The following is a 57,671-nucleotide window of genomic DNA, read 5'->3' as shown; positions in this document are numbered from 1 at the left end:
TGGATATCGACCGGCAGGGCAAAGCGTGTCGCCCACGCCTCCAGCATAGCCTGCACCCGCCATTCTCCCGCTTCGGTGACAACAATGGCGTCCGGCTTATGGCGTTCGATGGCGCCCGCTACTTCGCCGGTAAAGCTGCCGCTGTTGGCTGGATCGTCCAGCGTCACATAATCGACCGTCCATCCCGCGTCGCGCAGCGTCTGCGCATGATGCCGCATGGCCGACAGGATGAACGCGATCTTCGCCCGGTGATGCGCGACATAGGCCGTCTCGTCCGCCACCTCCATCATCAGGATGACGGACCGCGCCGGGTCCATCCCATCGAGCGATGCGATGTCGAAACTCAACTGGTCGCCCAGCAAGGGAATCAATGTCTTAGCCGTCGCGCTCATGTTTGACGCGTCGGGTTAAGCGCGGGTTGCGTCAAGCGGGGATCGTCACCTGTGCCGGACGACTGCCCACGGTGCGGAACTGGCGCGGTCCCTGATCCAGGCGGAACGGTCCCATCTTCGCGCGCGGGGGCGTGCTTTCCTGCCCGACGATGAATGCGCCGCGCCCCAGCTCGTCGCCGTCGAGCGAAATCACCTTGAACGCGACGACGGGGATCAGCAGCGCACGCCCTTCGACTTGAATGGGCACGATCCGGTCGAGCCGCAATTCGCCATCGACGGCGATCTCCGCGCCCGACACCAAATGCGCGATCCGATGCGCCTCGGGCGCAAAGGCATCGTCGAAGAACGCCGCCAGCGATTGCGCATGCTGCGCATCGGCATTGGTCATGAACGCCGCAACCGCCAGCCCATCCAGCGCCGCGCCGCTGCCGTTCCGCAGCGTCAGTCGATATCCCACCTGCGCACCGACCATCGACGTGCGCACCTGAAACGGGGCAAACTCCAGTGCAATGGGCGACGTAGCCGAAACGGCGGGCACAACTGCGGGCGGCGGCGGCGGCGGGGTGCGTACGGGAGGTGGCGGCGGCACGGACTTGGCACGCTGCACTGGCGGAACGCGCGGCGGTGGGGGTGCCACCACGGGCGCAACGTCCGGCTCCTCGACTTTCCGATTGCTCCTGCGCCAGATGAAAAACCCAGCCAGTAGAACAAGGATGACGCCGCCCGCAACCCACGGCAGGACACTCGACGTCTTGGTCGCCACCTCCGGCCTGTCCGTTACTGCGGGCGTTACCGCTGTATTGGTCGGCGCTGTTTCGACCGGTGTAGTCTCCGCGGGCGTCGCCGCTTCCTGCGTCGGGGCTGGCACCGTCTCCTGAGGCGTGGGTTCCGTAGCTCGTCGCGCTGCCGGTGCCATAGCGCGAGGCGTGGTGACTGTAGGCGCGACAACTGGCGGCGCAACTGTGGCCGTCACCGGCGGCGGCGTTTCCTGAGCAGGCGTCGTGGTCATCTGCGGACCAATCTCAGGCCCAGCACGCTCAGGTGCTTTGGGCCGATTGGGGTCGCGCGACGGGTCCAGCCGGAAATCCTGCAACGGCGGCGGCGCGCTATTATCCTGCGCCAACACCATAACCGGTGTCGTCGCGACCAGTGCTGCCAGCACGATATGCCTGATTGTCCCCATGTCTTCCTGTCAAAGCTGCGTTGCGCGTGAATGCCCGATGAACCATATAGGGTGTCGGCAAGGGAATGACATCAGCCGTGCGATGGCGTAGATGGACAGCCATGCAACCGATCCATCTGGGCCAGACCAGCGCCCTTCCCGCGACGCCGGAAGAAGCGGTCCTCGATTACGTCCCCAATCCGCGGGCGGGCTCCACCTATCTCGTGCGCTTCGCCGTACCGGAATTCACCTCGCTCTGCCCGGTCACGGGTCAGCCGGATTTCGCGCATCTGGTGATCGATTATGCCCCCGGCGAAACCATCGTCGAATCGAAATCGCTCAAGCTCTTCCTCGGCAGTTTCCGCAATCATGCCGCGTTCCATGAGGATTGCACCGTCGGCATCGGCCAGCGCCTGTTCGACGAGATGAAGCCGCTCTGGCTGCGCATCGGCGGCTATTGGTATCCGCGCGGCGGCATACCCATCGACGTTTTCTGGCAATCGGGCGAACCCCCCAAGGGACTGTGGCTCCCGTCTCAGGATGTGCCGGGCTATCGCGGCAGAGGGTGACGTAGGGGTAAAGACGCCGCTGGCATTTTCGCCCGACTTACACTAATGTCAGCACATGACCTCAGCCGTTCACCACCACAACATTGCCGTGCTGCCCGAAGACATCGATTTCATGGGCCACGTCAATAATGCCCATTATTTGAAGTGGGTACAGGAAGCGGTGGTCGCCCATTGGGAAAAAATTGCGCCGCCCGCTGCCGTCGCAGAGCATCTGTGGGTCGCGCTCAAGCATGAGATAACCTATCGCAAACCTGCCTTTCTGGACGATCCCATCATTGCGACGGTGATCGTGGAAAAGGTGCAGGGCGCGCGGGCCTTCTACGAAACGCTTATCAAGCGTGGCGAAGAGGTGCTGGCCGAAGTCAAATCGAGCTGGTGCTGCCTCGATTCGGTCACCTTGCGCCCCGCGCGCATTGCACAGGATATCGCGGAACGGTTTCTGCCGAAGGGCTAAGGCGCGTTATTTCAGGCCCAGCGCCTTTACGATATCGTCCCACGCCACCAGCTTGAAATTCTGCGCGGCGGCGGCGTTGTGGCCATCCTGCGCAATGAACAATCCGCCGGGATAATTCGGCCCGAAGTCACCGAGCATCAGGTCGATGCCGTCGGTCTCCTCCGATCCGCCGATCATGCCATCAACGATGCGGAACCGCCCGACATAGCTGTCGTCGGTCAGCCGATAGACCGCATAGGCATTGTCCCCCTGACTCGACACGATCACATAGCCGTCCCGTTCGCCCACAGGCGCAATCGCTACGCCTTCGGCATCGGCCACGATATTGCGATTGTCGGCCGCCGCGATCTTCACCGGCGTCGTCGATCCGTTCGCAGTGGCATCGAAGCGCCACAGCCCGACATCTTCCTCCGCCACATAGAGCCGCCCGGTCCGCTCATCGACGGCGCAGCCTTCGGACTGTGTGCCGAGTTTCAGCGTCCGCACGATCCGCCCCGTCGGCGTCGCGCCGGACGCATCGATGGCGACCTGATTGATGGTCCCATCCTTCGCCACCATGAACGCATAGAGCGCGTCGGCCGCTTGATAGAAGCACACGCCATAGGCTTCCCCGGCTCCGGCATCGACTTTACCCAGCGGCGCCAGCTTCGCGGTCGCCGGGTCGAGCCGGAACAGCGCCAGCTTGGCATTGGCCAGATCGTTGCGGTCGCTCGCCGCCACCAATATGCCCGGCGCGCCATTGATCGTCACAGTATCGCGCAGGTCAATGTTATTGACAGCGCCGGCATTGGAGAAGTCGCGGACCTTGCCATCCAGCCCATAGACATAGACGCCCGCTTTCTTGTCCGTGCCTACGATCAGGCTCTCTGCAGGATTGGCGGCATTGCGCCAGATCGCCGGATCGTCAGCCGCATCGGCATTGGTCGTGCCCACCGGCACCGTCTCCCCCCGTGCCCGTACCGAAACGGCGGGCGCGGCATTGGCGATGCGGACTTCGACCGGGATCTCGGTCGGCGCACAGGCGGATAGCGCCACACTCGCCACCGCCATCGCTATCATCGATCCGCGCAACCGCCGCAGTGTCGCTGCCGTCATAACCATGCCCCCAAATATCGTCGAAGCGGTTCGTGACGCCGGGTTGTTTCACAATGATGACGACTTTGCGTCGATGCCCATGAAATATGTCATCATTTGGAAATGAAACGTCATCGATCTGTCATCATGACGACGCTGTGCTGTAAATCGCATTGCATATGGCCCCGCTCACGAACGTAGTAGTTTCGAATGGGGGAAATCTGATGACAAAGACAACGGGAAGCGCGCATCTGCGCGCATCCGTAGCTACGCGCGCCATTGTGGCCGTCGGTCTTGCACTTATTGCCACGCCGCTTCAGGCACAGGATGTCGCACCAACCGCCGCGGATGAAAGCGGCGAAGGCGATGTTATTGTTGTCAACGGTGCGCGCCCGATTGCGGAGTCCGAATCTGCCGCATTGGTAGTGCAGCGTAACTCGGACTCGCTTGTTGCCGTGGCGGCATCCGACTCGGTGGGTCGCCTGCCTGACCAGAACATTGCACAGGCCGCCGGTCGTCTTCCCGGTGTCGCGGTGCAGCGGGATCAGGGTCAGGCACGCTATATCAGCTTGCGCGGCGCGCCGATCAACTGGACGACATTGTCGATCGACGGCATCGCCATCGTCAGCCCCGAAGGGCGCGACACGCGCTATGACAGTATTCCATCGGCCATTGCGTCGCAGATCATCGTGCGCAAGGCGGTGACGCCTGACATGACCGGCGAAACGGTGGCGGGTAACGTCGACGTAAAGACGCGTTCGGCCTTCGACTACACGGGCTTCCATATCGCGGGCAAGCTGGGCGGCGGCTATGTCGAACTCGGCAAGCGGCAGGAATATGAAGGGCAATTGGTCGTTTCGAACCGCTGGGATACCGGCATCGGCGAGATCGGTCTGCTGGCCTCTGGCAGCTACTATCAGCGCGACATGATCACCGATAATTTCGAGACAGATTGGGAACAGGTATCGCAAGACGTTCAGCCAGGCGCTGCCGATCGCATCTGGGCGAAGGAAACTGAAAACAAGCTGTATCGCCTGACGCGCAAAAACTATTCCTATTCCGGTCGCCTGGATTGGAAACCGAGTGCAGATCATCGCATCTTCGTGGAATCGATCTTCACGACGTTCACCGACGACGAAGCGCGCGACAACTATATCTTCGATCTTGACGACAAGCAGAGCGACAACAAAACGACTGCCGGTTGCACCATCACCCCGTCGACCAGCGCAACGACCAGCGGTTATGCCGATCTCTGCATCGGCAATACCCCGCTCAAGGGAACGGTGTACGGAATCGACATCAACCAGCGCGCAACGCTACGTGCGTTCGAACAGTCGATCTTCACCAATACGTTGGGCGGCGACCATGAATTTGGCGAAGGATGGAAACTGGGCTGGCGCCTGAATTACACCCGCGCCAAGGATGATCGCTCTGTCGTGGGCGAAGCCCGCTATGAGAGTCCCTCGACGCGCACGGCACGTCCCACGGTCGCCTACGATCTGTCCGACCCGCAGCTTGCCAAGGTGCAGTTGTTCCGTACCCTCAGCAGCGGCGGCCGTTTCAGCGCGGGCGCGCCGGTCACCAACATAGACGATTTCGCGCGTCCCTTGACGTCGCTGACATCCAGCGATTTTGTCGATATTACCAAAGCCTATACCGCTAAATTCGATCTTAGCCGCGACATGGCGATGTTGGGTGGCGAAGGAACGATCACCATCGGCGGTCGCTTCGACCAGCGCACAAAGGAAGCGAACGAAGCGCAGTTGTCGATCAACGCGACGCAGGCTGCCGCGCTGGGGATTAGCAGCACCTTCCTGCCGGACTCGCTCGACACCCCGTTCAAAGGTAAAATCCCGCTGGGCTACACCTTCCGCTATTTCGATATGGCCAAAATGCGGGCCAATGTCGAAAAGGCAAAGACCGTCGCGACATACAACACGCTGTACGGCAATTTCTACAACGTCCGTGAGCAGGTCTATTCGGCTTACGTTATGGGCCGGGTTGCGTATGACTGGGGCAGCATCCTGGGCGGCGCACGTATCGAGCATATCAAGAACCGTGGACAAGCCTTCGTCAACGGCAGCGCTGCCACACCCATCCAAGTCGAAAACGATTTGACGCTGGTTTATCCCAGCCTGCACTTCAATTTCGATGTGGCCACCGACAAGAAGCTGCGGCTGTCGTTCAATTCCGGCGCGGCGCGTCCCGATTACGATCAATTGCGGCCGAACTTCACGTTCAACGATTCCAACCTTACCGTTTCGGGTGGTAACCCTGATGCTAAGCCGGAGCGGGCCTTCGGTGTCGATGGCTATTTCGAATGGTATGTCCAGCCGCAAGGCTATGTGATGGTCGGTGCTTTCTACAAGAAGGTCAAAGACGTCCTGTTCGACGACAGCCGCACCTTTAACTCCGATGTGTTGAACAGCGGTACCGTCGATCGCTCACAATATCTTTTCAGCACCATCGTCAACGGTGGCGATGGCTACATCTACGGCGCGGAAGCTGCGGTACAACAGCAACTTGAACCCTATACTCAGAGCCTCGGCCTGCCAGACTGGATGGGCGGCTTCGGTATCTCGGCCAATGTGACCTTCAACAAGAGCAGTGCAACCGCGCCGAATGGCAGCAAATTTTCGCTACCCGGCACATCGGACGTCGTTTACAACATCGGCGGCTATTATGAGAAATATGGCCTCTCGATGCGCCTTAACTATCAAAAGCGCACGGCATGGCTCGATTCGCTGGGGGCAGCCGCCGACGGCGGGGCACAATATTGGGCGGCCGACGACGAAATGGATTTCTCGATCCGTTACGCCATCACACCGAATTTTGAAATCTACGCTGACGCTTCGAACCTGCTCAATCAGCCGGGTCGCCGTTATGTTCAGTCGTCGAAATATACCATTGAATGGGAACGCTTCGGTCGGCGCTACACCGGCGGCGTCCGGTTCAACTTCTGATCGCGCAATTACCGCGTAAACTGCAGTGAAAGGCCATAGCGGGAGAGAGTAAGGCTCTCTCCCGCTATCGTCAGTGTCGAATAGCCGAATTGCTGATCGCGATTGTTCGGATCGTTGGAGATATAGCGTTCGGGCGTCAGTTGTATGCCATCGCCACTGATCTGCCACCGCCCCTCGGCTGCCTCATCCAGCGCGCCATAGCTCAGCGCAAAACCAAAATGCCCATCGGCACGCAATTCCAATTGTGCGGCCAGCTCCATCTGTCCGCCGTCGTACAAACCAACCCATTTTTGCGCTGCTGAAATCCGCTGCGGTGCAGTTGTAGTCTTCGACTCATCGCGGGCGGCAACCAGGGCAAAGGCAGAAAGCATCATGCAAATTCGCGCGATCACTTAAACAGCCCGCCCAATATCCCGCGCACCAGTCGCCCTGCGATTCCGCCGGATGTCGACTTGCGGCTCGATCCGCCGAACACCGCCTTGCTCAGTTCATTGGCGACCTGACGCCCCACAGTTGACGCGGCGGAACGGGTGGCGGACTGGACGGCCTTGCCCAGAACCGAGGGCTTGGCCGCTTCGCGCGCAGCGGCGGCATCGGCGCGGGCCTGCTCCTTGAGTTGCTGCTCTCGCTGCTTCGCTTCGACTTTGGCTTGCGCTGCGGCCGCCTTGTCCGACTCCGCCTGCGCTTTGGCAGCAGTGGCCGCTGCCGCAGCCGCATTACCGCGCGCCGCCAATATCTCCTCGGCGGATTCTCGGTCCACCGCATCGTCATATTTGCCCGACACTGGCGAGATCGACTGGATGATCGCGCGCTCCTTCGGCGTCACCGGACCCAGCCGTGAACGCGGCGGCGCGATGAGCGTCCGCTGCACGATGGACGGCGATCCGTCCTCCTGCAACACCGACACCAACGCCTCGCCCGTCTTCAACTCCGTGATCGCCGTCGCAATGTCGAGGTCGGGATTGATCCGGAACGTCTCCGCCGCGGCCTTGATCGCCTTCTGGTCGCGCGGGGTGAAGGCGCGCAGCGCATGTTGCACCCGGTTGCCCAACTGGCCCGCCACCTCTTCGGGAATATCGATCGGGTTCTGCGTGATGAAATAGACGCCCACGCCCTTCGACCGGATCAGCCGCACCACCTGTTCGATCTTGTCGGTCAGCGCCTTGGGCGCATCGTCGAACAGCAAATGCGCTTCATCGAAGAAGAACACGAGCACCGGCTTTTCCGGATCGCCGACTTCGGGCAGCGTCTCGAACAGTTCGGACAGCAACCACAGCAGGAACGTCGAATAGAGCTTCGGGCTTTGCATCAGCTTATCGGCGGCCAGCACGTTGATGTAGCCGCGCCCCTGCTCGTCGGTTTTCAGGAAATCGTGGATGTCGAGCGCAGGCTCACCGAAGAAATGCGCGCCACCCTGGCTGTCGAGTTGCAGCAACTGCCGCTGGATCGTCCCCACGCTCGCCTTGGTCACATTGCCATATTTGGCCGACAGCATATCGGCATTTTCCGCGCAATAGGCCAGCATCGCCTGCAAATCGCCCAGATCGAGCAGCAACAGCCCTTCCTCATCGGCATAGCGAAAAGCAATGGACAGCACGCCTTCCTGCGTCTCGTTGAGGTTCATCAGCCGCGCAAGCAGCAGCGGCCCCATCTCGCTGATCGTCGTGCGGATCGGATGCCCCTGTTCGCCATACAGATCCCAGAAGATCGCCGGGTTGTCGGAATAGGCGTAGTTTTCCAGCCCGATTTCCTGCGCCCGCGCCACCAGCTTATCGGCATTTTTGAACGTCGGCGATCCGGCCATCGATATGCCCGACAAATCGCCTTTCACGTCAGAAACGAACACCGGCACGCCCGCTGCGGAAAATCCTTCGGCAATCCCCTGCAAGGTCACGGTCTTGCCAGTGCCGGTCGCGCCCGCGATCAGGCCATGCCGGTTGGCGCGTTTCAGGTTGAGCGATTGCGGGGTGCCACCGGACGCATTGGGGGCCAGCCCGAGGAAAATACCGTCACTCATGAAAAACTCCCCATCCAGCGCATTCCCGCAGATTAGCCTTGAGAGGCGATCATGGGAAGGCCGGACGGGGAGCCGGAAACCGTATGATTACGCGATTACTTGTCGCGCAAGCGGATTCCGATGAAGGTCGCGGGCTGGCCGCGGCGCAGCACCTGCAACAGCACGGCGTTGCGCCCTGCTGCGGTCACCTGCGCGATGGCGGCCTTCAGGTCCGCTTCGCTTAGCGTCGGGCGATTATTGGCCGACAGGATGATGTCGCCCCGGCGCAGACCCTTCGATCCCGCATCGGTCGATGGATCAACGGTCGTGATGACGACACCGCGCGTATCCGCCGCAACACCCAGTTGGCGCGCGATGGCGGCGGTCAGCGGCGTGACGGCGACGCCCAGGCTCTGCTGCGCCGCTGCGCCTGTATCGGGCTGATCCTGCGGATTGTTGAAGTCGTCATCGCCCTGCTGCGCAAAGGCATTCAACTGGTCTTCGGGCGGACGCTCTGCAACCACTGCCGTCACTGTCTGGCGTTGACCGTTACGGATCAGCTCGATGGGCACGCGCGATCCGATGGGCAGGTTGGCGACGATGAAGGACAATGTCTCATCCGGCGTCACTTCGCGATTGTTGACCTTCACGATGACATCGCCAGCCTTGATCCCGGCCTTGTCCGCGCCCTGACCCGGCTCGACACCCTGTATGAACTCACCGCGATTCTTGGCGAGGCCCAGCGAATCGGCAATGTCTTCGGACAGCGGCGTGATCTGCACGCCCAGATAGCCGCGCTTGACGCTCTGCCCCTTGCGCAGCGTTTCGATGACCGGAACGGCCTGTTCCGAGGGAATCGAAAAGCCGATGCCGACATTGCCGCCCGAAGGCGACAGAATCTGGCTGTTGATCCCGATGACGTTGCCGTTCATGTCGAACATCGGGCCGCCGGAGTTGCCCTGATTGATCGAAGCGTCCGTCTGCAGGAAGCGGTCGCTGCCACCGCCGGTGTTGCGATGCACGGCAGAAATAATGCCTGCTGTCACTGTGCCGCCCAGACCGAAGGGATTGCCGATGGCAATCACCCAGTCGCCTACGCGTGCCTTGGTGCTGTCACCGAACTTCACGAACGGCAGCGGCTTTTTGGGTTCGATCTTCAACACCGCCAGATCGCTCGCCACATCGCGGCCCACCAGCTTGGCAGTATATTCCTCACGATTGGTCAGCGTCACGGTGATGCTGTCGATGGTGGCACCTTCTGCGCCCGGTGCCACCACATGATTGTTGGTGACGACATAGCCGTCCGCCGAAATGATGAAGCCCGATCCCAGTGATTGCGCCTGCCGTGTCTGCGGCGCGCCACCGGGTGCACCGAACATCTCGCCAAAGGGCGTTCCGGCGAACGGATTCTGCACCTTCACGCGCTGTTTGGTCGATATATTGACCACCGCAGGCTGCAATTTCTCCACCATGTCGGCGAAGCTGACCGGCGCGCCGCGCGGCGCAGCAGCTTGCATGCCTTCATTCTGGGCGGTTTGTGCGCCGAGCGGCTGGTTGGACGTAACGGCAATGGCAGTGCCGCCCAGCAACAAGGCTCCGGTAATGGCATAAGCGTAACGCACGAATGAATGTCCTCTCATGACTTCATGGAAAAAGTGGGGACCGAAGGAATGCCTGCGATGCCTCGTCTTTCCTTAACCCACATTGAATGACCTACGTTCCCGGCGGGGGCCGGAAACGCAGGATAATCGCTATTTACCGCGGAACTCCCGCAGGAAGTCGTTGTCGGGCGACAATATGACCGATGTCTGGCCGCTACGCGACGGATCGAACGTGTAGCGATAGCTTTGCATGGCGCGGTAGAAATCGTAGAAATTCGGGTCTTTCCCAAAGCTCTCGGCATAGACGCGTGCGGCGCTCGCGTCGGCTTCGGCGCGAATGATCTGCGCCTGCTTGGCCCCTTGCGCCCGGATCGTCAGCGCTTCCTGCTCACGCGCGGTCCGCATACGCTGGAACGCGCTTTCCAGCGGCGCACCGTCGGGCAGGTCCGCGCGCTTGATCCGCACGTCCACGATCTCAGCGCCATATTGGCGCGCCACGCGATTGAGGCCCGCTTCGATGTTCTGCATCACCTGGCCCCGCTCGGGGCTGAGCAACGCCGCGAAAGGCCGCTTGCCCAGTTCGTTGCGCAGCGCCGATCCTAGAATCGGGCGCAATGCTTCGGACACGCGATCTTCGCTACCAGCCGAAATATACATGCGCAGGGGATCGACGATGCGATAGCGGGCAAAGGCATCGACCTGCAAACGCAACTGATCGGTGGACAGCACCTGCTGGCGTTCCATCTCGACCGACAGCACGCGCTTGTCGATCCACACGATCTGCTCGGCAAAGGGCAGGCGCGCGATGATGCCAGCGCCCGTGTAACCGAACTGCTCATTGGGGCGATAGCGATTGACGATCCGCACCGGCTCGCCAAAGCGCACGATCACAGCCTGCCGGGTTTCCGGCACGATGGAAATCGTACTGCCCAGCAGCAGCAGGAGCGCAATGGCGACTAGCGCGAAGGCGATGGGGTTTTTCATGATGGAGGGCATTATCGCGTTCCCTGCTGAGCAGGCACAGCGCCTGCGGTTGCGGGCGGGGTCACCGCGCGGCGCTTGATTTCGGGAAGCGGCAGATAGGGCGTTACATTGCCGGTCTCGACAATCGTCTTGTCCAGATTACCCAGCACCTGCTCCATCGTTTCGTAATACATGCGGCGGCGAGTCACTTCGGGCGACAGCTTATATTGCTCATAGGTCTTGTCGAACTGCGCGGCTTCACCCTGCGCACGGGCGGTCTGCTGCTGCGCATAGGCGCGGGCCTGATTGAGATCGGTCTGCGCTGCCTGCTGCGCCGCCGACACGCCCTTGAACGCATCGTTGACTGCCGATGGCGGATCGGCCTGCTTGATGGCGACACCCTGCACCCGCACGCCGGAACGATAGGTGTCGAGGATTTCCTGCATCCGCTGCTCGACCTGCTGCTCGATGCCGGTACGGCCTGCGCCCAGTGCTTCGTCCAGGCTGACGCTGGCGACGACCGAGCGCATGGCGCTTTCAGCGACTTCGCGGATTGCGCTGTCCGGGTCGGACAATTGGAACATGTACAGCTCAGGCTTGCTGATGTTCCAGCGTACCGAATAAGCGAGGTCGATGATGTTCTGATCGCCGGTCAGCATCAGGTTTTCGGCTTCCGCGCTGGTCGATCCAATGTCGATGGTACGGATTTCCTCGACATCGACCGTCTGCACAGTTTCCAGCGGCGCGGGCAAAGTGATGCTGATGCCCGGCGACAAGGTCCGGCTATATTTGCCCAGCATCATCGCGACGCCGCGTTCCTGCGGTCCGACGCGATGGATGCAGGTCAGCGCCAGCCATATCAGCACGATCAGGCCGATGCCGATGGGCCACAAAGGCTTGCCGTCGGGGCGCTGCGGCATCCCGCCAAAGCCGCCACCACCGCCGCCGCCGAAACTTTCGCGGCCCTTGCGGAACAGCTCTTCTATCGCGGAGGGGCCACGTCCCTGCTGCGGGCGGTTGCCGCCGGTCGGCTGGGTCCACGGATTGCGCGGGCCGTCATTGCCGCCGCCTTCGCCGCCGCCTGAGCTTCCGCCCCCACCACTGCCGCCATCCTTATTGCCCCATGGACCTTGAACCATTGCAGCGATCGATCGCGGCATCCACCCGAATTTTCTACTCATGCAACCTGTATAGGTAGCCAATGACGGGAAAAACAGTGCCTTTGCGCCTATATTCGATTATGCGCCCTCGCTTATGACCGATGCCACCCCCGATATGACGGCCATTGCCGACCGCCTTGCCCTCGTGACCAAGGGTCGCGCCAGCGCACCACGTCTGAAAGAGGGTGTGCTGACCCTCGTTCTGGACGTGACCGGATTGTCGGGCGACCAGCGCGCAGTGATGGAAGCTGCGGTTCGTGCGGAAATGCGCGACGTGCCCGATATTACGCAGGTGCGCGTCGCCATGACCGCCGAAAAGAAGACGCTGCGGATCATCGCCGTCGGATCGGGCAAGGGCGGCGTCGGTAAATCCACGCTATCGGCCAATCTCGCCGTTGCGCTGCATCGGCTGGGGCATAAGGTCGGGCTGGTCGATGCTGACATCTACGGCCCGTCGCAGCCGCGCCTGATGGGCAGCGAAGGGCAAAAGCCGACCGCCGAAGAAAAGCATCTCATTCCGATCATGAGCCGCTGGGGCGTGCCGATGCTCTCGATGGGGCATCTGGTCGATCCGGGGCAGGCCATCGCGTGGCGCGGCCCGATGGCGGGCAATGCGCTCGGCCAGTTGCTCGACGCAAAGTGGGACGGCATCGATACGCTGATCGTCGATCTGCCCCCCGGCACCGGCGATGTGCAGCTTTCGATGATCTCCAAGCACAAGCCTGCAGGTGCGATCATCGTCTCCACGCCGCAGGATCTGGCCCTGATCGACGCGACTCGCGCTGTCAGCCTGTTCGAGCAGGCCAATGTGCCGCTCATCGGGCTGGTCGAAAATATGGCAGGCTATGTCTGCCCCCATTGTGGCGAATCCTCCGATCCCTTCGGACAGGGCGGCGCGGAAGCGGCGGCGGCGCATATGGGTATGCCGTTCCTTGGCCGCATCCCCCTCACCATCGCTATCCGCAGCGCATCCGACGCGGGCCTGCCCCCCGCTGCGGGCGAAGATAGCGAAGCCGCACCCTTCCTCGCCGTCGCCCAAAAACTCGCCGAATGGCTCGCCCGCTAAAAATCCAACAGGGCACCCCGGGGGTAGCGCATATGCGCGACCTTAGAGAAGTTACGCTTCCCCCGGAACGTCCCGGCCGCTGCTGCGTCCTATGCGTACAAGGAGACTTCTCATGCCGCTCACGTCCGACGCCGACATCGCCACACTGCTCAACGAGACGCGCACCATCGCTCTGGTCGGCGCATCCGACCGTCCCGACCGCCCAAGCTATGGCGTGATGAAAGTGCTGCAGGATCACGGCTACCGCGTCCTGCCCGTCAATCCGCAGATCGCGGGCGAGCATATTCACGGCGAGTTCGTGTGGAACGGCCTTGCCGACATCGGCGTCCCCATCGACATGGTTGACATCTTCCGCAACAGCGCCGCGGCGGGCGAAGTCGTCGACGATGCCATCGCGGCAGGCGCCAAGGCAGTCTGGATGCAGCTTGGCGTCGTCAATGAAGACGCCGCCGCCCGCGCCGAAGCTGCCGGGCTGAAGGTCGTCATGGACCATTGCCCCGCCATAGAGATCCGCCGTCTCGCTTTGCCGCCCATAACGCCAGCGGAATAAGGCATTACCCGCTTCCCACGCGCCTTCGCCCCTTCTATCAGGCGGCATGGTGCGCAAACCCTTTAATACCGCAGGCAGGAAAACCGCGCGCGCAGGCATCGATCGTCGCACGCTAATGATCGGCGGCGGGGCCGCTGCTGGATTGCTCATCGCCTGGGGCGCATGGCCGCGCAGCTACCAACCGAATCTGAACGTCGCGGCCAACGAAACGCTCTTCAACGCCTTTCTGAAGATCGACCGCGCAGGCCAGATCATCGTCGTCGTGCCGCAGCTTGAAATGGGGCAGGGGGTCACGACCCTGCTGCCCCAGATATTGGCCGACGAACTGGGCGCCGACTGGCGCACCGTCGCGGTTCAGCCCGCCCCCATCAGCCCGCTCTACGCCAACACCCTGCTCGCCGACGAAGAGCTAACCTCCGACTGGCTGACGCTGCTCGGATCGGCAGGCCGCTGGGCGCAACAGCAATATGCGGTGCGCTCCGCCCTGATGCTGACCGGCGGATCGACCTCCGTACGTATGTTCGAAAGCGCCTATCGCGATGCCGGTGCCGCCGCGCGCGTGCTGCTGTGTAAGGCGGCGGCTGCGCGCTGGGACATCGCATGGGAAGCCTGCGACATTCAGAACGGCCTGATCACCGACGGCCAACGCACGCTGAAGATCGGCGAACTGGCCAGCGAAGCCACGGCCTTCACGCTGCCCGACATCCTGCCCATGCGACAGGGCGTCGACGGGCGTTTGGCTGGACAGGATCTCCCGCGCCTCGATCTCCCCTCGAAAGTCGACGGTTCTGCCAATTTCGCCGCCGACATCCGCCTGCCCGACATGGTGTTCGCATCGATCCGGCAGGGACCGGTCGGCGACGCCACGCTCAAAAGCGTGAACGAAGCCGCAGCGTCCAAAGTCACCGGCTTTCTCAAGCTGATCCGCACGGAACGCTGGATCGCGGTCGTCGCCACCAACTGGTGGGCCGCGAACAAGGCGCTCGATCTCGCCGATCCGGTCTTCACCGTCGTCGGCACCCCGCTCGACACCGACAGTATCGAAAACGCGCTCGAAGCGGCCTTTGCGAACAGCGCCGGTCGTCGGCTTTACGAAACAGGTGATCTGCTCCCCGTTTTCGAAGGCGCCTCCATCGTCGCCAGCGAATATCAGGTCGCACCCGGCCTGCACCTGACTGCAGAGACACCTGCCGCCACGGCCCGCATCACAGACGACAAAGCCGAAATATGGATGGCCACGCAGGCACCGACCCTCGCGCGCGCCGCAATCGCCGACGCGCTTGCCTTGCCCGACGCAGCCGTCACCCTGTATCCTATGCAGGCAGGCGGATCGTTCGGGAGCCGCATGGAGCATGACGTCGGGGTACAGGCCGCCCTGATCGCCCGCGACATCGGCCGTCCCGTACAATTGATGTGGTCCCGGCTGGAGGACATCATACAGGATCGCCCTCGCGCGCCTGCGCACGCGCGCATGGCCGCACGGCTTGGACGCGGTGGCCGTATCGACGGCTGGCTGGCAAAGGTTGCTGCCCCTGCCGCCCTTACCGAGACATGGGAACGCATAACCGGCAACGCCCTGCCTGCCGATGTCGCGCGCAATGCGGCCAAATCCGCCGACCGGCGTGCCATATCCGGCATGGTGCCGCCTTATGCGATGGGGCCGTTCGCAGTCGATCACTATCCTGCGGACATCGGCTTGCCGACCGGGCGCTGGCGTTCGAATGCCGATCACTACTCGGCGTTCTTCACCGAATGCTTCATCGACGAACTCGCGCACATCGCCGGGATCGAGCCTTTGTCCTTCCGTATCCAGATGCTCACCGATCAGCCGCGCCTCGCGCATTGCCTTGCCAGCGCCACGGCGCTGGGCGGTTGGCAGGGCGGGATCGACGGCAGCGGGCAGGGGCTGGCCTGCCACGCGATGGGCGGTTCCTACGCTGCCGTCATGGTCGAAGCGGGTCTGTCGGGTGGCAGGCTGTCGATCAGCCGGATCGTCGCTGCGGTCGATTGCGGGGAACAGGTCAATCCGGACATCGCCCGCCAACAGATCGAAGGCGGCGTCATATTCGGGGTCGCGTCCGCCATGGGCGCTGCGGGCAGCTATCGGCGCGGTTTGCCGACGCGCGCGATATTGGGCCGTATGGGCCTGCCCCGCCTCGCCGATATCGGAGAAATCACCGTCGAACTGATCCGCAGTACCGCAAGCACTGGCGGTATCGGCGAAGTGGCTGTACCGCCTGTCGCGCCGGCCATTGCCAACGCGCTGTTCACCGTTACCGGCCAGCGTTTTCGCAGCCTGCCGTTACTCGCCCGGGAATAAGAAATGCCGCTGGACCCATTGAACCTCGCTGCGATGGCTGTTCCCGTCGATCATCCGCCCATCGTGCCGCCGCGCGTCGGGGTGCTCCTCATCAATCTTGGCACGCCCGACGCTCCCGATGTCGCGTCGGTAAAGCGCTATTTGCTCGAATTTCTATCCGACGGTCGCGTCGTCGAAATTCCCCCGATCGTTTGGCAACCTCTGTTGCGCGGTGTCATCCTTAACACGCGCCCCAAACGGTCCGCCGCCGCTTATGCCAAGGTATGGATGCCCGAAGGGTCGCCCCTCGCCGTATTCACTCGGCGGACAGCCGAAGCATTGCAGGCGCATGTCGGCAATGGGGTCAGGGTCGATTGGGCCATGCGGTACGGCAACCCTTCTATCGCCAGTCGTTTGCAGGAGATGAAGGACGCGGGGTGCGAACGTATTTTGCTGGCACCTTTGTATCCGCAATATAGCGGCGCAACCACGGCCACTGCCAACGATGCTGCTTTTGCTGCACTCGCGCAGATGCGGTGGCAGCCTGCCATCCGCACCTTACCGCCCTATCATGACGATCCGGCTTATATCGATGCGCTCAAAGCGTCGATCCAGCGGCATCTCGCGCCGCTGGATTTCGCGCCCGACCTGATCGTCGCCAGCTTTCACGGCATGCCGGAACGTACCCTGCACATGGGCGATCCTTATCATTGCCAATGCCGCAAAACAGCGCGCTTGCTGTCCGAAGCCATGGGGCGAGAGATTGCCGTTACCTTCCAATCGCGCTTCGGTCGTGCAAAGTGGCTCGAGCCTGCCACCGACACGACGCTGGAAGGCTTGCCAGAAAAGGGCGTGCACTCCGTCGCCATCATTACCCCGGGCTTTTCAGCGGATTGCCTCGAAACCCTCGAAGAGATCGCAATGGAGGGCAAGGAGACATTTCTGTCTTCGGGTGGCAAAAATTTTGCCTATTTACCCTGTCTAAATGCAGATGCGGAGGCTATCACTCTCTACACACGGCTGTTTAGCCGTGAATTGGCCGGATGGTGTAATATCACGGGCTGAATGTTTTCAGGATATGGCTAGGAGAGGCATATGGGCAAAGTTGCAATCGTAACCGGCGGGAGCCGGGGTATTGGCGAAGCGATCAGCCTGGCGCTGCAGGAAATGGGTATTACCGTTGCGGCAAACTATGCCGGCAATGATGAAAAGGCGAAGGCGTTTACAGAGCGCACCGGCATCGCCGCTTATAAATGGGATGTCGGCGATCATGAGGCCACTTTGGCAGGATGCCAGAAAGTTGCCGAGGATCTTGGCCCGGTGGACATCGTCGTCAACAACGCCGGAATTACCCGTGACGGCGTGCTGCAGCGGATGAGTTTCGACGACTGGAACGACGTGATGCGCGTCAATTTGGGCGGCTGCTTCAACATGGCCAAAGCGACGTTCGGCGGTATGCGCGAACGGGGCTGGGGCCGGATCGTCAACATCGGCTCGATCAACGGTCAGGCCGGTCAATATGGCCAGGTAAACTATGCCGCTGCCAAATCGGGCATCCATGGCTTTACCAAGGCACTGGCGCAGGAAGGGGCGAAATATGGCGTCACCGTCAACGCAATCGCGCCCGGTTATATCGACACCGATATGGTCGCTGCCGTTCCGCCTGCTGTGCTCGAAAAGATCGTGGCGAAAATTCCGGTCGGTCGTCTGGGTCAGGCGCATGAGATCGCGCGCGGTGTCGCGTTTCTGTGCAGCGACGACGCCGGCTTCGTTACCGGGTCCACATTGTCGCTTAATGGCGGCCAGCATATGTATTGATGCGTTGCGCCCCGCGGTCTCCAAAGAACGCGGGGCCGACTGTAAGGCGGCGGGACTAATATGAACCGCGACATCATGGCCGGTCCGGTCAAGCGCAGCGTCACCATTGCCGGACACCAAACGTCGATCACGCTTGAACCCTTGTTCTGGGATGCCCTGCGCGTCGCTGCAGCGAAGGCGGCGCTTCCCCTCAATGCCCTTATCGCGCAAATCGATGTCCTACGCATCGCGTCGGCTGATCCCCCCAATCTGGCCAGCGCAATTCGTCTCTGGTTGTTCGCGCATGCACACGATACCTTCGATGGCGACTGTTCCAATATCGTTGACTGTGATAATTATTCGCAATAACTGATTTGGAGCAATGCCTGGTTGGGCCAGTATCGTTGCCGGGGGACGTGACGAATGAGTAAAGTAGCGCTGCGCAACTTCTGGTTTCAATTTCACAAATGGATCGGCCTGTTGCTCGCTATTGCGATCATTCCGATCAGTGTGACCGGCGCGGCGCTTGTGTGGCACGATGCACTGGACAAGGCACTTAACCCCCAGCGTTTCGCCTTCACCCAGACGGAAGCCAAATTGGACCCGTCGGCATATGCTGCTGCGGCCCAGCGCGTACTGGCGCCTGGCGAGCGGATCGTATCGCTACGCTTCGCCGAAGGTGAGCCGGTCATGATCGCCGCCGCACAGCCTCGCAAGGATGGAGCGCGGGGTCGTCCCGGTCGCACCGTCGTGTACATGGATCCGGGCACGGCCAAAGTTCTCGACAAGGCCGATGGCAATGCCGGCCTCGTGCGCTTCATGCACGGATTGCACGGCAGCTTGCTGGTTCCCGGCATAGGTCGACAGATCGTCGGCTGGATCGGCGTTGCGATGACGATCTCCACTATCTCCGGCATCTGGCTCTGGTGGCCGACGGTGGGCAGTTGGCTCAAGGGATTGCGCTGGAAACGGCATCGCAATTTCGACACCAATCTTCATCATCAGATGGGCTTCTGGATCGCCTTGCCCTTGTTCGTCCTGTCGCTGACGGGCGCCTGGATCAGCTTCCCGGCGTTCTTCGGCAAACTGTCCGGCGACGTGCAGCAGACGCGGCCGGGGCAGCCCGACCGTATGGCGATGATGCGCGCCAAGCCGCTGCCCAATCCCGTCACCTCGCTGGATCAGGCAATTGCGTCCAGCAATGCTCTAGCGCCGGAGCCCGTCACCTCGGTCAACTGGCCGACCGACCTCAAGCCCGAATGGAGCGTTTCGAAGAATGGCAAGACGGTGTCAGTGGATGACGCATCCGGCGCGGCCAAGCTCGACAAGGCGCGGGGGGAACGTCCCGAGACGACCGCTCGCCTGATGCGCCGCATCCATGATGGCACGGATATGGGTGTGGTCTGGCAAGTGGTCATCTTCATCGGCGGTATATTGCCCGCCATCCTCGCGATCACCGGGATCATCATGTGGTGGCGCGCCCGCAAATGGCGTGGCGATCTGGCCAAGCGTCAAAGACGCAAAGCGGTTGCTGCGTAACGCAGCCGCTTTCGACCCGAAGGGATCGCGAAAGGCAATAAGCCGATACATAAAAACGGGTGGATGTACGTACAGATTTGTACGTACATCCTATGCCGGGAAAGGGCGTCTGCCCCAGCAGTAGCCCGTTATCGTTCCTATCGTCCCAAAAGCCCGCGCGCCTGACCGGCAATCTCTGCCAGCATAGCGACATTGGGCACAGCCACCGACTTCGCCCGCTTTACCAGCGCCTTGAATTGCGCGATGCGCGGCGCTTGCCGTTCCAGCCAGCTATCGACGAACGCGACAACATCCTTGCCACCCGATTGGGCAAGGAAGTCGAGCCGCACCTGCTGCATGTCACGCGCTACCCCCGAAATGAGCAGGCGTTCCCACGGATCGCTCGGTTCCATGCGTGCCGCCGCCGACTGCACCCAATCGATGCCAACGGCTTCACCCAGATGCGTGAACGCTTGTGTAATGGCGACCTCGCCCACCTTCAGTCTCGCGGCGAGTTGCGCAAGTCCGACGGCACCGTCCAGTTTGAACAGCATAGCCGCGCGAGCAACCAGGGCTTCCGGCGCGCCCAGCGTCGTGAGCGTATCGGCCACCAGTCCGCTGCGCCGGATCGCCTCATGCGTAAGCAGGGAATCGACCTGCGCCGCCAGCACAGTGACGCCGGGGGCCAGGGCATCCACGCCGGCCTGCGGCAATGTTCCGGTGGGCAGGCTGCGCAGGATATCCGAAATCTGCGCGCGCATGCCCGACGCGATATGCCCGAACAAAGCAAGTCGCGCATCTTCCGCCATCGTCGCGGCGTCGATATCGTCCCAAAGCTGCCTTACGCCGAACAGACGCTCCGCAATCACGAACGCACTGGTGAGATCGGCAAGCGAACAGCCTTCCTCCTCTGCCAGCTCGAACGGATGGATCAGCCCCAGTCGATTGACGATGCGGTTCGCCAGCTTCGTCGCCACGATTTCACGGCGCAGTTGATGGTCCGCAATGGCATCGGCTTCTGCGGCCTGCATTTCCTTGGGGAATGCCGCCGCAAGTTCACCGCCCATGCCGGGATCGTCACCCAAAGACCCATGCTCTATCGCATCTTGCAAGGCGAGCTTTGCCGTCGACAGCAATACCGCCAGCTCCGGCCGGGTCAGCCCCTTGCCGTCCTGCGCGCGGCGCAGCAGTTGCTCGTTGCTCGCCAGTCCCTCGACTGCGCGATCAAGTTGCTTACTGCCTTCAAAGGTTTCAATGAGCCGTACATAGCTCGCCAGATTGGTAGCACCGCCACGTTCGGCAATGGAAAGCCCCAGCGCCTGCAGTCGGTTATCCTCCAGCACCAGTGCGGCCACATCGTCGGTCATGCGAACGAGAAGGGCATTGCGATCGTCAAGCGTCAGGCGCCCTTCGATCATTTCCTTGTTCAACGCGATCTTGATGTTCACTTCGTTATCGGAGCAATCGACGCCTGCCGAATTGTCGATAAAGTCGGTGTTGATGCGCCCGCCCGCCAGCGCGAACGCAATGCGCCCTGCCTGCGTTATGCCGAGGTTGGCTCCTTCGCCGATGGCCTTGACCTTCAGTTCCTCGGCATTGACCCGCAAACGGTCGTTGGCCGGATCGCCGACGTCGCTATGGCTTTGCGCCGCAGCCTTCACATAGGTGCCTATGCCGCCGAACCACAGAAGATCGGCAGGGCTGCGCAATATAGCCGAGATGAGCGCCGTCGGTTCCATCTCGCTGTCCGTCACGCCCAGCACTGCCTGCACTTCGGGGGTAAGGGGGATGCTTTTCATCGATCGCGGGAAAACGCCGCCACCTGCTGAAATCAACGCCTTGTCGTAATCGTCCCAACTCGACCGCGGCAATGCAAACAGGCGTGCGCGCTCGTCCCAGCTCTTGGCAGCATCGGGATTGGGATCGAGGAAGATATGGCGATGGTCGAACGCCGCAACCAGCTTGATCGCCTTACTCAGCAACATGCCGTTGCCAAATACGTCTCCGGACATATCGCCACAGCCGATAACATGCACCGGTTCGCTTTGGACATCGGTGCCCATTTCGGCAAAGTGCCGTTGCACCGAAAGCCATGCACCGCGCGCGGTGATGCCCATCGCTTTGTGGTCGTATCCGTTCGATCCGCCGCTGGCGAAGGCATCGCCCAGCCAGAACTTGCGATCCTGCGCGATACTGTTCGCCACGTCGGAGAACGTTGCCGTACCCTTGTCGGCGGCAACCACGAAATAGGGATCGTCTCCATCCCGGATAACGACACCGGAAGGATGCTTGACCTTGCCGCTCACCAGATTGTCGGTAATCGACAGCAAGGTCCGGATGAAGATACGATAGCTTTCCGTACCTTCGGACAGCCACGCATCGCGATCCGTTGCCGGGTTAGGCAAATGCTTTGGATAGAAGCCGCCCTTGGCGCCTGTCGGCACGATCACCGCGTTCTTGACGCGCTGTGCCTTCATCAGACCCAGAATCTCTGTGCGGAAGTCGTCTCGACGGTCCGACCAGCGCAGGCCGCCGCGTGCGACCGGACCGGCGCGCAGGTGGATGCCCTCGACCCTTGGTGAATACACCCACACTTCGCGCCAGGGGAGCGGCGCAGGCAATCCGGGGACTTTTGCGCTGTCCAGTTTGAACGCCAGCGCTTCCTTGGCGGCGGGCGCAAAGAAATTGGTGCGAAGCGTCGCGACGATCACTGCGCGGAACAAGCGCAGGATGCGATCTTCGTCGATTGCGGAAACCTTCTCCAGCGCGGCGTCAATGTCGGCCTGTGCCGACGCTGCCAGTGCTTCGCCATCGGAACGTTGCGCGGGATCGTGCAACGCGAAGAACAGGCGAACGAGCGCACGCGCGATGTCGGCTTCGCGGCGCAGCGTTTCGGCAACCGTCGCCATGCCATAGGCCATGCCGGTCTGCCGCAGATAACGGTAAAGCGCCCGGAACAGTATGACGGCTTGCGGATCGAGTCCGGCAGTGACGACCAGTTCATTGAACCGGTCGTTCTCCGCAGTGCCTTGCAACACCGTGGCAATGGCCGTTTGCACCACATCGGCACGGCCCAGCACGCTATTGGCGTCACTGCCCGGCAGTTCCAGAACGAAGCGCTGGATATAGCCCAGCGCGCCGCGATCGACCGGCGTGCTCATTTCCTCGATTGCCCGGAATCCGAAGTTCTCGAACGCAGGGACGGCTTCCGACAGGGCAATGGGTTCATTGCTGTACAATTTCAGCCGCAGCCTTGCCGTGGCGTCATCCTCGTTGCGATACAGGCGCACGCTGCGCGCCGTTTCATCGGACAAGCGGTGCAATTGACCAATATCGATCGCGGCTTCTATCGGACCGGCGCCGTTGCGATAATTCATGGGAAAGGCATTGGCATAGCGCTGTGCCAATGCTGCGGCGCGGCTTGCTTCGCCCGTTTCGGCAAGCGAAGCTTCGACGGCAGGCAACCAACCGCGCACCATCCGCTGCAATTCGCGATCCAGCGCATCGGCGTCTGGGGCCATGCCGCCATCGCGCAGATCCAGCGTTATCCGCAATAGGGCAAGACCGCCTTCTTCCAGTGCAATCGACCAGCTTAGCACCGCAGCGTTGGACGCATTTGCGAGCATGTCCTGCACGGCAATACGTCGTGCAGTCGACAAGTCGTCGCGTGGCAACCACACAAAGGCATAAAGATGGCGCGCCAGTGCACTGGTCGCCAATGCCAGCTTGGGACGCGGCCGATCCGACAGCGACATGAATGTCAGCGCCAGCCGCTCCAACGTCTCACGATCGAAACCGATCAATATGTCGTGCGGCAAAGTCGTCAGCGCATGCGATAGCGCCTTGCCCGCATGGCCACCGGGATCGAACCCGAACTTCTCCATCAACGCCGTCAGCGCGGAACGCAGCATCGGCACCTTTTCAGGCGTAGCGGACAGGCCCGCACTGGTCCACATTCCGGCATGTATGGAAAGAGCGACGATTTCACGACCTTCGCGCACTGGCACGATGATCACGTCGATCAGCACATTGCGATGAACGCGGGAAGATCGGTTCGATTTGATGATCAGCGGTGTGCGACCGCCTTCCTCGAACCAGGCAAAAGCAGCTTCTATGGTGGCGGGGGCAAGCAATTGCTCCCCCGACAGAGCGCATATGCCCAATTGCCCACTGGCCTTGCCGCTGCGCGTGCGACGTTCATATCCTGTCTGGGTCAGATTGCGCGAAAGGAACCAGCGCAATAGAGCCGCGCCTTCCTCTTCCTGAATTGTATCCGCGTCATGCCGCAGCGCCTGCTGCATCGCTGGCCAGTCGGCGACGGCTGCGCGGACATGCGCCAGTACACGCCCCAATTCCTGTTCCAGTGCGCGGCGTACTTTCGCATCGGCCCGGTCCGCCTCGATATAGATCATCGATTCGCGACGCGCGCCTGGCGCATCTGGGGGCAGGATCGCTTTCAATGTACCATCGGCATCGCGCGAAACGGAAAGAACGGGATGCAGTAACCGATGAATAACGAGATTGGCCTGCGCCAGACTGTTTGCAATCGAATCGACCAGGAACGGCATATCGTCGTTGGCGATGGCAATCCGCATGGTGCGGGGGGCGGGGACGGTATCGCTGTTGTCCGGCCCGGACTCGCCCCCTGTCGTGTCGATTGCAATGGCAGGGGTGCCGGGCATTCGGGTCGCCGCCGTTGCCGACAGAAAGGCCGCAGCGCCGGCAATCGCGCGGTCGTCGAATCCTTCACGTTCTCCAGGCAATGCACCCTGCGCGAGTGCAGTGCGTAGTGCTTCTTCTACAGCGGCTGATTTCGGCTGCGCGGATTGCGTCATTCCCTCACCTCACATGTGGGCCATATGGTCCGTTATAGCGACCTATATGCCGTCGTCGACAACGAGGCTCAACCGATTTCTGGAAAGATTGTTTCGATTATCTGAAAGGAAATAACAAAAGACGGCGGCAATGTTCAACGCGCCGCGTCGATGAATACCTGACTGGCCAACTTGCTGTCACTCGAAAGTGCACCGACGATCGATAATGTGCCATCGGGTTCCCGGCGGGCGACCAGAACGGCCAGACCGTCTTCATCGGTAAAGACCGTTTCGGTTGCCAATGCCCCTGCCGATTTAAACTGGTTTCTGGCAACGGCTTTCCGGTCGACTGGGGCAGGGCGCTCGGCCCGACGCGCAGCGCGTTCATCACGTACCAGCCCTTTCAGGCCGCCCGGATAGCGTTCCAGATGTGCGGTCAGCGTGCCCGCTTCAAGCCCATTGGCCCAAGCATGATCCAGGGCCGTCGCATATTCAGTAATGCGCGTCTTGTCGTATTCCATGCCGAAAATCAGCTTGATAACGGCTGTCATCGGACTGCGCGCCTGCACCTTGATGCCAGCGACGTTGAGCATTTCGGCATAATCCTGGGGTGCATTCTGCGACGCCAGCGCGAAATCATAGGCCAGCCCAATGGCGCGATACAATGCGGCCCTGCTGCGCGCGTCATTCTGCCCGGCTTCTGCGGCGCAATCGCGTGCTATCCCCAACCAGTCGTTCAAAGAGGCTTCCGCACCCAGCTCCAAAACGTCGGTCAGTTCCAGCTCGGGCAGGAAATCGTCAGCGTCCACGCTTTCATTTTGATTTTCGCGTATCGACTTATTGTGATCTTCGCGCGATGGCCCATCGGCCCAGATCGGTGCGGCAGAGACGCTGGTCGGCGCACTGCGCAAGGCCTGGTCGACTTCTTCGGCCAACGCATCGGTCAAATCGCGGTTCGCCATTTCCTTCCAGTTGATGACGCCATAGACAAAGTCGATAGTGTCATCATCCGACGAAAATGGCATCAAAATGCCGCGGTACATAATCTCAGCGCCACGTTGATTGACGAATTCCGCCTCGAAGCCAATTGGCGCGGCATTGGCGATGATCTGCAGATAATGGTCCGTCAGACGCGATAGCAGCGACCGGTTGGGAACATCGCCGATCGTATCGATCTGTCCCACGATCTCACATTCGCGGCGCAATTCGGTACCGAGATAAACCACCGCCGGATTTTCGATGCCAGCCGTGAAGTCCAGCAGGACGCTATGCGGCCCGAAATCTTCGATCTGGTCCGGATTGAGATCCTCGATGGACGGCAGCATGCGGTCGCCCAGCAGCGATGCCCAGTAATTGTAGGCGCGCACATGCATACGCCGTTCATTGGCGCTGATTGCCGAAGGCGAATCGATGGCATGGTCATCGACAGCGTAAGCGCTGTCCTCGTGGTCGTTGGCAGCTTCATGCCCCCGCATCGTATCCATGTCCGACCTGTCCCAATAAAGCCTGTTGATGGCGTGTACGCCTGTTCTGACACAGGGATGGTAAACAGGAGGTAAACCATGTGGATAAGGCTGGTTAGCGCATACAACACCGGCGCGCTTGCAACATCGCCTCCGTGCTGATAAGCGCCCGCTTCGAGCAAGCCTCGACGCCGCTTTAGCTCAGTTGGTAGAGCACATCATTCGTAATGATGGGGTCACAGGTTCGAGTCCTGTAAGCGGCACCAGTACATAACGAGAACGCTCTAGAAAACCGCGGAAATCTGCGGTATATTGTCTTCCGTTGGTCCCACATATTCCCACTTTGTTCCGCCCAGTGCCGTCCAAAGTGGACCACGAATCGGTGGGCCACGAGATGTTCTAGAGGCGTGGTCCACCCTATGCTTACGACTGTCGAGATTCGAGCACTCAAGCCCGCTGCGCGGCCGTTCAAGGTTCCTGACGCAGACGGCCTCTTTCTTCTGGTGCAGCCTACGGGCGCATTGCTGTGGCGCTTCCGATACAAGGTAATGGGTGTCGAGCGAAAGCTATCCCTTGGAAGCTTTCCAGATGTTTCCTTGAAGCAGGCGCGTCTCAAGCGCGACGAGGCACGGGCCAGTCTGATCGATGGGGTGGACCCTGTTGAAGAGAAGCGCCAGCGGCGGTTCGAGGCAGAGCTTGCTGCCAAGACGACCTTCAAGCTGGTGGCGGAGGAATATATCCAGAAGATGGAGCTGGAAGGGAAATCACCCGCGACCATCAAGAAGGCACGGTGGTTCCTCGAGCTTCTGGATGATATCACCAAGCGCCCGATCACTTCGATCACACCTCACGAACTCTGGACACACTTAAGCGCATCGAACGGCGAGGCCATCATGAAACCGCGCTGCGCTTGCGGTCGTTTGCTGGGCGGGTCTTCCGATATGGGTTGTCATCACCAACAACTGTTTTTGCATAAACAATCGAGAAAAGAGAATGCGTTCGCTTTCTCATAATCTGTCGATGGGCTGTTTGGGGAGTTGATCGTCAACGAGCCTCTAGGCAGAAGGCTGCGACGTGGGTGATCGGAAGCTCGGCCACGCCAGCCACGTCCCGACCGCGTATGTCACGCCGTAACAGAGGACGACAAGGGAACTGACTTTCTGGCTCGATGCCACGTTGTTTCGCCTGCTCGACGAACGTGCGCGGTCGCAGCGGATTTCCCGAACCGAAGTGCTGGAAGCTGCGCTGGCTTCGGTGCTCTCGCCCTACCATGAAGAGAAGATCGAGGGGATCCTGACACGGCGGCTCGACCGGCTGTCGCGCCAGCTCGATCGGCTCGACTGGCACGTCGAACTGTCCAACGAGACGCTGGCGCTGTTCGTGGGGTTCTGGCTGACCAACAGCGTGCCGTTGCCCGATAAGGCAGTAAAAGCGACGCAGGCCAGTGGGGCAAAGCGGTGGCGAGGGTTCACCGACTCGCTCAGCCGGCGGATGGAGACAGGACCGAAACTGGGAGACGAATTGTCGCGAGAAATTGGAACGGCTTGAGATGGCCACCACACATGCCGCCATGTTCAGCCGGTAGCGCGGTGGGTATCAACGTCGATGAATGGCGCAGTGCCGAACGCCGTCAGCCTATCAGCACGACACCGCCTGGCAGGTGCCGAATGCCGACGTGGAGCAGTTGCTGAATCTGCGCGACGGCATTCTCGGCCTGATCGGTATGGAACACGCCGTTGAGCGGTCGGTTGGCGAGCGCACTATTGGTTAGCACGATGTGGCCGGCGCGATAACGGTTGATATCCTCCAGCGCGACCGCGAGCGGGGTATTGCGGAATACCAGCAAACCTTCGCGCCAGCTTCCGATGGCAGCGGCATCGATGGCCGCAAGACGAACCGGACCATCGGCATCTATGGACAGTTGCTGGTCGGGCTGCAGTATCTGCTGCCTGTCGCCTCCCTGCCAGGCGACGGTGCCAGCCAGGCACGATACACAGGTTTGCAAGCTGCTGGTCCGCACATTGAACCGACCGCCGCGGGATAGAATACGCTGGCCGCCCGCCTCGACCACGAAGTCGGTGTCGGACTGCGGGAGCGCGACAAAGGCTTCTCCGGTGACTAGGCTCACGCCGCGCTCTCCGCCGAGCATCGAAAGCGCCGACCGGGCGTTGAGGTCGACCCGCGCACCATCGGCAAGTGCAAGTTCCCGGCGCTCTCCGATGGCGGTGCGATAGTCCGCCGCCAGTTCGGCGAAGGACGGCCAAAGACCGAGCGGCGGCTGGATCACCATGGCTGCTGCAACCGAAGCGGCAATCGCACCACCGCCGGTCAGCATGGCGCGTCGACTCATCAACGAACGTACCGGCCGAGGGGCGAAGGCGACTACATTGTCCCCATACCCGGCACTACCCAGATCCATCGCGCGGACTGCTTTACTAAAGGCTGTCGCTTCACGAAATGCCGCAGCATGGGCTGGTCCCTGCGCGCGCCATGCCTCGAACGCACGAGCATCGGCTTCCGTCGCGGCGCCTGACGAGAGGCGCACGACCCAGCCCAAGGCTTCCTTCAGCAACGGATCGAGCTCATCGTCCAGGGAGAAATCTTTCATCATCGAGGGGAAGCGGGTACTTGGAATCGGCTCATCACGCATCATCTCCTCGGGAGAGAGACAATTTTGGCTGGCCGGTTGCGAACGATTTTTTTCGGCCGAGACGCCGCGCACAATGCTCGACCGCCCGGCGCAGATCTTTCTGGATCGTGCGCAGGCTCACGCCATAGCGTTCGGCCAGCATGGTTTGGGGCTGGTCGCCGAGAAAGCTCTCCAGAAAGACCTCGCGCTGCCGCTCGCTCAATTCGCGAAGCGCCGCCTGGACCAGCGCGATATCCGCACGGTCCTGCGCGATGAGGTCCGGCCCCGGCGCATCGTCAGGCACGGCAAGCAACAGCTCGACCTCGGTAAAGGTCAGCAGGCGATCATGCGCGATCCGCAGATTGTGGCCGGTGTTGAGCGCGGCGCGGAACAAATAGGCGTCGGGATTGGCGACAGGCGCGATATCCTTGCGATCCTGCAGGCGAATCCAGGTTTCCTGCAGCGCCTCGGCGGCGATATCGGGGCCAAGCTTGCGCGTCAGCCGCGCCTTGATATCGGTATAGCGCGCCAGCAGCGAGCGCATCAGCAGCGCATGCGCGCGCTCGCCGGACACGTTCTCATCGATGAAGGGCGATCCGCTGTTATCGGGCATCGATTTCGAACCAGATCGGCTGGGGCATTCCCTCCGGCGGCGAGGATAATTGTATGCCGTCGATCACTCGGCGAATATCGCCGTCGAGCGCATCGGCACCGGTGAGCCGCACGACGTCGGCGCGTCGGAGCGTTCCCTGCGGGTCGATATGCACGGCGAGAACGGCGCGGAACCGCTTCTTGCTGGTAAGAGGATCACCCTGAAGCCGACGGTAAATCTCCGTCTGGATTGAGCGGCCATAGGGCTCGAAGCTCTTTTCCGGCCGGGCGCCGATCATCGGTGCGGCCGTCACCCGCAATACATCGAGCATCAGCCGGGGCACTCCATCGTCCGGACCAATCGCCTGCGCGTCCGCCCGCGCGGCGCGCGCCAGCGGAAAGATGACCACCGCGCGCGCGCTGGTGAAGCGAAAGCCCAGCCCCGTGCCATCGAGCATCCGCCCGACAGCGTCGGCCAGGGAAAAATTTCCAGATACGGCAGATGACCGCCTGCCCTCGACCACGCCATTTTCATAAAGGATGTTGAGTCCGCCAGCTTTACCGAGTTCGGTGAGCGCAGCATCCAGTTGCTGGCTCGGAATGGCAAAGCGACGGGTCGCCTGGATCGCGGACTGCGCATGGACAGCGCCGATGGGGTTGAGGCCGAGCGATGCCAAGGCGCAGACGAGCCACATGGCTCTGCGCCAGCCAAAGCGAGCCTGATCGCCACGCATGGTATCGATCCCCCGCACTACGCCTTCAACCCAGTTCGAAATTGATCGGAATGGTGATGACGATGCGGTCAGGCAAATCCTCCGGGATCGGCGGCAGTGGCTGGGCGCGCCGGACAGCGGCGGCGGCTTCATCGTCAAGCAGCGGCTGCCCCGAACTGGAGTCGGTCCACAGCCGCAGGACATGGCCCTCGCGATCAAGGAGGAAGCGGACGAGCACGGTGCCTTGCTGGCGGTTGCGCCTTGCTTCTTCCGGATAGCGACGAAACTGCGCGATATGGGCGAGCAGCATATCACGGTAGCGCGGCGCCATGATCGGATTAGCTTCACCGGGTGCCTGCGCCTCAGGCGCGTGCTCGGCGATCGGTGCCGATGGACCGCCATCGCTGCCGCCCGATGGCGCGGCGCTTGCGGACGACAAAGGCATGGCTCGAATGGCATTCCGGGCATTGGCGGTCATACTGGGCAAGGGTTCTGTTCTCCCCGAGGAGGCGCGCGCGCGTTGCGAGTCCAGCGGGATCAGGGTTACGGTCAGCACATTGTCGCGCGCACCGTCCAACAGCGACCGCCGTCCGTCCCCGGCCGGCGACCAGATGGTCAGGAATAAGCCCATGATCGCCAGATGAAAGGCCAGCGACAAAAGAAACGGCGCGACGCGCGACGAAGCCATCATCGCCTGCTCACGCATGAGCGATCGGTCATGCGAATGTCATGGTAGTTGAAGGATAGGCGTCGCCTAGCACCGCCAGATGACAGTTTTGCATCCAAAACAATGAGGCGCGGGTTTGCGGACCGTTGAGCGCGATCAGACGGTCGGCGTCCGGAAAATTTCGATCCTGCCAGAAAATAGATGTTCGCAAATGATGCGCGACGATTGTCACGCCCATGGAGGGCTGAAACATGATGACCGGATCGCAGCCGAAGCTCACAGCTATCGCGCCATCGCCGCGGCACGACGCCGGAGAAGCGATCGCCAAATGCCGACCGCTTCCAGGTGGTGGTCCGCTGTTGCGTCCGGGGCAATGTCTTCACGCCCGGATTGGTACGCTCTTGCTCGAGATGCGCGATTTCGGCACGCAATACCGCCATACAATCGACGGCAATACCCAGGTGGCAACCCTGATCCTGCCGCTGGCAGGTGAGACGACTGTGACCAACAGCGGCGTTCGGAGTGGGCTTACGCGGACCGACATGCTTTGGTGGACCCAGCAGGGGTCTGCCACGCTGGCCTGGGCCGCTGGCGGACGCAGCTTGATCGTCCAGGTTCCGCGCCAGCAGCTTCAAGTGTCGGCGAGCCGTTTGTTCGGCGACGCGCGCCGCCTCGGCATGGTCGAACGGGTAGTTGGCGGCGCCGCGCGGCTGCGCGTCAATGGATTGTTCGACACGATCCTGCCCGATATCGACTGGAGTCGCGGGGTCGGCCCCGATAGCGCTGAAACCCGCTTCATCGAGACGCTTGTCGCCACGCTTGCTGCAAGCGGCATGGCGGACGACATCTTCCCTCGCGTCCGATCGATCACGCGCGCAATGCACGCGGTCAGCGAAAATTACGAACAGAACTGGGACGCCGAAGCGATCGCACGGGCTGCTGGCGTGACGGTGCCGACGCTGCGACGCGGCTTTCGATCCTGCCTCGGCCTGTCGATCGGCGATTATGTCCAGGAAGCGCGATTGCAACGCGCGTTTCGTAGCATGGCGAGCGGCACCGACAGCCGGCAAATCGCTGCGGTTGCGGCAAGCATCGGCTACCGGACGCCAAGCGCCTTCACCCGAGCCTATCACAAACGGTTCGGGGAAGCACCCAGCGAGACCCGCCGCCGAGCGGTGGGCATGAATATGGAGGCGCTCAGCGTAAAATAACAAAACAATCCCTCCGAACATAATAGATAACCCTGCCCTCTAATAGGGGGTGGGGATTAACTCGTTACAATCCAAGCTCAACTCTTTATTTTGTCATTTTGAAACATAAACGACATACTACATGTCCCGGATGTGCGAATCCGCATCAAGTCTCTGGGCATAGATCATTTTTACTTGAGACTCGTCAATACTCACCTTTAGGAAGCGCCTCAACGATGGGCGCTGCAATGCAGCAAGTGAGTCTTTGCTGCGCCCTCCACCCATTTGGGATCACCATCCTGCCGCTTGACCCTCCCGGTCGCGCGGCATTCGTGGCGGGGGAGAAGAATTTGAGTTTCGAACGACATCGACTGCGCGTGTCCCTGCGCTCCCTGACGATCGGCCTAGCGATGGGCGTCGTGCCGCCCGCTTATGCCCAGGACGCACAGATCGCAGCCGCATCATCCCCCACGCCCGCGACGCAATTCGAGATCCGGGCGTTCCAGGTGAAGGGCAATGTCACGGCCGCTGGCCCGCTGCTGCCGCCGGACCGGGTAGAGCGGGTGATCTATCCGTTTATGGGGCCGGACCGGAGCGAAGCGGACGTCGAGTCCGCGCGTGCGGCGTTGCAGAAAGCGTACGAGGATGCGGGCTATCCGGCGGTGTCGGTGTTCGTGCCTGAACAGACGGTCGGCAGCGGTGTGCTGGTGCTGCAGGTGCAGCCGCAGATGATCGGCAAGGTCGCGGTCGAAGGGACGCGCAAGCCCGAGCGCATCGTCGCACAGGCGGCTTCGCTGACGCCGGGCGAGACGCCCAATCTCAAGACGTTCCAGCGCGACGTGATCGCGATGAACCAGAAGCCGAGCCGCAAGGTGACCCCGGAGATGCGCGCGGGCGAAGCGCCCGGTACGCTCGACGTGGTGCTCAAGGTCGAGGATTCATCGCCCTTCCACGGCTCGGCTGAGCTCAACAATTACTCGTCGGCCGCGACCACCGACCTGCGCGCCGCGGCGACGATCCGCTATGACGATCTGTGGGGGCGCGGCGACAGCATCTCGCTCTCGGCACAGACCGCGCCGCGGCGGCGCGACGATGCCACGGTGTTCTCCGGCAATTACCTTATGCACCTCGGCACCGGGCTGCAGTTGCTGATCTATGGCGTGCATTCGGACAGCGACATCGCGGTGGTCGGCGGGACGAGCGTGGTTGGCAAGGGTGACATGGCCGGCGCGCGGGTAATCGCCTCGCTCGGCGCGGCCGAGGGCTTTTATCATTCGTTGACGCTGGGTGCCGACTGGAAGCATTTCAAGGAAGACGTGATCCTGGGATCGGACCGCGCCTCGGTGCCGATCACCTATATCCCGATCAGCGCCGCATGGCGCGGCGACTGGACCGGCGACAGGAAGGATACGGACCTCACCGTCTCGACTGTGTTCGGACTGCGCGGGCTGGGCGACGGGCGCGCGGCGTTCGACGACAAACGCTATCAGGCGCGGCCGGGCTTCCTGCTGGTCAAGCTCGACGGCAGCCACAGCCGCGACCTGTTCGGGCATCTGCAATATTATACGCACCTCACCGGCCAATGGGCGGGCGCGCCGCTTATTTCGAACGAACAATTCTCCTTGGGCGGGATGCAGAGCGTGCGCGGTTATTATGAGAGCGAGGCGTTGGGCGACTGGGGCGTGGCGCTGCAGACCGAATTGCGTTCGCCCGATCTCGGCGGGCTGATCGGCCCCTTCGTCAAGGATCTGCGCGTTTACGGCTTCTACGATGTCGGCTTCGCCGGCATCTATGACCCGCTGCCCGGCCAGAAGGACAGCTTCCGCGCGATCAGCGCCGGACTTGGCGGGCGCCTCAAGCTTTTCAACCACCTCACCGGCACGATCGACGCGGGCGTGCCGCTCGTCTCCGCCGCCGACAGCAAGTCCGGCGATATTTTCGTTCGCTTCCGCATACTGGGGGAATTTTGATGATGACTACTTCTCGTCTGAAAAAGGGCGTGATCGCCAAATGCCTGACGGGAGGCGTCATTGCCTCCGTCGCGCTGCTGTCGGCCACGCCGGCCTTTGCCTGGGGGCAGAATGACTTTGCCTATCGGACGAAGATCTCGCTCGATGCCGGAGCGGCGGGGCTGACCGGCAAGGTCGCGCGCGCGCCGGTGCTGATCCGGCTGCATTCGGGCAATTTCAGCTTTAAGGATGTGAAGGCGGATGGCTCGGACCTGCGCTTCATCGCGGGCGACGATCGCACGCCGCTCAAATTCCACATCGAGAAATGGGCGCCCGCCGAAGAGCAGGCTTTGGTGTGGGTCGATGTCGCGAACCTCGAACCCGGTCAGCCGAACGCGATCTATGCCTATTATGGCAACAAGACCGCGCCCGCGCAGCAGGATGCGGCAGGCACCTTCGGGTCGGAATATCGGCTGGTCTATCACTTCGCGGGCGAAGGCGCCGCGCAGGACGTGACCGGCAATGGTTTTACTTCCGCGGGAGCCGCGGGTCGCAGCGCCGGCGGGCTGATCGGACAGGGTCTCGTGCTCGACGGGACCAGTCCGCTCAGCCTGCCAGCACAAGCCTTCGGAACCGGCCCGGTCACGGTCAGCTTCTGGGTCAAGCCCGCCGGTGACGGCACGGTCTTCGCGGTGCCGGGAGCGGTGAGCCTGGTCGCGCAGGGCGGGCAGTTGTTCGTCGAACAGGGCGGCCAGCGGTCGGCGGGCGCGGCGCTCGCCGGCGATAGCTGGTCGCATGTCGCTTTGGTCAATGACGGCGGCAAGAGCCTGCTCTACATCAACTGCCAGCCAGCGGGCGAAGTCGCGGGCGCGCTTGGCGCCGCCACCGGTGCGCCGGTGCTGGGTGAGGGCTTCAAGGGCGAGATCGACGAGCTTCGCGTCGCAGGCTCGGCACTGCCGCAGGCGACGTTCGAACTGGCGGCGGCGAGCGAGGGCCAGGCATCGAAGCTGGTCACCGCCGCCACCGCCGAGCAGATCGAGACCGGTGGCGGTCACGGCTATTTCGGAATCCTGTTCAAGGCGCTGACGCTTGACGCCTGGATCGTAATTGGCATTCTCGCCCTGCTGTTCGCGGCGGCGATGGCTACTTTGGTCAGCAAGATCTTGCTGTTCGGGCGGATCGAGAAGGCCAATGAAGCTTTCCTCGATGCGTACAACCGCCAGCCGCGCCGATCGGGCGACCATGAGGGGCTGCCGACCTTCGACCCCGGCGCCGATGCAGCGGGCTCGACGCTTGCCGAACTCTATCAGGTCGGGCGGCGCGAACTGGCCGAGCGGCTGAACGAGAAGCTGCCGACCGGCTCGCGCTTCGCGATCCGCGCTCAGTCGATCGCGGCGATCCGCTCGCGGCTCGATGCGACCCAGATCGTCCAGAACCAGTCGCTGTCCGAACGGATGGGCCTCTTGACCAACGCAATTTCGGGCGGACCGTTCATCGGCCTTGCCGGCACGGTGCTGGGCGTGATGATCACCTTCGCGGCGGTCGCGGCGGCCGGTGAGGTCAATATCAATGCGATTGCCCCTGGTATCGCCGCCGCACTGCTGGCGACGGTCGCAGGGCTCGTCGTCGCGATCCCGTCGATGTTCGGCTACAACGCGTTGCTCTCGCGCAGCAAGAAGATCACCCAACGCAGCCAGATCTTCGCAGACGAACTCGAAAAACGCATCGCCGAGACGTGGCAGGATGTCGCTGGCCCCGGTGGTTCCGGCCCCGCCCCCACGCTGCAAGCAGCCGAATAAGGGGCGCGGGAACCATGGCTATCCAGCTCGGCGACGAGGACAAGCCGTATAACGAGATCAACGTGACGCCGATGATCGACGTCATGCTCGTCCTCCTCATCATCTTCATCCTGCTGACCACCGCGGCGGTACAGGGCATCAAGGTCGACCTGCCCAGCGCCTCTTCGGCCAAGACGCTCGACGTGCAGAAGAGCCGCGTGATCGCGGTGGCGAACGATGGGACGATCTCGATCGACGCCATCCCGGTGTCGCTGGTCGAGCTGGAGAGCCAGCTGCGGGCCTCGATCGCGTCGACGCCGGATCTCGCGGTGGTCCTGCGTGGCGACCGTGCGGTTCAGTACGACAAGGTCATGCAGGTGCTCGACCTGTGTTCGAAGGTCGGCGTGCCGAGCCTCGGCATGGCTTCCACCCGGCCGCCGACGGGTGCGCAATGAACCCGCCTGGAGGACTGTCCGATGCGACACCAGCGCCTGCGCCGTTCGCGAAGCGGATTTCGACGGCCACGCCGCTGGCCATGGCTGCCGCTGATCTTCACCCCCTGGGTGGCGACGACGGCGAGAGCGGCGGAAGACCCCGCGTCCTTCCATCGGACTACGCAGGACGAGATGGCGGATTCGAACTGAGCGGCCCCTCGGGATCCGACTGGATGGTTTTCAATCTCCAGGCGGCATCGGTCGGCATCGATCTGAGCGGCTGGGATGCCGACTGGCGGGCCGCAGACCTGTTCATCGCGGGCCTCGACGACGAGCGCTGCGCTTCTTTCGGGGGAGCATGGTGATGGCCGCGCTCACGATAGGCGGCGACGATCCGCTGCGATCGCGCAAGCGCCCGGTGGTGACGCCGGGGCGGCTCGCGGCCGCAGGCGGTATCGCGGTCGCGCTGTGGCTGGTCTGGACGCTGATCAACGCGCAGATCGTCACCGAGCGGCCCAATGAGATGAAGACCACACAGGTGGTGTTGCCACCGCCGCCGGTCCCGCCCAAACCGCCCGAAGCCAAGCCGCAGGACAAGCCGATCGAACCCAAAGAGGCCCCGCCGCTCGATCAGCCACAGGACACGCCCCCGCCGCCCAACCAGGCGCCATCGCAGGCGGATGCGAGCGCGGGCGACAGCGCGCTCACCGCACGCGAAGGCGCCGGCCCCAGCAATTACGGCCTCGCGGCAGGCAACGGCTCGGGCACGCGGATCGGCACCCGCGCGGGCAATGGCGACAATGGCTATGGCTTCTATGCCGGTCTTGCCACGTCGGCGATCCGGCTTGCTACCCAGTCCGATCGCGGGCTGGCGCGCGGGCGCTACAGCGTGCGGCTGCTGGTCACGGTCGATGCGCAGGGGCGCATCACCGATGTCCGCATCCTCGACGGCTCGGGTGACAGCCGCCGCGACGACCGGCTCAGACAGGTACTGGGCGGTCTCCAGCTCTCGCGCCGCCCGCCCGACGGCCTGCCCGCCATGCGAATCGAACTCAACTCGCGCCCCGGAGCCTGACGCGCTTGCGCCCAGCCCGTCGGCTCCTCGACACCCAGAAGGGGGATATATCGTGAACACTGCCATTCTTCGTAAACGCCTCAAACCCGCGCTGCTTGCGTGTGCGGCCGGGATCGCGCTCAGCGCCGCGCCCGCCGCCGCCCAGCAGGTCGACAGCAACAAGCTGCTCGAAATCATGGTCGCCAAGGGTCTCGTCACCCGCGCCGAGGCGGACCAGATGATCGCCGAAGCGCGCACCGCCCCCGTCGCTGCCGCTGCCGTGCCGATCGAAGGCGGCACCTCGGCCGACGGCACCCAGACTATCCCCTATGTCCCCCAGGTGGTGCGCGACCAGATCACCGAGCAGGTCAGGGCCCAGCTCGCCAGCCAGGCCCAGGCCGAAGGCTGGTCGAAGCCCGGCGAAACCCCCGAATGGACCCGCCGCATCACGCTGTACGGCGATGTGCGCGTGCGCGGCGAAGGGCGTTTCTATGACAAGGGCAATGCCGACATCTTCCCCAATTATTATGCGGTGAACGCCGGCAGCCCGCAGAACATTAACGCGCTGGTGCCCGGCTTTATCGGCCCCGAGTTCCTCAACACCACGCAGAACCGCCAGCGCGCGCAGCTGCGCGCCCGGCTCGGCGTCAAGGTCAGGGTCACCGATTGGATCAGCGCCAATATCCGGCTCGCCACCGGTAATAATATCTCGCCGGTCTCGACCAACGAGACCTTAGGCGCGTTCGGTGGCGGCGGCTATCAGATCTGGCTCGACCAGGCCTCGATCCGCCTGAAGCCGACGAAGGGCGTCGACGTCGATCTCGGCCGCTTCGGCAATCCCTTCTTCACTACCGACCTGATGTTCGATCCCGACATGAACTTTGACGGGGTTGCGCTATCGGTCAAGCAGCCAGTCGGCGAGACCCTCTCGCTGTTCGGCGCGGCCGGAGCCTTCCCGGTGTTCAACACCAGCCTCAACTTCGGCTCGCGCAACGCGCCGGTCGCGCCGACAAGCGGCACCGACCCCTATCCAGGCGTCCGCGGTGCCTACAAGAGCCAGGATCGCTATCTGCTCGCCGCGCAACTGGGCGTCGATTTCCACCCGGTCGACAAGGTCAGCATCAAGCTCGCTGGCGGCTATTTCCATTATGACAAGGTCGTAGGCCAGGTCTCGGCACCCTGTTACTGGTACGAGCTGACCTGCTCGACCGACGCGCGCCGCCCCGCCTTCCAGCAGTTCGGCAACACGCTGATGGTGTTGCGCAATGTCGTGCGCGATCCGAGCAACCCCGCTTTCAGCGTCGAGAACCAGTATTTTGGACTGGCGTCGAAGTTCCGCATCCTCAATGCCCATATCTCGGCCGACTACATGCCCTCCGATCACTTCGGGGTGCGCTTCGAGGGCGAATATGCCAAGAACCTCGGCTTCGACCGCGCCGCCGTCGTCGCGCGTGCGATCAACAATCTCGGCGCCGCCGTCACCGTGCCCGCGCCCACCGAAACCGACGCCAATGCCACCAAAACCACCTATCCCTATCTGGGCGGCGATGCCGGCTGGCAGGCGCGGCTGACGCTCGGCAGCGCGCTCGATCTCAACCCCGACCGCGACTGGAATGTCAAAAAGGGCGGCTACAACTTCGTCCTCGGCTATCGCCGGATCGAATCCGATGCGGTGATCGACGCTTTTGCCGACAGCGACTTTGGCCTTGGCGGTACCAACTTCAAGGGCTGGTTCATCGGCGGCAACTACGCCATCGGCAAGAATACCATGTTCGGCGCGCGCTGGGTCAACGCCGACGAGGTCGCCGGTGCGCCGCTGTCGGTCGACCGGCTGTTCGTCGATCTCGTCACGCGCTTCTGACGCGTCGGGACCGCATGATGTCGACCGCGACGCTCCTCCTCCTCTCCGAAAACCTGCGCCGTGCGCGGGGACGGCACCGGTATGACCGGTCGCCGTCCGGCGGGGGGCGGAGCGTCGCGGGCTGGGCGCGGGCCCAGCTCGACCGGCATTCTCTTCAGGATCGGTGCGCGGCGGCGTGGTCCGTTTTACCTTTTTGCGGATCAGGCCGCCGTCCCGACGATGTGGGCTCGCTCCCGCCGGCCGACGCGGATGCTTTGATTAACTCCCTGGGCATCCGCGTCGGCTTGAGCGCGCTCCTGCTACTCCTGTCGCAGTCTGCCGCTGCGCCCGCCACCGCGCAGACTGCGGTGGCGCAAGCCCCACCCCCATCATCCACCGTCGAACCATCGCCGCGCATCGGCGACACCCGGCCCGCACAGGTCTGCGTGATCGTCGATATCGCCGGGCACAAGGCCGGCCATATCGACTGCGCCACCCAGGCGCTGCAGGCCGCCGCGCGCACCGCCCAGGCCCAGGCGCGCAGCGGGCTCGACGTGCCAGTGGTCGATGCCCGCTCAGCCGATGTTCGTACCGGCGTCGCCAGCCAGAGCGCGACTCGCCAAAGGCTCGGATCGACGTTCGGCGTCTCGGTCCATCCCCAGCGTCCCGTCATCGCTCCCCCGCCGCCACGCGGAGGGACCGTGCCGTGATCCAGATTTTCCGCAGCGGCACACCGCGCCGCGCTTCCCATCCTTCTGTTCTGTCCGACGCATCTTCCATCAGGGCCGCGTACCCGGCCTCGGCTGCTTTCCCGGAGATATCCCGATGACCCGTTCCGCCTCTTTCCGCCGCACGCTCCTCATCGGCGCCTCCCTGACCTCGCTCGTCCTCGCCGGAGCGGTCCATGCCCAGTCGGGCGGCAACCTGTTCGGCAATCGCGGCGGCTCAAGCCCCGCCGATGCAGCGACGCGCGCCGCACAGGGTGCCGCAACGCAAGCCGCGACCACCTCGTCGGCCACCGAGCGCGCGGTCCAGTCGTTCCAGCGCGCCGCCGCCGCCCGCAGCGCCATGGACGCCGCCCAGCGCGCCGCCCGCGCCGCCGCGCAAGCCGCGCAGAGCACCGTGCCCAACGGGCTGACCGCGGGTGGGCTGCAGATCGCGAACGGCGTCGCCACCGACCCAACGCTGTGGGTCGGTGCCAACGCGCCCACCCAGACCGTGGGCAGCGACGGCCGCACCGCCGTCACCGTCGAGCAGACCGCCAACCAGGCCATCCTCAACTGGGACAGCTTCAACGTCGGCAGCAAGACCGACCTCAGGTTCACCCAAGGCGGCACCCACTGGGCCGTGCTCAACCGCGTCACCGACTCCCAGACCGATCCAACGAAGATCCTCGGCACGATCACCGCGCCGGGCGCCGTCTTAATCATGAACCGCAACGGCGTGATCTTCGGCGGCGCATCACAGGTCAATGTCCGCAACCTCGTCGCCGGCGCCGCCGCCATCACCGACAGCCAGTTCCTCGCGAACGGGATTTACGCCCAGGTCGCGGGGAACGGCTATCTACCCAGCTTCACCGCCGCGAACGGCCCAGTGAAGGTCGAGGCCGGCGCGCAGATCACCACCGCCACCCCGGCCAAGGTCACCGATGGCGGCGGCTATGTCCTGCTCATGGGCACGGAAGTGACGAACGCCGGCAGCATTGTGACGCCCAAGGGGCAGGCGCTGCTCGCCGCAGGCGATACCTTCCTCGTCCGCGCTGGCTTCGGCACCGGAGCCAACCAATATTCCACCACGCGCGGCGCTGAGGTGCGCGCCCTCATCGGCACCAATTCCACCAGCGGCAGCGTCAGCAACAGCGGCCAGATCGAGGCAGCACAAGGCGACATCACCCTGACCGGGCGCACCATTGCGCAGGACGGCGTGCTGTTCGCCACCACCGGCGTCAACCAGCGCGGCACCATCCACCTGCTCGCCTCCGCCAGCGACGCCGCCAGCTCGGTGACGATCGGCGCCAATGCGCTGACCATGATCGCCCCAGATCTCGCCAGCACCGACACCGCGCTCGACAGCCAGCGCGATGCACTCATCAAGCAGAGCGATACCGCTAACATCAACCGCGCCAGCACGGCCAGCCCGCAGTTCAACAATCTTTCCACCCTCAATGACCGCCTCGACCAGAGCCGTGTCGAGATCGTCAGCGGCGGCGAGGTGACGTTCGCCGGCGGTTCGCAGACGAGCGCGCAGGGCGGACAGGTCGCGGTGCAGGCCGCCGCTGGGCGCATCACCGTCCTGAACGGCGCGCTGATCGACGTCTCCGGCGTCCAGGGCGTCGCGCTCGACATGGCCAGCAACGTCATCAAGGTGAACGTTCAGGGCAACGAACTGCGCGACGCACCGGTCAACCGCGATACCGATGCGCTCAAGAACAACAATGTCTGGCTGGATATCCGCGACCTCGTGTTCGTCCCCGCCGGCACCGGCGGCTATGCCAGCGACCGCTGGTATACACGCGGCGGGCTGCTCGAAGTGGGCGGCTATCTCGGCAACCAGGCGCACGGCATCGGCGAATGGGCCGCGGTCGGCGGCACGATCACGCTGGCAGCGAAGGAGGTCGTAGCAGCCAAAGGCGCGACGTTCGACCTGTCCGGCGGCAGTCTCGACTATCAGGGCGGCTATATCACCTCGACCCGCGTCATGGACACCGACGGCCGCGTCTATGATATCTCGCAGGCCCCCGCTGCGTTCAAAATGGCGGGTTATGGCAATGTGTTCACTCGCACCCATGACCGCTGGGGCGAGCAGTACACCCAAAGCTATGCAGACATGCTGTTCGGCAGCCGTAACTATAGCCGCTGGGAGGATAGCTATACCGTCGGCCGCGACGCTGGATCGCTGCAGTTCTTCGCCCGGACGTCGGATTTTCAGGGCACCATTGCCGCCGGCGTCATCAATGGCGCGTACCAGACGACGGCGCGTTCGGCGAACACGAGCGACGGCTACAAACTCGGGCAGACCCAGGCACCGTTAGCCGGTCGGCTCACGCTCGGTTATTATGACGTCCTGACGGGCCTCTACGTCCCCACACCCTCCGCCATATTGTTCGCCGACCAACCCAAATCGACGGACACGCAGGATTTTGGCCATGTATTCGATACCGCCGCGCTGCGAAGCTTCGGCCTTGGCGGGATCAATATTTCCAGCAAGTCCATTAATATCGCAGGCGATTTGACGCTTGCGCACGGCGGTCTGCTGGACCTTGCGGCTCAGGGTGACATTCAGGTGAGCGCGAACGCGACGGCTTCCGCGGGCCGCGTCACGATGACCGCGGACGGCAGCATCACCGTCGACAAGGGCATCACCGTCAGTACGCGCGGTCTTTGGACCAACCAGCTCACCAATCCGCTCGATCGGGCGGGCCTTGCCTATCTCACGGGCGGTTCCATTTCCCTTTCCGCCACCAAGCTGACGCTGGGGGCAGGATCACTGCTGGACGCATCGGCGGGCGGGGCCATCCTCCCGACCGGCCAAACTCATGGCGGGAACGGCGGCGACATCTCGCTCCGCGCCACCGGCAGCATGGCGCTCGATGGCAAGTTCGCCTCCTACGGTTTCGGCAAGGGCGGCAAGCTCACCATCGCCACAAGCGGTCCGATCTCGATCGGCGGGGCTCTCTACGAGGGCGGCGTCGTGCCGGCGGGGCAACCATTCGCGCTGGACATCAAGCTCGCGAAGGATGCTGTCTTCCCGGCTGGCAGCACGCTGCCGTTCGACATCGCCGTCTCGACCCCCGCTGTCTATTTGCCTGGAGAAACGGTGTCAGGCCCGCTCAGGTGGAATGGCGGATGGAATTCTGAAACCGTTGTCATCGGTACCGGCGGGTGGACTGTTCCAGATGGTGTCGTCCTGAAATATTCGGATGACAATACCGGAAACGAAACCTTCTACAGAGCTGGCGAAATTCTGCCCGCCGGAACCCCGATTAATTTCATCTTTGGCTCGACGGCGGGCTTTGTCGTCCCCGCAAGTGCGTTCCCGAACGGATTTCCGCAGGAACCCTCGGCCGTGACGGTCGCAGCCGGGAGCCCGATCCCTATCAGCTATACCGTTCAGGCCGGCTCTGTCATTCGTAAGGGCACCATCTTTAACCGACCGATGCCAGTGGAGGTGGGGCCGGAAATCGCCGACGCGAGATCGTTCTTCCAACAGGGGTTTTCCGCTTACAACATCTCCAGCTCCAGCGGCGTGATCGTCAAACCGGGCACGACGATTGAGGTCACGCAGCCGGTATTCCAGTTCACCGCCGCCAGCCTCTCCGCCCCGACGGGCAGCGATGCCGCCCTGGTCGCGCCGGTAGTGCTGCCGCCGCAGTTCTTGCCGGATCCGGTCCGAGGCACGCTGATCCAGCGTGCGGGCGCCGATCTGGTGATCGGCAATCCGAACGCCACCGACGAAACTCCCGCCGCCATTTCGAAGAGCACCGTCAACTTGCCTCAGGGGGATTTCCTGCTGGGAGCCGGCGCTTCCATCCGCGTCGACCCCGGCCGCTCGGTCAGCGTCGGCGGTGTCGGGCAGATCGACATTCTGGGCAGCATCACCGCGCGCGGCGGGTCCATCACCCTGGTCAACACCGCGCGGACCGAGGATGTGACGCTGAGCACGCCCTATGTGGAGAGCACCCGCTCGGTGTTGATAGGTGGCAGTGCGCGGCTCGACGTTTCCGGGCTGGCCGTCACAGCGCCGGACACCCAAGGTCGCAACTATGGCGTGGTCACGGCTGGCGGCTCGGTGGCATTGGGTGCGCTCGACGCCACGCCGACGGCCAGTGGGCTTCATTCCGGCAACGCGTTCGTGGTAGTCAGCCGCGGCGCTGTGATCGATGCCTCGGGTGCCAGCGGCGCATTCGACATGTCATCGCCATCGGGGAGTGCGGCCCGTCTCGTCGCCAGTGATGGTGGCCGGATCGCGCTTGCGTCGCAATGGGGCATCTCCAACGACGGGACGCTGCTAGCCCCGGCAGGCGGCGTCGGCGCGAGTGGCGGTTCGCTGGTCTATACGCTGGAGACACCCCCGATCGGTGTCGATTCCGATCCGACGACGCGGCTGCCCGACGAGGCGCGCAAGGCACGCGTGATTACGGTGTCACAGACCTATAACCCGGACGTCGCCTTGCACGGCGCACTCGATCCGAGCCCCAAGCTCGGCGAGGCCCGGATCGGAGTCGATCAGATCAACGCAGGCGGATTTGGGTCGCTGTCGTTGTGGGCACGGGGTGGAATTGCGTTCGATGGCGACGTGACGCTGGCCATGTCGCGTAGCCTGACGCTGCGGCAAGGCCCGTTGATGAACAGCTCGGCGACCGGCCGGGTCACGCTGTCGGCACCTTACGTCCTGCTCGACGGCCTAACGGTGCTGTCGGACTCGAAAATTATCGACCGCGGGCTAATGGAATACGACCCCAATGAAGGCGCGGACTATCCCGTGGGTTCCACGCTGACGATCACGGGCGACCTTGTCGATATCCGCAATCGCGTGCGTACCTCCTATGGCGATACCAACATCGTCAGCGGCGGCGATCTGCGCCTGCTTGCCGCCACCGGCCCCGTATTCAAGGACGCTGGCGCGGTCCTTCCCACGTCAGACCGGGTGACGGTTCTCGGGGCAAGCAACAACCTGACGCTCACCGCAGCGCAGATCTATCCAGCATCCGGCGCGCGCGCCATCGCCGCCGCCGGGGTGACGCAAACCGACTGGCAAGGCCAGCTCACCTACAGCTCGGTGGGTTCGGTGCTGACGATCCGCCGCAGCGGCGAGACCCCGGCGATGCCCTATTTGGTGTTCGGCTCGCTTGGACTGTTCGGTGACACAATCCATCAGGGCGGCGTGGTTCGCGCGCCGTTTGGCGCCATCACCGTGGGCAGCAGCGGGTATGCCGGTAGGGTTCAGTCGAGCCGAGTGGAATTGCTTGCGGGCAGCATCACTTCGGTGAGCACGAACGGTCTGCTCATGCCTTATGGCGGCTCGACCGACGGCGTCAATTATCTGGTCGATGGGGTGGCTGCCACGTTTGCGAATGCGGCCGGTGCCTTCAAGCTCAAGGACGGCACGCTCACGAAAATCGGCGTGACATTGGGGGGACGCCAGCAGTCGGTCGATGCCGGTGCCGTGGTCGATGTGTCGGGCGGTGGCCAGCTCACCGGCGCGGCCTTCATTTCCGGGCGCGGCGGCTCGGTTGACATTCTTCAGACGTCGCTCGCCAATGCCAATCCGGCCAATGGTAACAGTGCGGCGAACAATGCGGTCTATGCGATCCTACCCGGAGTCGTGACAGCCCCCGTCGCGGCCGGTTACAGCGCGGCCTGGACCGGCGCGATGCCCGGAATCGGCCAGCAGATCAGCGTTCCCGCCGGTGTGCCCGGCCTGTCCGCCGGCACCTATACGCTCCTGCCGGCGAATTACGCGCTCCTGCCGGGCGCCTTCCGCGTCGAACTGGCCGCGCAGACGACCACCCGACCGGCCCATGTGACGTCGCTCACCAACGGCTCCACGAGCGCCCCGGTCTATCAGGGGATCGCGTCCACATCGATCCGCAATGCGTTGCCGACCCAGGCGATTTTCACGCCGGCAACTGCGGTGCGGCGCTATGCGCAATATCAGGAGCAAGGCTATAGCGACTTTGCCCGTGCCCAGGCCGCGCAATTCAAAACACCCCGCAGCATGATCGAGGCGGACGCCCACCTCTTTACGGCTCATGTCCGCTCAACCGCGGAGGATGCTGCCAACGGCGCCTTTTCGTTTGGTGGCCAGGCGAATTTCTCTGCCGGCTCCGGCGGCCTGTCCGGCGCGTTCGTGCTGACGCAGGAGCTTGGCATCTACGACAACGCCAACATGGACATGGTTATTACGGGCGACGGTTCGCAAACGATCAATAGCGCGAATGTAACTACGATCTCGGCGGCGGCCATCAATGCCGTCCAGGCGCCGAACCTGGTGATCGGAAGCAACATCTTTAGCAGATTGGACAGTACCGACCGTACCCTCTCTATCACCGGATTCGCCCGCTCCCTGACGCTCCAGCCCGACGTCCATCTGATTGCCGACTCCGTCTTCCTGGGCGCGAAAACGACCGTCACCCTGGCGGAAGGCGCGACGGTCAACACATTGGGGCGCGGCTTTTCCTGGCTCGATGCCACCAGCGGGCTCCAATTGGGGGGCGTAAACGGCGGCGTAATCCTGGGCGTCAGCAACGGCACCTCTCAAATCGGAATGTCGCCCGATTATTTTACCCACGGTTCCGTCGTGATGAAGCAAGGCAGCGGCCTCTATGCCGAAAACACGGTGGCGTTCGCTGCTGCCGACGGCCTCGCCATGCAGGGTGACGTCGGGCTTGCGGCGCGGCGGCTTTCGCTCACGGCCGCGTCGTTGAACATTGGTACCAACGAGACGCTCGCCGCTGCTTCCGGCGTCCTTCCGCCCGGCATGAACCTTACGCAGGTCTTCCTGGACAAGCTCCTCGCGGGCGGCAGCGCTGCTGGCTCGCCGGCAGTTCAGCAACTGACGCTCGGCGCCGCCAACAGCATTAACTTCTTCGGCAGCGTGACGCTCAACACCATCGATCCAGCGACGGGCAAGTCGCGTGTCGACGCGCTGTCCCTCTCCAGCCCCACCATTTCTGGATATGGCAATTCGGCCGACACGGCCCGGATCGTCACCGATACGCTAATCTGGCAGGGCAGCAGCGCGCGTCCGGGCGCTCGCATCGCGGAGCTTGGCAACGCGGGCGCATTCGCGGTCGATGCCCGCCAGATCGTTTTCGGCGACCCGAGCGGAACCGCACCGGTGAGCGGGGCAAAATATAACCGCCTGATGCTGGGTTTCGATCAAGTGTCGTTCAGCGCTTCGCAGCGCGTCACCGCCAACGGGAGCGGCACATTATCGGTCTATGGCACCGGGCCTGCCGTCACCGGGACGTTCGACCCCACGACCTATCGTGGCAGCGGCAACAGCCTGACATTCCGGACGCCCGTGCTGACAGCGGACTCTGGGGCGACCTTCGGCGTCTACAGTAACGCCGTTAGCGTGATTGCGCCGGACGGCAGCGCGCCCGCCGCACCCGGCAGCCTGGGCGGAACCTTGTCACTCACCGGCGATACGCTCACCGTCGCGTCGGCAATCCTGCTGCCGTCCGGCCGGCTCAGCCTCACCGCACGCGGCGGCGATCTCGTCCTCACGGATGCCGCGCGGCTTGACGTGGCGGGCCATCCCATCGCCTTCAACGACGTCAGACGGCAAGCCTGGGCCGGTGACATCCTGCTGACCAGCCTGACCGGCGATGTCGTCACCGCCAAGGGGGCGACAATCGACCTGTCCTCGGAGGGCAGCGACGCCGGAACGCTTACCGTAAAGGCAGGGGGCGCTGCCCGGCTGGCGGGGACGATGACGGCCAAGGGCGGCGAAGGGGCCCGCAGCGGCGCCTTCGACCTGACCGCAAACACGCTCACCGGGGACCTGACCGCAGATTTCGCGGCGCTCAATCAGGCGCTCAACGCGAACGGCTTCTCCCACAGCCGTGCCTTCACCTTCGGCAGCGGCAGTCTGGTGGTCGGCAACGATGCCGTGGCCCGCAATGTGTCGATCGCCGTCAATGGCGGCGGGCTGACCCTCTCCGGCCTGATCGACGCCAGCGGCACGCAGACCGGCTCGATCCGGCTGAGCGCTCGCGACGACGTGACGCTGGCAGCCAGCGCGGTGCTCGATGCCCATGGCACAAAGCTCGTCGTCGACAGCTATGGAAAGCCGATCGATGCGTCGAACCGCAGCAGCGTCGAAATCACCTCCCAGCAGGGATGGGTCCGGCTCGGTGCAGGCGCCACGATCAACACCTCGTCGCCCGACAAGATCGCGCGCGGCCGCGTCGATATCAACGCGCGGCGCACCAGCGAAACGGGCGGCGACATCCAGATCGACGCCAGCGGGGCGCTGACCCTGCGCGATATCGCCAGCCTCGCGGTCAACGGCTATTGGACCTACTCCCCAACCGACGCCAACGGCACCATCGTGCAGGATGCCGCCGCCACCGGCGTGCCGGCGGGCGCGGTCGGCCTCGCGCAGGTCGATGCGGCCAACCAGATCTTCTACGCCAACGCGCTTGCCAACACCGGCTTGCGGTCGCGCCTCGCAGGCCTCTCGGCTCTCAACGGTGCCTATCACCTGCGCCCCGGTGTCGAGATCGCTTCCGGAGCGGCGTCGAACGGAAAGCTGACGGTGCTCGGCGATCTTGATCTCTCGGGCTATCGCTACGGCCCCGATACCGACCGCAATGCAAACTCGGCGACCTACGGCTTTGGCGAGCCGCTCGCGCTGGCCATTCGCGCCAGCGGCAATCTCGACATCAAGGGATCGATCACCGATGGCTTCGGCCTGCCGAAAGCCAGCCCGGACGATAGCGGCTTCCGCGACCGGCCGTTGCAGACGACGATTACGCCGCAGCCGATATCCAGCTTCATCGTGGCCGACTATGGGGACACTTCCTATGATAGCGAAGCTGGTGCTTGGAGTTGGGATTACTACGGTTACACCATCAAAAAGCCAATCAAGCTTTCGGAGGACTGGCTACTCGATCCGAACTATTTCTGGGGCGACGATATCGCCGATAGGAATGGGGTTCACTATTACGGTGGAGACATAATTCCTGCTGGAACGGTCTTTGACACGGATGCGGACTATGGATATCCGCTGATCTTCCAGCCTGATCAAGTTGTCCCGGCGTTCACCTACGACGCCGTCGTCAAAGCCCCCCAAGGCAAGATTTACGCCATTGCGCCGATGCTGGCGCCGGGGGCGATGTCCGCCTCGATCCGGCTGGTGGGCGGCGCCGATCTCGCCTCGGCGGATATGCGCGGCTTGCGGTCCACCGCAGCCCTGGCGGGCAGCGGCACCATGACGCTCGACGATTATCACATCCACGCGCCGACCGGGGCCGATGACGATACTTGGACGTCACAGATTTCCAGCGTCATCCGCACAGGCACCGGCGATCTCGATGTGCTGGCCGGCGGCGCGATGGTCACCAAATCGCTGTTCGGCATCTATACTGCGGGCACCCAGAACGAACTCGCATCGGGCAATGGCGATTTCGCCACCCAATTGCCACGCGACCTCGTTAGCGGGAAAGCGCTTCCCGGCAGCCTGGACTCAACGCTAAACAGCCGCATCAGCTACTATCCCGAACATGGTGGCGACCTCCAGATATTGGTCCACGGCGACTACACCGGATACCACTTCGATTCGGCCAACAGTGAGGGCAACTGGCTGATCCTTCAGGGGGCAAACGAACTCGGCCAGAAGACCGCATGGTCGGTAAACTACGGCAAGTACAATGGCGCCGACAGCTCCGGCCTGTTCGTCGATGGGCCGAACGGCTTCGGGACCTTTGGTGGGGGCAATGCCACGGTCAGGATCGGCGGCGATGCCGGCGGTATCACGCCCTATAACTTCAGCAACAAAACAGGCTTGATTGTGACCGTCGCCGCCACTGGCCGAGTCCTTGGCGATGGCACCCTGATCGAAACCGGTGGCGGCAATCTCGACATCAAGATCGGGGGCGCGTTGAATGCCGTTCAGAATGGCGGCGCGATCACCAACCTGCGCGGGAAGGTGGGCCTCGACGCCGCGCAGATCGGCAGCCTGACCAAAGTGAACCAGAGTGTCACGATCGGCGATCCGCGCATGGCGTCACCCACGGAGGCCAGCCTGTTGTACAATCGGGTTTCCGGACCGGACCTCAAGCTAGGCGACACCGCCGTGACCGTAAGGACACGGGGTGACTTGGCGCTTGGCAGCATTGCCGACCCCGGCGTCGATCCGACCAGAAAGCTGACCGGCGATGTGGCCGGGGCTGCCAACGGCCTGTCGATCGCGAGCTGGTTTTCGCTGATGCGGCCATCAACATCGCTCGACCTCACCTCGCTCGGCGCCGACATCGCGCCCCTGGCCGGCGGCACCTATTTGCCGTCAATCTTCAGGGTGGCGGCAGCCAGCGGCAGCCTTTATCTGATGACCGCGACGAACGGCAACCAGTTCGGCTTTTCGCTGGAGCAGGCACCATCGCCGCTCGCCCAGTTCGAACTGCTCGCCCGCAATTCCATTTACAGTACCCGCGTATCGCTCTCGATGTCGTCGGTGGACCCCACCCTGCTGCCGACGCCCTTCCACCCGGCCTATGTGGAATGGAAGCAGGGCACCTTTGCAGGCGAGGTCCAATCGACCAACACGCTCACTGTCTATGACGTCAGCAATGAGGTTTATAATCCGACCTTCGGTCTCTTCGCCCTTTCCCCGAATGTCGCGACGACCGACCTGCACGCGGGCGATCCCGATCCGGTGCGCGTCTATGCCGTCAACGGCGACATCGTTGGCCTGCAGCTTTCGACCGCGAAGCGGCTCGATATGCGCGCTGCCAAAGACATCGTCGCCAATGCATCGACCGGCTTCGCCGGTGGCCTGCCTACCAAGATCTCAGTCCTCCACGCCGACTCTACCGACGTTTCCCTGGTCCGGGCCGGGCACGACATCATCTACTCGGACGTGAAGATCGCCGGCCCCGGCACTCTGGCGATGACGGCGGGGCACAACATTACGCTCGCCGACCAAGGCAATATCCTCAGCACCGGCCCGGCCTATGCGGCGGATTTGCGGCCCGGTGCATCGATCTCCGTGCTCGCTGGCACCGGCTCCGCAGGGCCTGACTATGCTGCGGTGGCCGCACTCTATCTCAATCCGTCAAATCTTGCGGTCGCAGGTAAACCGCTGGCCGATCAGCCCGGCAAGGTTGCCAAAACCTACCAGGATGAACTCACCGCCTGGCTGAAGGGCCGCTACGGCTATGCAACCAGGGACACCGCCGAGGCCCGCGCATATTTCGGGGCGCTGCCCCCCGAACAGCAGGCGGTCTTCCTGCAACAGGTCTATTTTGCCGAACTGAAGGCTGGCGGGCGCGAATATAACAATCCGACGAGTTCGCGCTTCGGCTCCTATCTTCGCGGGCGCGAAATGATTGCGACACTGTTCCCGTCCAATCATACCTATGAAGGTGACGTCACCTTCTTCGCCACCGGCGCCGTAACCCGCGATCAGTTCGGCAATATCCAGGATTCGCGTCGCGGCGGCGGCATCCTCACCGTGGGCGGAGGCGACATCTCCGTCCTCACCCCAGGGGGTCGCCAGTTGATCGGCGTTGAAGGCGTGGCACCGCCGGCCGCATCCGGTTTCATCACGCAAGGGTCGGGCGACATCAACCTCTACAGTTCCGGCAGCATCCTGCTTGGCCTGTCGCGGATCATGACGACTTTTGGTGGCTCGATCCTCGGCTGGTCGGCGACCGGCGACATCAACGCCGGGCGCGGTGCCAAGACCACGCTGGTCTATACGCCACCCCGGCGCGTCTATGATCCGTACGGCAATGTCGCGCTCTCGCCCCAGGTGCCCTCGTCCGGTGCAGGCATCGCCACGCTGGCGCCGATCGCCGAAGTTCCCTCGGGCGATGTCGACCTGATTGCGCCTTTGGGCACGATCGATGCGGGCGAGGCCGGCATTCGCGTCTCGGGCAACGTCAACCTCGCCGCGCTGCAGGTGGTCAACGCCGCCAACATCCAGGTGAAGGGCAATTCCGCCGGCATTCCGCAGGTGCCGGTGGTCAATGTCGGCGCGCTCGCGGCGGCCTCCTCTGCGGCAAGCGCGGTGACGCAGGAAGCGACTCGCGTCGCGGAACGCACCCGCCCCCAGGTGCGGACGGAAGTCCCCGTCATAATCAACGTGCGCCTGCTGGGCTTCGGCGAGCAGCCCTGACCTGACCTTGAAGACCCGGATGGCGGCGCGTTCCGCCATCTGGGACCTGAACCGAAAGAATAGCCTCATGACCGATACCCCGACCCCGCCACTGCCGCCCTTCTACCGCGCGCCGCAGCCGCTCAACGCCGCCGTCCATGCCGATTGGCGGCTCAGGGACGGCGACATAACCTTCGCCGCCGATACGCCGCATCTGCCGATCGTTATCGGCGAACTGGCCGCCGCCGCACGCAGTTTCCCCATCGTGTTTGCCGCTGGCGATGCGCAGCCGGTCGTGATCCTCGGCCTCGAACGACGCAACCTGTTTGTCGCCGATGGCCACTGGAGTGAGGATGCCTATGTGCCGGCCTATGTCCGCCGCTATCCGTTCGGTTTCATCACTACCGTCAATCGGGACGGCTTCGCGCTGGCGATCGACGCCGGTTCGGACCGTGTGGTGCAGGATGGCGAGGACGGCGCAGCCTGGTTCGACGACGGCCAGCCCTCCTCGCTGACCCGCGAGGCGCTGGCCTTTTGCGGCGCGTTCCAGAGCGAGGCCACTGCGACCCGCGACTTCGCCGATGCGCTGGTGGCGCAGGACCTGCTGGTCGACCGCCGCGCCGATGCGACCCTGCCCGATGGCCGCACGCTCGGGCTCGACGGCTTCCGCATCGTCGATGGCGCGAAACTCGCCGCGCTGCCCGAGCCGGTCGTGCTCGAATGGCACAACCAGGGCTGGCTGGCGCTGGTGCACTTCCACCTCGCCTCGCTCGACCGGTTCCAAGATCTGCTCGTCCGCCAAGCGCGGCTCGCGCCCGTCACACCAGCGTCATCCAATACTGCTTCGGATCGGCCCTCGCAGGAGGTTCAGGTCACCCCTGCCACCGCCGAACCCCTCCCCGCCTGATTTTCGACCAAGCTCAAGAAAGCGTAACCCATGAAAACTCCGATCCTTCTCCTTCCCGCCCTCCTGCTCGCCACCAGCATTGCCCCCGCTTCCGCGCAAACGGCCGGCGGCGCGCAGCCGCAAGCCCAGCCGCTGGGCGGTCCGGTCGTCCCCGGCCTCTGCCTCGTCTCGCGCGAGGCGATCTTCGCCAATGCCGCCGTTGGCAAGGCGGCCTCGACCCGGCTGCAGGAGCTGACCCGCACCGCCCAGGCCGAAATCGACGCCCAGCGCCCCGCGATCGAAACCGAAGCCAAAGCGTTGGAAGCCCAGCCCGACAACGCCCAGACCCAGCCGAAGCGCGAGGCACTGGCTGGGCGCTGGCAGGCGCTCCAAACCCAGGCCGCCCAGATCGGCCGCGAGATCGAGGCGACCCGCGCCAAGGCACTCGCCCGGATCGCCAACGAGGCGCAGCCGGTGATCGCGCAGGCCTATACCGCGTACAAATGTGGCCTACTGTTCGACCGCAATGTCGCGCTCGGCGGCAATTTCGCCAATGACCTGACCGCCGATGTCGTAAAGGGTCTCGATGCGAAGATCCAGACGATCAGCTTCGAGCGCGAAAGGTTGCCCGCACCGGTCGCCACCTCCGCACCGAGCTGATCCCTATCACACGCGCGCATCAACCAGAGGAGCACCCGTCATGGGCCTGACCACCATCGTCGCCGTTATCGCCTTTCTGTGCGGCATGCTCATCACCGGCATTATCGCTAGCTGGGTGATCAGCATCACTCATCTCGAGGCGGTAAAGATGGTCGACGCCCATCTGGCGCTGCCGGGGTTCGGTCCGGTCTGTTCGCTGACCAGCTATGCCGCGCAGGGACAGGCCCATGGCTGACGGACAAGGGAAACCGAACCTGCTCGATATTGTCGGGCGGCTCATGGGGCTAGGCGCGGCGCTCGCCGGTGCGCCCTCATCCGCGCTGGCAGCGCAGATGGTCGCGCCTTCTGCCGCGCCCGTCGAGTGGGTCCGCTATGCGCAGGGCGCCGCCGCCGCGGTGACCGCGCTGCTGCAGGCCGACAATGAGGCGGCAGTGCAGCTGCGCGCCTATCTAGACCAGACCCGCCCTGCCCCCGACCAGCCGACCGCGCCGCTCATCGTCAAGCTCTGGGTGGCGAAGGACGGGAAGGTGTCGAAGATCGATTTCACGCCGTTCTCGCACCCCGCGCCCAATGCTGATCTGCGCGCGCTGCTCGTCGGCCAGCGTCTACCCGGCATGCTGCCCAAAGGGATGCTGCTGCCGCTGCGGATCGCGGTTCAGCTCGATACGCTGCCCGCCCCGGCTCCCGTCGCCGATCCGGGGCCAAATAGCGTCTAATCGGTGCGGATCGCGGGCGGCATGCCGCCGCGCGCCACCGCCATGTTCAACCCTTTGGAGAATCAGAGCCTCGGATGACTGGAAACGACCTGATCGACACGATCGCTGCCGCACAAGACAAAAGCCGCGCGGAGGTGAAGGCCATCGTCGACGCCTTGTTCGCCACAATTGGCAATGCTGCCGCAAAGGGTGATGAGATCGCGATCACGGGCTTCGGGAAATTCACCACGCACAAGACCCCGGCACGCGGCGGCCGTCATCCGCGCACCGGCGAACCGATGACGATCAAAGCCGCCATGCGGACCGCGTTCAAGCCCGCCAAGGCGCTCAAAGACCAGATCAACGGCTGAGGCGCGTCGGAGCGCGGATGCCTTTGTCGATCGGACCGGTTATAGCACGGCGCTTGAGATACAGGGCCAGATGCGCATGATGGTGCGACGCAGGCGCCCCACCGGGCGGCGCTAACCGACGCGACAGCTACCGCTCACCAATTCATGAAGCGCCTTGTCCCGAAAGACAGGCCCTTTGTTCAACGCGCTGCAGGGCGTCTCGGCGAGCTTCACGGGAAATGGCGAGCAGATCGTCGTCATCGCCCTTTTCATACCCATCGGCGGCCAGCCAGAATTTGGCCCGGCGCAGAAATTCGTTCAGAATGCCGACCAGGCTGCGGTTAGCTGTCATCCGCCAGAGACCTCTTGTGCGATGAGTTCCGCAGCGACCCCATGCCCCCGTATCCCTTCCATCAAGCTATCATAGATGTGGTCCATGAGATGCCGTGCTTGTTCGGGCTTCCTGAACCGCACAGCAATCGAAAAGCATTTTTTCAATTTGGGACGGAGGTCGCTGGCCACGCCTACGGATAAGTTCCAGTCTCGCCATTCCTTTAGGATCGCCCGCCGGTGATCCAGTGACCCATCTCGAGCCGCAGCGGCAACGGCGCCATCAAGGGAGCCGTAGAGTAGATCGAAATCCTCATTAAAATAACAGCCGATAAGGTTAGAAAACAGCGGCCAGCGTCGCTCTGCGAAACCCCGTTGTTCCCGTTTCTCCATTTTCATCATGCGATAGTGTCATCGGCGGCAGATGTCCGCAATCAGGGAACCGAGCCTGCCGATTAAATGTCTTGGTTTGGTCGACACCGGTAGGTGGCACCTGGGACGAAGCCTCCGTTCCTTAGCGCGATACCATGAGGAACAATATGGTCGGCCTGCGCGTCCGTTCACCATGGCAGAACCAACGATCATCGACATATCGCACAGTCTCGGGCGCGAAGAAGCAAAGCGCCGCATGGAAAACCGCGTTGGCAAGCTGGCATCACATATTCCAGGTGGCGCGGCGACCGTCACGTCGTCCTGGCCCAGCGCCGACCGCATGGTCTTGACCGTGTCGACTATGGGCGTTGAGGTGCCATGCACCATCGATGCGGAGGATACCCGACTTCGCATCACGCTTCATCTCTCCGGCATGCTCAGTCTGATGGCTGGACCAATAGCAGCGGTGGTCCGGCAGCAGGGCGAGCGACTGATGCTGGAAGACCGTTCGACGACCAAGACCTAGCCTCGTCGAGAAGATCTTGCGTCCCCTTCGGGCCGCACTCTATTCCGGTTTGCGAAGGCCGGATCGGATGCCCATCTACCAAAGCTACGCATGGTTCCGGCGTTAGCCAGCATTCCGAGCGCCTCATCGGGACAGCGTATATTTGACGATTTGCCTACTGCGTTGCCAGTTGGCGTATGGGCCTTCCCTCCGAATAGAACCATATTCACAACGTGAACTTCGCTTGGACCCGGTCCCAAATCACCTCATTCGGATCCATTTGGGCGCTGGTTCGGGTCCTCGTACAGGACCAATTTTTAGGGCGGACCACGGGTGGACCACAAACTTTGTAGAGGTTGTAATAGCTAGGTATTACATTTGCTTAGTCTCGCAATGTGAGTCCTGTAAGCGCACCAGGAAGCAGAAGCCTGATATTTCGCGATCCGAAAGCGGGATACGGTTTATTCGGGCTTCGACGGACAGGCTGATCTGATCGCTGCCGGGCGCGTTGCGACGGCGTGCTGTGAATTGCGTACAATACGAACATGGCCTGCTAGGCCGCCAGTATTGCATCCCGTGGCGCTTCTACTTTGCCATATTAGGGGTCACCGCTGCCGACGACGGCGTTTGTGCACCCGTACATCCGGTCCCATCATCTTCGGGCGCACCCAGCAGTTTCAGGATGACGGCGAGAGGCAGCCCGATCGCGATAGCCTCCACGAAATCGATGGTCCCATCCGCACTCCCCCTCTGCATGGCTGCGCTGATTCGCATGCCCGCGCCGTCATCGGCCATTTCGCGGCATCGCAAAATGATATGCTCATGGGACCGAGCAGGTCTCATTGACCCGAGACCTCATTGCCGTCGGTGAGAACGATCTCAACGTCAATTCGTCCGCTATGCCAGCCGATCGGCATGCCAGCGCAGATGATCGCCCATGAATGTGGAAATGAAGTAATAGCTGTGGTCATAGCCCGGCTGGAGCCGCAGCGTCAGCGGAATGCCAGCTTTCTCGCAAGTTTCTTTGAGCAGATGGGGCTTAAGCTGCTCTGTCAGAAAGTTGTCGGCCCCCCCCTGATCGACCAGCAGATCGGCGACACGCGCCCCGTCCTCGATCAGGGCGACGGCATCATGTCGACGCCATGCCGCCTGATCGCGGCCCAGATAACCGCCAAGAGCCTTATGGCCCCATGGAACCTGCGAAGGTGCGACGATCGGCGCAAAGGCGGATATCGCCCGGAACCGATCAGGGAATGTCAATCCGATGGTCAGCGCGCCGTGGCCGCCCATGCTGTGGCCCATGATCGACTGTCGATCCATGTCGACAGGAAAATGCGTCGCGACGAGGTCTGGCAGCTCCTGTGTGATGTAGGTCCACATCTTGTAATGCGCCGCGAACGGTTCCTGAGTTGCATCGACATAGAAGCCGGCACCCAGACCGAAATCATAGGCACCGTCGGGATCGTCCGCCACGCCCTCGCCGCGCGGCGAGGTGTCCGGTGCGACGAAAATCAGGCCAAGCTCGGCACAGAGGCGACGAAACTCCCCTTTGTCCGTGACGTTGGCATGGGTGCAGGTGAGGCCGGACAAATACCAGACCACCGGCAGTTTCATATCGGCTGCATGCTCGGGAACATATACGGAAAATATCATATCCGTGCCGGTGGCGGCAGAGACATGCTTATACACGCCCTGCACGCCGCCGAAGGCGCGATTTTCTGATACTGTTTCCATTAAAAGACCACGACGCTGCGAATGCTCTCGCCTGCGTGCATCAGGTCGAAGCCCTTGTTGATCTCATCCAGCGTCAGGACATGGGTGATCATCGGATCGATCTGAATCTTGCCGTTCATGTACCAATCGACGATCTTGGGTACGTCGGTACGTCCCTTCGCGCCGCCAAAGGCCGTGCCCCGCCAGTTGCGGCCGGTGACGAGCTGGAACGGGCGGGTGCTGATTTCCTTACCCGCTTCGGCCACGCCAATGATGATGCTGGTGCCCCAGCCGCGGTGGCAGGCTTCCAATGCCTGACGCATGACTGTCGTGTTACCGGTGCAGTCGAAGGTATAGTCCGCACCGCCATCGGTCAGCGCGACCAGATGCGCGACGATGTCGCCATCGATGTCCTTCGGGTTCACAAAATGCGTCATGCCGAACTTGCGGCCCCATTCCTCGCGGTCGGGGTTGATGTCGACGCCGATGATCATGTTCGCGCCCGCCATCTTCGCACCCTGCAGCACGTTAAGGCCGATGCCACCCAGACCGAAGATGATGACATTGTCGCCGGGCGCGACTTTCGCCGTGTTCACCACCGCGCCGACGCCCGTCGTCACGCCGCAGCCGATGTAGCAGCTTGTCTTGA

47 protein-coding genes and 1 tRNA gene (1 of these 48 running past the window's edge) are annotated in these 57,671 nt (G+C 62.9%); 28 read left to right on the top strand and 20 right to left on the bottom strand.

Annotation, left to right across the window (positions count from 1 at the left end; all coding sequences use genetic code 11):
• Positions 1–392 carry the 5' end (the start) of a cryptochrome/photolyase family protein gene (locus tag LQ220_RS00240; protein ID WP_230186293.1) on the bottom strand. Its footprint begins 1,153 nt before the window's first position, so the window shows 392 of its 1,545 coding nt (coding positions 1–392); its start codon is at positions 390–392; the stop codon falls past the left edge of the window.
• Positions 393–423: 31 nt separating this feature from the next.
• Positions 424–1,575 (bottom strand): hypothetical protein, encoded by a 1,152-nt coding sequence (locus LQ220_RS00235; protein ID WP_230186292.1) that lies wholly within the window; start codon positions 1,573–1,575, stop codon positions 424–426.
• A gap of 101 nt (positions 1,576–1,676) precedes the next feature.
• Here LQ220_RS00235 and queF point away from each other — a divergent pair, with 101 nt between their 5' ends.
• The gene (gene queF / locus LQ220_RS00230; RefSeq protein WP_230186291.1) at positions 1,677–2,123 is read left to right on the top strand and encodes a preQ(1) synthase; all 447 of its coding nucleotides are present in this window, start codon (positions 1,677–1,679) and stop codon (positions 2,121–2,123) included.
• 55 nt (positions 2,124–2,178) lie between these two features.
• Positions 2,179–2,577, top strand: coding sequence for a thioesterase family protein (locus LQ220_RS00225; protein WP_230186290.1), 399 nt, complete (start codon positions 2,179–2,181; stop codon positions 2,575–2,577).
• Positions 2,578–2,583: 6 nt separating this feature from the next.
• Here the strand turns inward: LQ220_RS00225 and LQ220_RS00220 are convergent, their stop codons facing one another.
• Positions 2,584–3,672, bottom strand: coding sequence for a phytase (locus LQ220_RS00220; protein ID WP_230186289.1), 1,089 nt, complete (start codon positions 3,670–3,672; stop codon positions 2,584–2,586).
• 203 nt (positions 3,673–3,875) lie between these two features.
• Here LQ220_RS00220 and LQ220_RS00215 point away from each other — a divergent pair, with 203 nt between their 5' ends.
• On the top strand, positions 3,876–6,614 hold the full coding sequence (locus LQ220_RS00215; protein WP_230186288.1) for a TonB-dependent receptor: 2,739 nt from the start codon (positions 3,876–3,878) through the stop codon (positions 6,612–6,614).
• 8 nt (positions 6,615–6,622) lie between these two features.
• Here LQ220_RS00215 and LQ220_RS00210 read toward each other — a convergent pair whose 3' ends face one another.
• The 5 genes from LQ220_RS00210 to LQ220_RS00190 all read right to left on the bottom strand — a co-directional run bounded on the left by LQ220_RS00210 (position 6,623) and on the right by LQ220_RS00190 (position 12,334).
• A complete protein-coding gene (locus LQ220_RS00210) occupies positions 6,623–6,988 on the bottom strand; it encodes a hypothetical protein (protein WP_230186287.1) in 366 nt (121 codons plus the stop codon).
• A 14-nt stretch (positions 6,989–7,002) separates the two neighbouring features.
• Positions 7,003–8,631, bottom strand: coding sequence for a helicase HerA-like domain-containing protein (locus LQ220_RS00205; RefSeq protein WP_230186286.1), 1,629 nt, complete (start codon positions 8,629–8,631; stop codon positions 7,003–7,005).
• 95 nt (positions 8,632–8,726) lie between these two features.
• Positions 8,727–10,232 carry a Do family serine endopeptidase gene (locus tag LQ220_RS00200; RefSeq protein WP_230186285.1) on the bottom strand — a complete coding sequence of 502 codons (1,506 nt, stop codon included), beginning with the start codon at positions 10,230–10,232 and terminating at the stop codon, positions 8,727–8,729.
• 129 nt (positions 10,233–10,361) lie between these two features.
• On the bottom strand, positions 10,362–11,207 hold the full coding sequence (locus tag LQ220_RS00195) for a protease modulator HflC (RefSeq protein ID WP_230186284.1): 846 nt from the start codon (positions 11,205–11,207) through the stop codon (positions 10,362–10,364).
• A complete protein-coding gene (locus tag LQ220_RS00190; protein WP_230187199.1) occupies positions 11,207–12,334 on the bottom strand; it encodes a protease modulator HflK in 1,128 nt (375 codons plus the stop codon). The genes LQ220_RS00195 and LQ220_RS00190 overlap by 1 nt, the downstream gene beginning before the upstream one ends.
• A 304-nt stretch (positions 12,335–12,638) precedes the next feature.
• On the opposite strand from LQ220_RS00190, the gene LQ220_RS00185 reads away from it, so the two are divergent.
• The 7 genes from LQ220_RS00185 (at position 12,639) to LQ220_RS00155 (ending at position 19,585) form a co-directional block, all read left to right on the top strand.
• Positions 12,639–13,400, top strand: coding sequence for an Mrp/NBP35 family ATP-binding protein (locus LQ220_RS00185; protein ID WP_230187198.1), 762 nt, complete (start codon positions 12,639–12,641; stop codon positions 13,398–13,400).
• Between the two features lie 112 nt (positions 13,401–13,512).
• Positions 13,513–13,950 (top strand): CoA-binding protein, encoded by a 438-nt coding sequence (locus tag LQ220_RS00180; protein WP_230186283.1) that lies wholly within the window; start codon positions 13,513–13,515, stop codon positions 13,948–13,950.
• A 46-nt stretch (positions 13,951–13,996) separates the two neighbouring features.
• Complete coding sequence (locus LQ220_RS00175; protein WP_230186282.1) at positions 13,997–16,270, top strand: molybdopterin cofactor-binding domain-containing protein; 2,274 nt, start codon at positions 13,997–13,999, stop codon at positions 16,268–16,270.
• A 33-nt stretch (positions 16,271–16,303) separates the two neighbouring features.
• A complete protein-coding gene (gene hemH, locus LQ220_RS00170) occupies positions 16,304–17,314 on the top strand; it encodes a ferrochelatase (RefSeq protein WP_230187197.1) in 1,011 nt (336 codons plus the stop codon).
• 30 nt (positions 17,315–17,344) lie between these two features.
• A complete protein-coding gene (gene phbB / locus LQ220_RS00165; RefSeq protein WP_230186281.1) occupies positions 17,345–18,067 on the top strand; it encodes an acetoacetyl-CoA reductase in 723 nt (240 codons plus the stop codon).
• A gap of 75 nt (positions 18,068–18,142) precedes the next feature.
• Complete coding sequence (locus LQ220_RS00160) at positions 18,143–18,415, top strand: ribbon-helix-helix domain-containing protein (protein WP_230187196.1); 273 nt, start codon at positions 18,143–18,145, stop codon at positions 18,413–18,415.
• Between the two features lie 54 nt (positions 18,416–18,469).
• Complete coding sequence (locus tag LQ220_RS00155; RefSeq protein ID WP_230186280.1) at positions 18,470–19,585, top strand: PepSY-associated TM helix domain-containing protein; 1,116 nt, start codon at positions 18,470–18,472, stop codon at positions 19,583–19,585.
• A 137-nt stretch (positions 19,586–19,722) separates the two neighbouring features.
• On the opposite strand, the gene LQ220_RS00150 is transcribed toward LQ220_RS00155, so the two are convergent.
• The gene (locus LQ220_RS00150) at positions 19,723–24,399 is read right to left on the bottom strand and encodes an NAD-glutamate dehydrogenase domain-containing protein (protein ID WP_230186279.1); all 4,677 of its coding nucleotides are present in this window, start codon (positions 24,397–24,399) and stop codon (positions 19,723–19,725) included.
• A 134-nt stretch (positions 24,400–24,533) separates the two neighbouring features.
• Complete coding sequence (locus LQ220_RS00145; RefSeq protein WP_230186278.1) at positions 24,534–25,862, bottom strand: hypothetical protein; 1,329 nt, start codon at positions 25,860–25,862, stop codon at positions 24,534–24,536.
• A 169-nt stretch (positions 25,863–26,031) separates the two neighbouring features.
• Between LQ220_RS00145 and LQ220_RS00140 the strand changes: the two genes are divergently transcribed.
• From LQ220_RS00140 to LQ220_RS00130, 3 genes are all read left to right on the top strand, one after another.
• Positions 26,032–26,107 (top strand) — tRNA-Thr (locus LQ220_RS00140).
• A gap of 153 nt (positions 26,108–26,260) precedes the next feature.
• Positions 26,261–26,854 carry an Arm DNA-binding domain-containing protein gene (locus LQ220_RS00135; RefSeq protein WP_230186277.1) on the top strand — a complete coding sequence of 198 codons (594 nt, stop codon included), beginning with the start codon at positions 26,261–26,263 and terminating at the stop codon, positions 26,852–26,854.
• 163 nt (positions 26,855–27,017) lie between these two features.
• On the top strand, positions 27,018–27,389 hold the full coding sequence (locus LQ220_RS00130) for a CopG family transcriptional regulator (RefSeq protein WP_230186276.1): 372 nt from the start codon (positions 27,018–27,020) through the stop codon (positions 27,387–27,389).
• An 82-nt stretch (positions 27,390–27,471) separates the two neighbouring features.
• On the opposite strand, the gene LQ220_RS00125 is transcribed toward LQ220_RS00130, so the two are convergent.
• The 5 genes from LQ220_RS00125 to LQ220_RS00105 are packed head-to-tail and all read right to left on the bottom strand — an operon-like array spanning position 27,472 to position 30,679.
• The gene (locus LQ220_RS00125; protein ID WP_230186275.1) at positions 27,472–28,491 is read right to left on the bottom strand and encodes a FecR domain-containing protein; all 1,020 of its coding nucleotides are present in this window, start codon (positions 28,489–28,491) and stop codon (positions 27,472–27,474) included.
• Complete coding sequence (locus LQ220_RS00120; protein WP_230186274.1) at positions 28,484–29,083, bottom strand: RNA polymerase sigma factor; 600 nt, start codon at positions 29,081–29,083, stop codon at positions 28,484–28,486. Before LQ220_RS00120 ends, LQ220_RS00125 begins: the two co-directional genes overlap by 8 nt.
• Positions 29,073–29,795, bottom strand: coding sequence for a secretin and TonB N-terminal domain-containing protein (locus tag LQ220_RS00115; RefSeq protein WP_230186273.1), 723 nt, complete (start codon positions 29,793–29,795; stop codon positions 29,073–29,075). Before LQ220_RS00115 ends, LQ220_RS00120 begins: the two co-directional genes overlap by 11 nt.
• Positions 29,796–29,820: 25 nt before the next feature.
• On the bottom strand, positions 29,821–30,465 hold the full coding sequence (locus tag LQ220_RS00110; protein WP_230186272.1) for an energy transducer TonB: 645 nt from the start codon (positions 30,463–30,465) through the stop codon (positions 29,821–29,823).
• Between the two features lie 25 nt (positions 30,466–30,490).
• Entirely contained in the window at positions 30,491–30,679 is a 189-nt protein-coding gene (locus tag LQ220_RS00105) for a hypothetical protein (RefSeq protein ID WP_230186271.1), read from the bottom strand.
• A gap of 13 nt (positions 30,680–30,692) precedes the next feature.
• On the opposite strand from LQ220_RS00105, the gene LQ220_RS00100 reads away from it, so the two are divergent.
• From LQ220_RS00100 to LQ220_RS00035, 14 genes are all read left to right on the top strand, one after another.
• The gene (locus tag LQ220_RS00100) at positions 30,693–31,652 is read left to right on the top strand and encodes an AraC family transcriptional regulator (RefSeq protein ID WP_230186270.1); all 960 of its coding nucleotides are present in this window, start codon (positions 30,693–30,695) and stop codon (positions 31,650–31,652) included.
• A 215-nt stretch (positions 31,653–31,867) separates the two neighbouring features.
• Positions 31,868–33,601, top strand: coding sequence for a ShlB/FhaC/HecB family hemolysin secretion/activation protein (locus tag LQ220_RS00095; protein WP_230186269.1), 1,734 nt, complete (start codon positions 31,868–31,870; stop codon positions 33,599–33,601).
• Positions 33,601–35,379 carry a DUF2341 domain-containing protein gene (locus LQ220_RS00090; RefSeq protein ID WP_230186268.1) on the top strand — a complete coding sequence of 593 codons (1,779 nt, stop codon included), beginning with the start codon at positions 33,601–33,603 and terminating at the stop codon, positions 35,377–35,379. Before LQ220_RS00095 ends, LQ220_RS00090 begins: the two co-directional genes overlap by 1 nt.
• 14 nt (positions 35,380–35,393) lie before the next feature.
• Entirely contained in the window at positions 35,394–35,813 is a 420-nt protein-coding gene (locus LQ220_RS00085) for a biopolymer transporter ExbD (RefSeq protein WP_230186267.1), read from the top strand.
• The gene (locus tag LQ220_RS00080) at positions 35,810–36,157 is read left to right on the top strand and encodes a hypothetical protein (protein WP_230186266.1); all 348 of its coding nucleotides are present in this window, start codon (positions 35,810–35,812) and stop codon (positions 36,155–36,157) included. Before LQ220_RS00085 ends, LQ220_RS00080 begins: the two co-directional genes overlap by 4 nt.
• Positions 36,157–36,867: an energy transducer TonB gene (locus tag LQ220_RS00075; protein WP_230186265.1), complete on the top strand. Its 711-nt coding sequence runs from the start codon at positions 36,157–36,159 to the stop codon at positions 36,865–36,867. Before LQ220_RS00080 ends, LQ220_RS00075 begins: the two co-directional genes overlap by 1 nt.
• A 52-nt stretch (positions 36,868–36,919) precedes the next feature.
• Entirely contained in the window at positions 36,920–38,707 is a 1,788-nt protein-coding gene (locus tag LQ220_RS00070) for a putative porin (RefSeq protein ID WP_230186264.1), read from the top strand.
• Between the two features lie 254 nt (positions 38,708–38,961).
• The gene (locus LQ220_RS00065; protein WP_230186263.1) at positions 38,962–39,396 is read left to right on the top strand and encodes a hypothetical protein; all 435 of its coding nucleotides are present in this window, start codon (positions 38,962–38,964) and stop codon (positions 39,394–39,396) included.
• A gap of 115 nt (positions 39,397–39,511) precedes the next feature.
• Entirely contained in the window at positions 39,512–51,532 is a 12,021-nt protein-coding gene (locus LQ220_RS00060; RefSeq protein WP_230186262.1) for a filamentous haemagglutinin family protein, read from the top strand.
• A 67-nt stretch (positions 51,533–51,599) separates the two neighbouring features.
• Complete coding sequence (locus LQ220_RS00055) at positions 51,600–52,418, top strand: SapC family protein (protein ID WP_230186261.1); 819 nt, start codon at positions 51,600–51,602, stop codon at positions 52,416–52,418.
• Positions 52,419–52,448: 30 nt separating this feature from the next.
• A complete protein-coding gene (locus LQ220_RS00050; protein ID WP_230186260.1) occupies positions 52,449–53,057 on the top strand; it encodes an OmpH family outer membrane protein in 609 nt (202 codons plus the stop codon).
• 40 nt (positions 53,058–53,097) lie between these two features.
• Entirely contained in the window at positions 53,098–53,292 is a 195-nt protein-coding gene (locus LQ220_RS00045) for a hypothetical protein (protein WP_230186259.1), read from the top strand.
• A complete protein-coding gene (locus LQ220_RS00040) occupies positions 53,285–53,773 on the top strand; it encodes a hypothetical protein (RefSeq protein ID WP_230186258.1) in 489 nt (162 codons plus the stop codon). The genes LQ220_RS00045 and LQ220_RS00040 overlap by 8 nt, the downstream gene beginning before the upstream one ends.
• Positions 53,774–53,847: 74 nt before the next feature.
• On the top strand, positions 53,848–54,123 hold the full coding sequence (locus LQ220_RS00035; RefSeq protein WP_230186257.1) for an HU family DNA-binding protein: 276 nt from the start codon (positions 53,848–53,850) through the stop codon (positions 54,121–54,123).
• Positions 54,124–54,265: 142 nt separating this feature from the next.
• On the opposite strand, the gene LQ220_RS00030 is transcribed toward LQ220_RS00035, so the two are convergent.
• Positions 54,266–54,454 carry a hypothetical protein gene (locus tag LQ220_RS00030; protein WP_230186256.1) on the bottom strand — a complete coding sequence of 63 codons (189 nt, stop codon included), beginning with the start codon at positions 54,452–54,454 and terminating at the stop codon, positions 54,266–54,268.
• Positions 54,451–54,834 carry a hypothetical protein gene (locus LQ220_RS00025; protein ID WP_230186255.1) on the bottom strand — a complete coding sequence of 128 codons (384 nt, stop codon included), beginning with the start codon at positions 54,832–54,834 and terminating at the stop codon, positions 54,451–54,453. Before LQ220_RS00025 ends, LQ220_RS00030 begins: the two co-directional genes overlap by 4 nt.
• Positions 54,835–54,997: 163 nt before the next feature.
• On the opposite strand from LQ220_RS00025, the gene LQ220_RS00020 reads away from it, so the two are divergent.
• Positions 54,998–55,330, top strand: coding sequence for a polyhydroxyalkanoic acid system family protein (locus LQ220_RS00020; protein WP_230186254.1), 333 nt, complete (start codon positions 54,998–55,000; stop codon positions 55,328–55,330).
• A 564-nt stretch (positions 55,331–55,894) separates the two neighbouring features.
• Here the strand turns inward: LQ220_RS00020 and LQ220_RS00015 are convergent.
• The 3 genes from LQ220_RS00015 to LQ220_RS00005 all read right to left on the bottom strand — a co-directional run.
• Positions 55,895–56,083: a hypothetical protein gene (locus LQ220_RS00015; RefSeq protein WP_230186253.1), complete on the bottom strand. Its 189-nt coding sequence runs from the start codon at positions 56,081–56,083 to the stop codon at positions 55,895–55,897.
• A 123-nt stretch (positions 56,084–56,206) separates the two neighbouring features.
• Complete coding sequence (fghA, locus tag LQ220_RS00010) at positions 56,207–57,043, bottom strand: S-formylglutathione hydrolase (RefSeq protein ID WP_230186252.1); 837 nt, start codon at positions 57,041–57,043, stop codon at positions 56,207–56,209.
• A partial coding sequence (locus LQ220_RS00005; RefSeq protein ID WP_230186251.1) for a zinc-binding dehydrogenase occupies positions 57,043–57,671 on the bottom strand: 629 nt, incomplete at its 5' end. The genes fghA and LQ220_RS00005, both read right to left, overlap by 1 nt.

The sequence above is a fragment of the Sphingobium sp. CECT 9361 genome (assembly GCF_918741285.1).
GTDB lineage: Bacteria > Pseudomonadota > Alphaproteobacteria > Sphingomonadales > Sphingomonadaceae > Sphingobium.
Note: the sequence above shows the minus strand (reverse complement) of the source record. Positions and strands in the feature narration are given on the sequence as shown.

Bases quoted from the DNA above. Each gene is read 5' to 3' on its own strand.
- LQ220_RS00125 (WP_230186275.1), bottom strand. From the start codon at position 28,491: ATGCGTGATGAGCCGATTCCAAGTACCCGCTTCCCCTCGATGATGAAA.
- LQ220_RS00020 (WP_230186254.1), top strand. From the start codon at position 54,998: ATGGCAGAACCAACGATCATCGACATATCGCACAGTCTCGGGCGCGAA.
- LQ220_RS00115 (WP_230186273.1), bottom strand. From the start codon at position 29,795: ATGCGTGGCGATCAGGCTCGCTTTGGCTGGCGCAGAGCCATGTGGCTC.
- LQ220_RS00090 (WP_230186268.1), top strand. From the start codon at position 33,601: ATGATGACTACTTCTCGTCTGAAAAAGGGCGTGATCGCCAAATGCCTG.
- LQ220_RS00085 (WP_230186267.1), top strand. From the start codon at position 35,394: ATGGCTATCCAGCTCGGCGACGAGGACAAGCCGTATAACGAGATCAAC.
- LQ220_RS00185 (WP_230187198.1), top strand. From the start codon at position 12,639: ATGACCGCCGAAAAGAAGACGCTGCGGATCATCGCCGTCGGATCGGGC.
- fghA (WP_230186252.1), bottom strand. From the start codon at position 57,043: ATGGAAACAGTATCAGAAAATCGCGCCTTCGGCGGCGTGCAGGGCGTG.
- LQ220_RS00120 (WP_230186274.1), bottom strand. From the start codon at position 29,083: ATGCCCGATAACAGCGGATCGCCCTTCATCGATGAGAACGTGTCCGGC.
- LQ220_RS00155 (WP_230186280.1), top strand. From the start codon at position 18,470: ATGAGTAAAGTAGCGCTGCGCAACTTCTGGTTTCAATTTCACAAATGG.
- LQ220_RS00015 (WP_230186253.1), bottom strand. From the start codon at position 56,083: ATGCGAATCAGCGCAGCCATGCAGAGGGGGAGTGCGGATGGGACCATC.
- LQ220_RS00235 (WP_230186292.1), bottom strand. From the start codon at position 1,575: ATGGGGACAATCAGGCATATCGTGCTGGCAGCACTGGTCGCGACGACA.
- LQ220_RS00040 (WP_230186258.1), top strand. From the start codon at position 53,285: ATGGCTGACGGACAAGGGAAACCGAACCTGCTCGATATTGTCGGGCGG.
- LQ220_RS00095 (WP_230186269.1), top strand. From the start codon at position 31,868: ATGGGCGCTGCAATGCAGCAAGTGAGTCTTTGCTGCGCCCTCCACCCA.
- LQ220_RS00060 (WP_230186262.1), top strand. From the start codon at position 39,512: ATGACCCGTTCCGCCTCTTTCCGCCGCACGCTCCTCATCGGCGCCTCC.
- phbB (WP_230186281.1), top strand. From the start codon at position 17,345: ATGGGCAAAGTTGCAATCGTAACCGGCGGGAGCCGGGGTATTGGCGAA.
- LQ220_RS00135 (WP_230186277.1), top strand. From the start codon at position 26,261: ATGCTTACGACTGTCGAGATTCGAGCACTCAAGCCCGCTGCGCGGCCG.
- LQ220_RS00215 (WP_230186288.1), top strand. From the start codon at position 3,876: ATGACAAAGACAACGGGAAGCGCGCATCTGCGCGCATCCGTAGCTACG.
- LQ220_RS00180 (WP_230186283.1), top strand. From the start codon at position 13,513: ATGCCGCTCACGTCCGACGCCGACATCGCCACACTGCTCAACGAGACG.
- LQ220_RS00150 (WP_230186279.1), bottom strand. From the start codon at position 24,399: ATGACGCAATCCGCGCAGCCGAAATCAGCCGCTGTAGAAGAAGCACTA.
- queF (WP_230186291.1), top strand. From the start codon at position 1,677: ATGCAACCGATCCATCTGGGCCAGACCAGCGCCCTTCCCGCGACGCCG.
- LQ220_RS00220 (WP_230186289.1), bottom strand. From the start codon at position 3,672: ATGACGGCAGCGACACTGCGGCGGTTGCGCGGATCGATGATAGCGATG.
- LQ220_RS00035 (WP_230186257.1), top strand. From the start codon at position 53,848: ATGACTGGAAACGACCTGATCGACACGATCGCTGCCGCACAAGACAAA.
- LQ220_RS00045 (WP_230186259.1), top strand. From the start codon at position 53,098: ATGGGCCTGACCACCATCGTCGCCGTTATCGCCTTTCTGTGCGGCATG.
- LQ220_RS00210 (WP_230186287.1), bottom strand. From the start codon at position 6,988: ATGATGCTTTCTGCCTTTGCCCTGGTTGCCGCCCGCGATGAGTCGAAG.
- LQ220_RS00100 (WP_230186270.1), top strand. From the start codon at position 30,693: ATGATGACCGGATCGCAGCCGAAGCTCACAGCTATCGCGCCATCGCCG.
- LQ220_RS00050 (WP_230186260.1), top strand. From the start codon at position 52,449: ATGAAAACTCCGATCCTTCTCCTTCCCGCCCTCCTGCTCGCCACCAGC.
- LQ220_RS00110 (WP_230186272.1), bottom strand. From the start codon at position 30,465: ATGATGGCTTCGTCGCGCGTCGCGCCGTTTCTTTTGTCGCTGGCCTTT.
- LQ220_RS00080 (WP_230186266.1), top strand. From the start codon at position 35,810: ATGAACCCGCCTGGAGGACTGTCCGATGCGACACCAGCGCCTGCGCCG.
- LQ220_RS00175 (WP_230186282.1), top strand. From the start codon at position 13,997: ATGGTGCGCAAACCCTTTAATACCGCAGGCAGGAAAACCGCGCGCGCA.
- hemH (WP_230187197.1), top strand. From the start codon at position 16,304: ATGGCTGTTCCCGTCGATCATCCGCCCATCGTGCCGCCGCGCGTCGGG.
- LQ220_RS00160 (WP_230187196.1), top strand. From the start codon at position 18,143: ATGGCCGGTCCGGTCAAGCGCAGCGTCACCATTGCCGGACACCAAACG.
- LQ220_RS00225 (WP_230186290.1), top strand. From the start codon at position 2,179: ATGACCTCAGCCGTTCACCACCACAACATTGCCGTGCTGCCCGAAGAC.
- LQ220_RS00190 (WP_230187199.1), bottom strand. From the start codon at position 12,334: ATGCCGCGATCGATCGCTGCAATGGTTCAAGGTCCATGGGGCAATAAG.
- LQ220_RS00030 (WP_230186256.1), bottom strand. From the start codon at position 54,454: ATGACAGCTAACCGCAGCCTGGTCGGCATTCTGAACGAATTTCTGCGC.
- LQ220_RS00075 (WP_230186265.1), top strand. From the start codon at position 36,157: ATGGCCGCGCTCACGATAGGCGGCGACGATCCGCTGCGATCGCGCAAG.
- LQ220_RS00025 (WP_230186255.1), bottom strand. From the start codon at position 54,834: ATGATGAAAATGGAGAAACGGGAACAACGGGGTTTCGCAGAGCGACGC.
- LQ220_RS00055 (WP_230186261.1), top strand. From the start codon at position 51,600: ATGACCGATACCCCGACCCCGCCACTGCCGCCCTTCTACCGCGCGCCG.
- LQ220_RS00205 (WP_230186286.1), bottom strand. From the start codon at position 8,631: ATGAGTGACGGTATTTTCCTCGGGCTGGCCCCCAATGCGTCCGGTGGC.
- LQ220_RS00105 (WP_230186271.1), bottom strand. From the start codon at position 30,679: ATGGGCGTGACAATCGTCGCGCATCATTTGCGAACATCTATTTTCTGG.
- LQ220_RS00145 (WP_230186278.1), bottom strand. From the start codon at position 25,862: ATGGATACGATGCGGGGGCATGAAGCTGCCAACGACCACGAGGACAGC.
- LQ220_RS00195 (WP_230186284.1), bottom strand. From the start codon at position 11,207: ATGCCCTCCATCATGAAAAACCCCATCGCCTTCGCGCTAGTCGCCATT.